This window comes from Arthrobacter sp. 49Tsu3.1M3, from assembly GCF_900168135.1.
Classification (GTDB): Bacteria; Actinomycetota; Actinomycetes; order Actinomycetales; family Micrococcaceae; genus Arthrobacter.
In genome coordinates this window covers 57,190-114,860 of record NZ_FUZD01000005.1, presented here as the reverse complement: position 1 = coordinate 114,860, position 57,671 = coordinate 57,190, and the positions used below count along the sequence as shown (strand labels likewise).

The window sequence follows — 57,671 nt, the reverse complement described above, 5'->3', positions numbered from 1 at the left end:
TGGCTGAAGTCGACCCCGAGGGCTTCGGCGAACGCGCGCTTGGCGGGGTCGACGTCGATCAGCTGCAGCCGCGCGAGCGGAAAGCCGGCCAGGAGCCTGGCCACCATCCCGCCGACGAGTCCGGCCCCGATTACGGCGACGCGGTCGCCCAGGCGGGGCCCGGACTCCCAGAGGCCGTTGATCGCGGTTTCCACGGTGCCGGTGAGCACCGCGCGGCGGGCCGGAACGCCGTCGGGGATCACGGTGAGGGACTCGACCGGGACGATGAAGCGGTCCTGGTGCGGGTAGAGGCAGAAGACGGTCTTCCCGGCCCAGCCATCCGGGCCGTCCTCGACCACGCCCACGGTGAGGTAGCCGAACTTCACCGGGTAAGGGAAGTCCCCCTCCTGGTTGGGGGCGGCCATGGCACCTGCGACGCACTCCGGGACGCTCGCGTGGTGGACCACCAGTTCGGTGCCCTTGCTGATGCCCGAATACAGGGTCCGGACCAGCGCCTCGCCGGGCCCGGGGGTGGGCAGCTCCTCGCCCCTGAGCTCGCCTTGTTCCGGGCCGACGGTCCAATAGGCGGTGGCGGTGGGGTGCCGTTCAGAAGTAGTCATTGTGCTTACGAATCTAGTGCCCTGCCGGTTCGCGGGGAAGGGTGCCGGGTTCCGGCGAGTCGGCGGGCGGGGGCCGTTGGGGCTCGTTTTGTGGATGGGCGCCTTGCTCCGGTACCCTAGTCAGGTTGGTGACGTGTCCGAGCGGCCGAAGGTGCAACACTCGAAATGTTGTTTGGTGTAAAAGCCAACGTGGGTTCAAATCCCACCGTCACCGCCAGATAGCGGGCCCCTGGTTCCCTTTGTTTACAAGGGAACCAGGGGCTTTTGCTTTGTCCGGAACCTGAAGCAGGTCGGCGATACGTTAGGCAGCGTGGCTGCAGGTGCACGTAGTTCATCTGACGGCCACCCTCTTTCGGGGTGGCCGTCAGCGCCCTGTGGGTGTTAGTGCTCCGCTTCCGCGGCAGCCTTCTTGGCGTCTTTCTCGGCGTCCTTCTCGGCGCGCAGAGCCTCCGCGTCGTGCTGTTCCTCGGCTTTTTCCTGGTGGATGACCGCTGCGAAGAGCTTCTCCATCTCCTTGGCCACACCGGCGGCCGAGGCCGGGTTCTGGCCCGTCACCAGCCGGTCGTCAACCACGACCTTCTCCTCAAAGACAGGAGCGGAGACGTGGGTGGCGCCCTGTTCCTCAAGCCGGTCAGCCAAAAAGAACGGGATGACCTTGTCCTTCCCTGCGGCAACCTCCTCGTCGTTGGTGAAGGCGGCCACCTTCCGGCCCTCGACGAGGCGAAGCCCGTTCTTCAATTCCACGTTCAGCAGGCCGGCCGGTCCGTGGCAGACCGCGCCCACCAGGCCGCCGGCGTTGTAGACGCTGGCCACCAGGTTCTGCAAGCCTTCGCTGCCCGGGAAGTCCCACATCGTGCCGTGGCCGCCGACGAGATAGACGGCGTCGTACTGGTCGGGATCAACGACGTCGACGCGGGCAGTGTTGTACAGACCGGCGCGCGTGGTCTCGTCCTCTGTGAAGGCGACCTGGATGGGATCTTCCGAGTCCACCTCGTCGCGCGGAGGCTGGCCGCCCTGGATGGACGCAAAGTCGACGAAATGCCCGGAATCCTTGAAGACCTTCCAAGGGTGTGCAGCCTCGGCCACGTTGTAGCCGGTCTTCTCTCCGGTATCGCCGATCTCGGAAACGCTGGTCAATACCATGAGGATTTTCTTCATGAATTCTTCCTTTCGTCCAGCTTCCACCCTACGCCCAGCCCAATTCGGGCCTCCTTCCCCGGCTCAGGTGCCGGGCGAGGTCCTACGCGAAGAGAACGCTCCGGGACGGTTCCGGGGTACGGGGCAGGAGCTCAGGGCTCCCCGTCGAGTGCTTCCATCTCCAGGCACGCGTCCTCGTAGGAAACGTCGCCGTTCCGGAAGGCCTGCTCGAGTTCCTTGGCCCTGCGCCGTGACTGGGCCGTGCTCAGTGTTCCCGTGAGGCCAGCTTCCAGATAGTCGAACCTGGAGTGCGTGGGCTGCTGGTCGCGGGCGTGGTCCCTTGCGGGGACGCGCCGGCGGACTGTCGCGCGGAACCACGCGTCAGGGTGCATTAGGCGATGCGCATAGGCTCTGGGGTCGACTAAGTACATGCTTCCATGGTTCAACTCCCGGCTGAGAAGACCATGAGTTTCCTCTGAGTGATCGGGGCAAACGACTTTCCGGGGCCATCACCGCCAACCAGAGACCCGCTTCCCTCGCGCTGGCAGGGAAGCAGGGCCCCGGTCTCCTGCCTCTACCCGCGGACGATCACCACGTCCAGGTTCCGGGGGCCGTGGACGCCTTCGACGCGTTCGAGTTCGATGTCGCTCGTGGCGCTGGGGCCGCTGATCCAGGTCTGCGGGCGGGTGCCGTCGAGCCGGCGGAGGGCCTCCGGCAGGATGGCGGTAATGTCCCCGGCCCGGACGATGCAGATGTGGCGGTCCGGGACGAGGCTGATGACCCGGCGGCCCTGGTCCGGTGCGGCATCGAGGATGATGGTGCCGGTTTCGGCGACGGCGACGGCGCTGCCGGTGACGACGGCGTCAATCCGGTCGAGCTCCTCGACGCTGAGCCGCTGCCCGGGTGCGTCGGTGACGCGGCGGCCGGAGCCGCCGTCGTGCGCGTCCGCCTCCGCGAACAGCGCCCGGTCCAGACCGTGGGGCACGGCGTAGCGGCCGGTGCCCTCGAGGAGGGCGGCAAGCCGGAGCGGCACCGCGGCGGCATCCTCAACGAAAACGTTCGCCTTGTAGTCGAGGAGCCGGTCCGTCAGCAGTTCGATGAGCTCTTCCTCGTCCAGCTCGGAGGACCGCCGGTAGTCGCGGGGCACCTCCGGTACCGCCGGGGCGTCCCGGAGGGCGGAGCGGATCCGGTCGAGTATGTCGGCGCGCGCGTTCACGGGTTCTCCTCTGTTCCGGCTGATCCCGGGCCGGCGGACTCCGGCCCGGGGGTGTCGGTGCCGGCGGCCGGGGCGGCCCCTCCAACGGGTCCGGCGGCGTGGTGTTCCTTGTTCCACCATTGCCGGAAGGACTGCGCAGGCGGTGCGGGGATGTCGCGGCTTTGGGTCCAGCCGGCGGCAATGCCGGGCAGTTTAGTGATTTTCCGGTCCGGGCCGGCGGCGATCCGGCCCAGCGGCAGCGCCTTCTCCACGAGGCCGAGGTTCTTTCCGGAGGACAGCGCCCAGGAGGCTGCCTTCATGCCGAGGTCCATCTGGCTCGGCAGCCGCTCCCTCCCACGCTTCCCGCGCTTGCCGCGTTTGCTGTCCACGTCCTCGCCGCGCAGGTGCACCAGGATGTCCGGGATGTTGATCTTCACCGGGCAGGCGTCGTAGCAGGCCCCGCACAGGGAGGAGGCATAGGGCAGGGAGTTGTTTTCCTCGGCCGTGATCCCGGTCAGCAGCGGGGACAGGATCGCGCCGATCGGTCCCGGGTAGGTGGATCCGTAGGCGTGCCCGCCGGTGCGTTCGTAGACGGGGCACACGTTCATGCAGGCGCTGCAGCGGATGCAGTGCAGCGCGGAGCGGCCCATTTCGTCGGCCAGGGCGGCGCTGCGTCCGTTATCCAGCAGGACCAGGTGGACGTTCTGCGGCCCGTCGTCGGGCGTGACGCCGGTCCACAGCGAGGTGTAAGGGTTCATCCGTTCGCCCGTGGAGGACCGCGGGAGGAGCTGCATGAACACTTCGAGGTCCTCCCAGCCCGGCAGCAGTTTTTCGACGCCCATGACGGTGATGAGCGTTTCCGGCAGCGTCAGGCACATGCGCCCGTTGCCTTCGGATTCGACGACGGCGAGGGTCCCGGAGTCTGCGAGGGCGAAGTTCGCGCCGGACACGGCCACCTTGGCGCTGAGGAACTTGCGGCGCAGGTGCGCCCGGGCGGCCGCGGCGAGGCGGGCCGGTTCGTTGGTGAGCTCTGGATTTACCCCCTCCATTTCGCGCAGGAAGATGTCCCGGACCTGGCTGCGGTTCTTGTGGATGGCCGGGACCAGGATGTGGCTGGGCTTGTCGTGGTCCAGCTGGACGATGAGCTCGGCGAGGTCGGTCTCGTAAGCCGCGATGCCCTGTTCTTCGAGGTATTCGTTGAGGCCGATTTCCTGGGTGGCCATGGACTTGACCTTGACCACTTCGGTGGCGCCCTGGTCGCGGATGAGGGCGGCGACAATGCTGTTGGCTTCGCCGGCGTCGCGGGCCCAGTGGATGGTCCCGCCGCGGGCGGTGAAGTTCGCCTCGAACTCTTCGAGCAGCTCCGGCAGCCGGGCCATGACGGATTCCTTGATCGCCCGGCCGGCCTCGCGCAGCTCTTCCCAGTCGGGGAGTTCGGACACGACGGCCAGCCGCTTGTCCCGGATGGTCCGGGTGGCGTGGCCGAGGTTGGCCCGCAGCTGGGGGTTGCCGAGCTCGCGGCGGGCGGCTTTCGGGAAGGGCTCGTGTTCGTGCAGGTTGCCGATGCCGAAGACCGGCAGGGACGGCATCCCCAGGAATGTGCCGCTCATCGTGCGGTCCTTCCGGTGGTGAGGCGGACGTCGCCGGAGACGGCGGCGGGAATCTCGAGGGTGCTGGCCAGGATCTCGGCGAAGTGCATCGTGGTGACGCCGCTGCCCTGCCGGGACAGTCCGCCGCCGATGTGCATCAGGCAGGACGCGTCGCCGCCAACGCAAAGGTCGGCGCCCGTGCCGCAGATGTTGGCAGTCTTGTCCGCCAGCATCGCCGAAGACACGTCCGCGTTCTTCATCGAGAAGGTGCCGCCGAAGCCGCAGCACTGGTCGGCCTCGGGCAGTTCGGCCAGTTCGATGCCGCCGACCGAACGCAACAGGTCCAGTTGGCGGTCGCCGAGCCGGAGCAGGCGCATGCCGTGGCAGCTGGGGTGGTAGGTGATCCGGTGCGGGAAGTACGAGCCCAACTGCGCCGCTGCGTCCGTGACGCCCAGGACATCCACCAGGAGCTGGGAGAGCTCATAGGTTTTGGCTCCGACGGCGGCGGCCCGGGCTTCCAGCCCGGCGTCCCCGCAGCGGCGGGCGACCATGGCGTGCTGGTGCTTCACGGAGGCGACGCAGGAGCCGGACGGTGCGACGGCGACGTCGTACTCATCTTCTTCGAACGCCTTCACATGGTTGGCGACGACGGGCAGCGCCTCCTTGAGGTAGCCGCTGTTGACGTGCATCTGCCCGCAGCACGCCTGCCCCGCGGGGAAGATCACCTCGTGGCCGAGGCGTTCCAGGATGGACACCGTGGCGCGGGCCGTGGCCGGGTACATGGCGTCCACGATGCACGTGGCGAAAAGCGCGATCCTCACAACGCACCTCCGCTGGTGACGGGGCTGGCGGCCGCCCGGGCTGAGGGCACGTACTCCGCCGGGTGCTGGGAGGCACGCACCACAGCGCGCAGCTCCCCCAGCCCGCCGCTGAGCACGCCGGCGGCGCGGGCCTGGACCAGGACGTTGCCCAGGGCCGTGGCTTCCACGGGGCCGGCGATCACGCGTTTGCCGGTGGCGTCGGCGGTGAGCTGGCACAGGAGCCGGTTCTGGGATCCGCCGCCCACAATGTGCACGACGCCGGCCCGGACGTCCGCGAGCCGTTCGGCGTCGGCGATGGTCCGGGCGTAGCCGGCGGCAAGGCTGTCCAGGATGCACCGCACGATGTGCGCGGGATGCTCCGGCAGGACCGTGCCGGTGTTCCGGACCGCGGCCCGGATCCGTTCGGGCATGTTGTCCGGGGCGATGAAATAAGGGTCGTCGGCGTTGATGACCGGCCCGCCGGGCGGAAGAGTCGCGGCCGCGTCGAGCAGCTCCACCAGTTCCGGCCGGTAGCCTTCGGCAGCCCAGGTGCGCTGGCATTCGCTGAGCAGCCAGAGGCCGCCGACGTTGCGCAGGTAGCGGATGGTGCCGTCCACGCCGCGTTCGTTGGTGAAGTTCGCGGTCCGGCTGGCCTCGGTCAGGACCGGGTGGGACAGTTCGACGCCGACCAGGGACCACGTGCCGGAGGAGACGTAGGCGAAATTCTCGTTAGCGCCTCCGGCGTCCGCACCTCCGGCGTCCGCCGGGACGGCGGCGACGGCCGAGGCGGTGTCGTGCGAGCCGACGGCGACGACCTTTGTCGCGGCGGGCAGGCCGGTCCGTTCCGCGGTCTCCGGCAGCAGGGGGCCGAGGATCTCGCCGGGCTGGATCAGCGGCGGGAACAGGTTCGTGGGCAGGTCCAGGGCGGCCAGGAACTCCGTGGCCCACTCCCCCGCGACGGCGTCGAAGAGCCCGGTGGTGGAGGCGTTGGTGGCCTCGGTGCGGCGCTGGCCGGTCAGCAGGAACCCGATGAGATCCGGGATGAGCAGGGCCTGCAGCCCCTCCAGCGCCGGCTCCGTGGCGAGCTGATAGATCGTGTTGAACGGCAGGAACTGCAGCCCGGTGGTGGCGTAGAGCCGGGCAGGATCGAGTTTTTCGTGGACCCGGGAGATGGCGGCACGGGACCGGTCGTCGCGGTAGCTGAACGGCGCGGCGGCCAGGTCACCGGCGGCGTTGACCAGCCCGTAGTCCACCGCCCAGGTGTCGATCCCGATGCTGGCGATGCTCTCGCCGCGGGCCGCGGCCGCCCTGGCGGCGGCCGCGAGCCCGGCGAGGACCTCGGCGAACAGCGCGTCGAAGTCCCAGCGGAGGCCGCCGTCGAGCTCCTTGACCCCGTTGGGGAACCGGTGCACGGTCTCCAGCACGGCCCTCGCCCCGCCGGGACTGCCGGCGATCCGGCCCAGGATGACCCGGCCCGAGGACGCGCCGATGTCGATTGCGGCAAAAGCACTGCCGGCAACTGCCCCGGCGGGGGCCGGGGCAGTAGCTGCTGGTGGCACGGTTTTCATCGCAGGAAGGCCGCGGCCACGCCGGCGTCCACGGGGATGTGGAGCCCGGTGGTGTGGGAGAGCTCGCTGCCGGTGAGTACGGCGGCGGCGTTGGCCACGTTTTCGGGCAGCACTTCGCGCTTGAGCAGGGTGCGCTGGGCGTAGTACTTGCCCAGTTCCTCTTCCTGCACGCCGTAGACGGCGGCGCGTTTGGCGCCCCAGCCGCCAGCGAAGATCCCGGAGCCGCGGACCACGCCGTCGGGGTTGATGCCGTTGACCCGGATCCCGTACTCGCCCAGTTCCGCGGCGAGGAGCCGGACCTGGTGGGCCTGGTCTGCCTTGGTGGCGGAGTAGGCGATGTTGTTCGGGCCGGCGAACACGGAGTTCTTGGAGGAGATGTAGATGATGTCCCCGCCCATTTCCTGGCCGATCATCACCTGCGCGGCGGCCTTGGCCACCAGGAACGAGCCCTTGGCCATGACGTTGTGCTGGAGGTCCCAGTCCTTTTCCGTGGTTTCCAGGAGCGGCTTGGAGATGGAGAGCCCGGCGTTGTTGACAACCAGGTCCAGTCCGCCGAAGGCCAGGACGGCTTCCTGGATGGCGGCGGCGATCTGGGTTTCGTCGGTGACGTCGGCCTGGACGCCGATCGCGACGTCGGCGCCGCCGAGTTCCGCGGCCACGGCCCGGGCGTTGTCCAGGTTCAGGTCCGCGATGACCACGCACGCGCCGTCGGCGGCGAAGCGGGTGGCGATCGCCTTGCCGATGCCCGACGCCGCCCCGGTCACCAGGGCGATCCGGCCGGCATGGGATTTCGGCTTGGGCATCCGGGCCAGCTTGGCTTCCTCCAGGGCCCAGTACTCGATCCGGAACTTCTCGGCTTCCTCGATCGGGGCGTAGGTGGAGACGGCTTCGGCGCCGCGCATGACGTTGATGGCGTTGAGGTAGAACTCCCCCGCCACCCTGGCGGTCTGCTTGTTCGCCCCGAAGGAGAACATGCCCACGCCGGGCACCAGCACAATCGCCGGGTCCGCGCCGCGCAGGGCAGGGCTGTCCGGGGTTGCGTGCCGGTCGTAGTACCCCTGGTAGTCCTCGCGGTAGGCGGCGTGGAGTTCCTTCAACCGGGCCACAGAGTCTTCAACCGGGGCGTCGGCGGGCAGGTCCAGGACCAGGGGCTTGACCTTGGTGCGCAGGAAGTGGTCCGGGCAGGACGTGCCCAGGGCCCCGAGGCGCGGGTGTTCGGCGCTTTCGAGGAACGCCAGGACGGCCGGGTCGTCGCTGAAGTGCCCCAGCTGCGGCTTGTCGGTGGAGGCGAGTCCGCGGATCACGGGGGCCAGGGCGGCGGCCTTCGCGCGGCGCTCGGCTTCCGGGAGGGCGGCGTAGCCGGGCAGCTTGGGACCGAACGGTTCGTTCTTGCCGTGGTCCTTGATGTATTGCTCGGCCTGCTCGATGATCCACAGCGAGTTGGCTTCGGCTTCCTCGCTGGTGGCGCCCCAGGCGGTGATGCCGTGGCCGCCGAGGATGGTGCCGACGGCGTGCGGGTTGGCGTCCTTGATCGCGGCGATGTCCAGGCCGAGCTGGAAGCCGGGGCGCCGCCAGGGCACCCAGGCCACCTTCTCGCCGAAGATCTCCTTGGTCAGGGCCTCGCCGTCGGCGGCCGTGGCGATGGCTATCCCGGAGTCCGGGTGCAGGTGGTCCACGTGCGCGGCATCGACCAGGCCGTGCATGGCGGTGTCGATCGACGGCGCGGCGCCGCCTTTGCCATGCAGGCAGTAATCGAACGCGGCGACCATTTCGTCTTCACGCTCGACGCCGGGGTACACGTTCTTGAGCGCCTGCAGCCGGTCCAGCCGCAGCACGGCCAGGCCCTCGGCCTTCAGCGTGCCCAGGTCACCGCCGGAGCCCTTGACCCACAGGAGCTCGACGTCGTCGCCGGTCACGGGGTCCTTTTCGGTGCCCTTGGCGGAGGTGTTGCCGCCGGCGAAGTTGGTGTTCCGCTTGTCCGCGCCGAGGCGGTTGGAACGGGAGATCAGTTCTTCAACAGTCGTGTTTGTTGTGTTTTGCATGTTCATGCCTATGCGCCCCATCCGGCCTGGTGGCCGCCGACGCGGTCCTCGTTGATCTTCTTCTGGTAACCGCTGGCCTTGAAGGCGGCCATCGGGTCCGCGGGCAGGCCGCGGGATTCACGCCACCGCGCCAGGGCGGGGCGGACATCGGTATAAAAGGCATCGTTGAAGATGCCGTTGGCGGCCAGGACGTCGCCGCTGCGCTGGGCCTCGGCGAGCGCGTCGGTGTCGATCAGCAGGGCGCGGGCGGTCATTTCCTGGACATTGAGCACGGACCGGATCTGGCCCGGGATCTTTTCCTCCAGGTTGTGGCACTGGTCCAGCATCAGGGCGACACGTGAATTCTCTCCTGCGGACTTACCGAATCCGCCGCCGCGGATGACCTCGTGCATGATCCGGAAGAGCTGGAAGGGATCCGCCGCACCGACGATCAGGTCATCGTCCGCGTAGAAGCGGGAGTTGAAGTCGAAGGAGCCGAGCTTGCCCAGGCGCAGCAGCTGCATGACGATGAACTCGATGTTGGTGCCGGGGGCGTGGTGGCCGGTGTCGAGGCAGACGAAGGCTTTCTCGCCCAGGGCCAGGGTCTGGGCGTAGGAGGTACCCCAGTCCGGAACATCGGTGTGGTAAAAAGCCGGCTCGAAGAACTTGTACTCCAGCACCAGGCGCTGCTCGTCACCCAGGGCGGCATAGATTTCCTGCAGCGACTCGGCCAGGCGGTCCTGCCGGCCGCGCATGTCGTCCTGGCCCGGGTAGTTGGTGCCGTCCGCGAGCCAGATCTTCAGATCCCGCGAGCCCGTGGCGTTCATGATCTCCAGGCACTCGAGGTGGTGGCCGATCGCGCGGCGGCGGACCGCGGGATTAGAGGAGGTCAGGGAGCCGAACTTGTACTCGTCGTCCTGGAAGGTGTTGGAGTTAATGGTGCCAAGTCCCACGCCGAGCTCCGCCGCGAACTCCTTCAGGGCCGCGTAATCATCCACCTTGTCCCAGGGGATGTGCAGCGCGACGGTGGGCGCGAGTCCGGTGAGTTCGTGGACCTTCGCGGCGTCGGCCAGCTTCTCGTGGACCGTGCGCGGGGTGCCGGGAGTGCCGAACACTTTGAAGCGGGTGCCGGAGTTGCCGTAGGCCCAGGACGGGACCTCGATGGCGAGTTCCCCGAGGCGGCCCAGGGCCGTTTCTGTGGTGTTCATGGTTGTTCCTTCTGCGGTTGGTGGTTGTCCCCGGCGGCGCTGGCTGCGGACAACTGGTCCTCGAGATTGAAGATTTCGGTGAGCTGGAGGAAGTCTTGGTCCGGCGCCTGGGCGCTGTCCTCGAAGAGGGTTGCCATCTCCGCCTGCCAGCGGCCGTTCACTTCGGTCAGTGCCATGCGGGCCCGGGCTGCGTCGAAGTCGTCGCATTCCAGGTAGCCCACAAGGAGCCCGTCCCCGGCGAGGAACAGCGAGTAGTTGTTCCAGCCGGCCGCTTTGAGCTCCCGGAGCATCTCCGGCCAGACGGCGGCGTGGCGGCGCCGGTACTCGGGAATCTGGCTGGGTTTGACCGAGGAGCGGAAGCACACCCTCATGAAAATCTCTCCTGGTTCCGACTCTAATTGAATCGATTCATTCACACAATAGGATACTGCGGATTTGTTTCGCAGGCTCCGGCGCTGATCGTGAAATCAGCGCCGGAGCCGCGGCAGCTTAGAAGTTGTACTGGTCCACGTTCTCCGGGGTGAAGACGGTGGGATCGCCGAGCAGCACGGTGGAGTCAGGGCCAATCTTGAACTCACCCAGGGAGCCGGCCTTGAATGTCTGGCCTTCGGCGCCGGTGATCTGGCCCGAAGCCAGGGCTGCGCCGGCGTAGGCGGCGAGGTAGCCGAGCTTCTCGACATCCCACAGGGCGAAGGACTTCATGGTGCCGTCCTTCAGGAATTCCTTGAGCTGGCTCGGGAAGCCGAGCCCGGTCAGCTGGACCTTGCCCTTGTATTCGGAGCCGGAGAGGTACTGGGCGGCAGCGGCGATGCCGACGGTCGTAGGCGAGATGATGCCCTTGAGCGTCGGGTGGGCCTGGAGCAGCGCCTGGACTTCCTGCTGGGACTTCTGGGCATTGTCATCGCCGTAGGCGGTCGCGACGAGCTTGAGCTTTGCGTACTCGGGCTTCTGGAGTTCCTTCTTCATCAGCTCGATCCACGCGTTCTGGTTCGTGGCGTTGGCTGTGGCAGACAGGATGGCGATGTCCCCGCCGTCGGGACCGATGGCATCGGAAATGAGCTTGATCTGGGTGGACGCGATACCTTCAGCGGTGGCCTGGTTGATGTAGATGTCGCGGCAGGAGGGATCGGTGTCGGAGTCAAAGGTGACAACTTTCGCTCCCGCGCTGCGGGCCTCGTCCAGCGCCGAACAGATGGCCTTGGGGTCGTTGGCGGAGGTCGCAATGACTTCGGTGCCCTGCTGCGTGAGCGTGTTGATGTAGCTCACCTGGCTGGAGGCGCTGGCCTCGGACGGGCCCACCTCGGAGAAGGTGCCCTTGTACTCGGCGACCGCGTTCTTGCCGCCGCGGTCCGTGACGGTGAAGTAGGAGTTGTTCAGCTGCTTGGGCAGGAACGCGACTTTCAGGCCTTCCTTGATCGTCGCGTTGGGGTCTGCGGAGGCGCTGGAGGTGGCGCCTCCGCTGCCGGCGGTGCTGGAGGTGTTGGTGGTTCCGCCGCAGGCGCTCAGCGCCAGCGCGAGGCCCGTGGCGACGGCGATATAGGCCGGCGCGAGGCGACGGGATCTGGTGGAGGGGATGAATTTCATGGTGGTGCCTTTCAATGAAAGTCGTTGTTGCAGTGGTGTGTGGACAGGGTCAGGTCGTTGACGCTTTTCGGGACAGCGATCGGAGCCAGCTGATGGCGTTGGGGGCGACGACGGCGAGGATCAGGAGGCCGCCGGTGAGCATGGACAGGGTGTCCTCGGGGACGCTGGCGAGCTGCAGCGCGTTGCGGAGGATCGCGAGGAGCCCGACGCCGGCGATCACGCCAGGCAGGGTGCCTTTGCCGCCGAAGATGGACACGCCGCCAAGCAGGACTGCGGCGATGACCGACAGTTCCAGGCCGGTGGCGTTGTCGCCGCGTGCACTTCCGTAGCGCAGGGTCCACCAGATGCCGACGGCCGCCGCGATCAGGCCCGAGATGACGAAGAGCCAGAACTTGGTCCGGGCGACGCCGATGCCCGAGAAACGGGCGGCGTCGACGCTGTAGCCGATGGCGAACAACGAGCGGCCGAAGCCGGTGAAGTGCAGGGCGATGCCGAAAATGATGACCAGGAGAATGACCGGCAGGATCCAGACGGGGATGCCCGTGGTGCCGATCTTCGCCTGCAGGGCCGTGGTGATGGCCCGCGGGAAGCTGGTGACCGCCTGGTCCCCCAGGACAACGAAGGCCAGGCCCCGGTACAGCGCCAGGGTACCGATGGTCACGGCCAGGGAGGGCAGGCCGACCACGGAGACCAGGAATCCGTTGAGCGCCCCGGACACGGCGCCGAGCACAAGGCACAAGGGGACAATGGTTTCCATGGGGATACCGGCGTTCCAGAGCGCTCCGAAGACGCAGCTGGTGAAGCCTGCGATGCTGGCGACGGAGAGGTCGATCTCGCCGGTGATGATGATCAGGGTCATCGGCAGGGCCAGGAGCAGGACCGGGATGATGTCGATGAGCAGGAACCCGACGTTGCGGGACGTGGCGAAGCCGCTCACGGTCAGGGACGCCACGATGATGCTGGCCACGAGGGCCACAATGATGGCGGCGTCCCAGCTGCGCAGGAAGCCGAAGCGGGGGGCGCGGCGGGTTTCTTCTGCCGGCGGTGCTGTATCAACCAGCATGTGAATCGTGTCCTCTCAGACGGCGCTCGGTGCGCAGGGCAAGGTACCGGTCCAGGACAATCGAGGCCAGGATCAGGACGCCGATCATGGCCCGCTGCCAGAACGGCGAGACTCCCAGGACGGGAAGGGCCGAGGTGATGGTGGTCAGGAGGACGGCGCCCAGTGCGGCCCCGTAGACCGTGCCGACACCGCCGGCGATGGCCACCCCGCCAACCACAGCCGCCGCCACGACGTTCAGTTCAAGGCCCTGGCCCGCCGTGGCGTCCAGGTTGCCGTACTTGGCCGCGTAGATGACTCCGCCGAGTCCGGCGAGGGCGCCGGAGATCGCGAAGGCGTAAAAGACCCTCCGCCCGACCCGGATTCCGTACAGCCGGGCGGCCTGGACGTCGGACCCGATGGCGTAGAACTCGCGGCCGGAGCGCCGGTTGTTCAGGTAGAGGCCGAAGGAGATGACGACGGCGAGGGCGATCAGGGCCAGATAGGGAAGGCCCAGAAAGGCGCCGGCACCGAGTGCCAGGAAGTCTGCCGGCAGGTTGGACGGGCTGATCTGCTGGCCCTGGGCCCAGGCGAAGTCAACACCTCGGAAGATATACAGGGTTCCCAGGGTCACCACCAGGGCGGGCACCTTGGCCACCGCGATCAGCGCGCCGTTGACGGCTCCGAGCAGGGCACCGAAAGCGATGCCGATCGCGAGCATTGCGATCACGGGAAGGTCGGGAAGCGCGATGAAGATTTTTCCGGTGGCGAAGGCGGTCAGGCCGAGCACCGAACCGACCGAGAGGTCCACGTTCTTCGTCACGATCACGATCGCCTGGCCGACGGCGAGGATGACCAGGATCGAGGAGTTCAGCAGCAGGTCTTTGATGCTTTGCGGGCCCAGGAACCGGGGGTTGGCGGCGACCGTGACGGCGATCAGGATCACCAGCGCAAGGAACACGCTGAACTCACGGGATCGGGTCAATGTCCCCAGCCAGGCCGTGGACGGCTGGCGTTGCAGGGTTAGGGTGGTCACGCTGTTGTCTCCTTGGTGTTCGGGTCGACTCCCGTGGCGGCCGTCATGACGGATTCCTCCGTGGCGTCGTTGCGACTGAGTTCTGCGGTGATCCGTCCCTCGTGCATCACCAGTACGCGGTCCGACATGCCCAGGATCTCGGGCAGCTCCGAGGAGATCATGAGGACGGCGAGTCCGGTGCCGGCGAGCTCCGAGATGAGCCGGTGGACCTCGGCCTTGGTGCCGACGTCGATGCCGCGGGTGGGTTCGTCGATGATCAGGATGCGCGGGCCGGTGGCCAGCCACTTGCCCAGGACGACCTTCTGCTGGTTGCCGCCGGAGAGAGTCGAGATCGGGGACACCGGGGACCCCGCCTTGATCTGCAGCTTCTTGGCCCATTCCTTGGTGGCCCCGGCCTCGGCCTGGCTGGTGAGGAGACCGAAGCGGCTCAGCTTCTTGCGGAGCGTGAGCGTAAGGTTGCGGCTCACGCTCAGCTCCATGACGAGGCCCTGCTTGCGCCGGTCTTCAGGCACGAACGCGAGTCCGGCGGCCATTGATGCCCGGGGAGACAAGGACTTGAGCGGCTCGTTGCGGACCAGCACTTCGCCGGAATCGTATTTGTCGATGCCGAAGACAGCCCGCGCCACCTCGGAACGCCCGGCGCCGACAAGGCCGCTGAGGCCGACGATTTCGCCGGATTTCACCGTGAAGGAGATGTCAGAGAAGACACCCTTGCGGCTGAGCCCCTTCACCTCCAGGGCGGTGGGCCCGATCGTCGTTTCCTGCTTCGGAAACAGGGAGGCGACGTCGCGGCCGACCATCTGCCGGATCACGCCATCAACTGTCAGGTCGGCGGCCGGGGCGGTGGCGACGTGCGCGCCGTCGCGCATCACGGTGATCCAGTCCGCCAGGGCGAAGACTTCCTCGAAGCGGTGGGAAATGAAGAGCACCGCGGACCCTTGGGCCTGCAGGGTCCGGGTGACGGCGAAAAGCCGGTCAACCTCGACGCCGCTGAGCGCCGCCGTCGGCTCGTCCATGATCAGGACCCGGGCGTCGAGCGAAATCGCCTTGGCGATTTCCACCACCTGCTGGTCGGCGATCGAGAGACCCTGCGCAGCCCTGTCGGGATCGATTTTCACTCCGAGCTGCTGAAAAAGTTCCAGCGACTGCTGGCGCATCGCTTTCCGGTCGATCCGACCCAGCGAACGCAGCGGCTGCCGGCCCATGAAGATGTTTTCGGCGACCGTGAGGTCCGGGAACATGGTGGGTTCCTGGTAGATGACGGCAATCCCGGCTTCGCGGGCATGGAGCGGATCGCGGAACGAGACCTCCTCGCCATCGAGCAGGACCTCGCCGCGGTCCTGCTGGTGCAGACCCGCGAGGGTCTTGACCAGGGTGGATTTGCCGGCGCCGTTTTCGCCGACCAGCGCGGTGACCTGGCCCCGGTACAGGCTCAGGCTTGCGCCGCGCAGTGCGTGCACGGCACCGAAGGACTTGTGGATGTCCCGCAGTTCCAGCAAGGGAACGTCGGCTTCCTCAACACTCCGGCTGCTCCGAACCTTGGCGTCCTGTGCTTCGGCCATGTCCGTTACTCCTTTGTAATGAATCGATTCATTTGTGAACCTCCTCACACGTTAGGGCTTGTTTCCATCGCGTGTCAAGATGCCAACGTGAGGACGGACACTATGAAGGACGTAGCATTGAGCGAACGGATTGATTCGATTCAGTGAGAGGGAGGTCCGCGTGCCAGGGGGCCCGGGTGCAAAGCTGAAGGATGTTGCCGCGCTGGCGGGCGTTTCCGTCGGCACTGTCTCGAACGTCCTCAACCGGCCGGAGCAAGTCTCCCCGGACAAGAGGAACCGTGTCCTTGCCGCCATCGACGAGCTCGGTTTCGTGCGGAACGAATCTGCCCGGTCGCTGCGCTCCGGATCCACCCGAAGCCTGGGCATGCTGGTGCTGGACGTCCGCAACCCCTTCTTCACCGATGTCGCGATGGGGGCCGAAAACGTCGCCGAGGACCACAAGCACTCCCTGATCCTGGCCAACAGCGCCGAAGACTCCGGGCGGGAGCAGGCCTATCTCGACCTCTTCGAGCAGCAGCGCGTGCAGGGGATCCTGATCACCCCATTCGGGCAGGTTCTTGAACGGCTCGAAACGATGCGTTCCCGGGGCATTCCCTCGGTTCTCGTTGACCGGCTCGCCAGGACGGACCAGTTCTGCTCGGTCTCGGTGGACGACGTTGCCGGCGGCAAGGCCGCACTGGCCCACCTCCTGGACGTCGGCTCGGTGCGCCCGGCGTTCGTCGGCGGCCCCTTTACGCTGCAGCAGGTCGAGGACCGCTACCGCGGTGCCGCTGAGGCGGCGGAACGGGCCGGGGTCCCCATACAGCTGTTCGAAACCCCCGACCTGAAATTTGATCGCGGACGCCAGGTGGGCGATCTGATCAGCAAACTCGAGGCCGCCGTGCGGCCAGATGCCGTGTTTGCCGCCAACGACCAACTGGCGCTCGGACTCCTGCAGTCCTTCGCCGCCAACGGGGTCCGCGTTCCCGAGGACATCGCCATTGTCGGCTTCGACGACATCGACTTTGCGTCCCAATCAAGCATTCCGCTGACCTCCATCAGCCAGCCACGGCAGCTCATCGGCGAGCGGGCCGCCGAGCTCCTTTTCGACGAGATCAACGACCAGCCCGGGCACGTGCACAGCCAAGTGGTGTTCACGCCGGAGCTCGTTGCCCGGCAGAGCACCCGGCGCCGCTAGCGAGCCCCTGGCTCCATAGCGGCCGGGCCCACCCAGGTTTTCCGCCGGCACCATTGACCGGGCACGTCCTTCTGAGTACGGTCTCGTGCATCGATCCGCGCCTGCCGCGGCTGCACCCGCGGCAGGGAACACTTCGGGAGGCCCCGATGGGCAGCACAGATTATGAGTTCCGGACCGTCTGGCGGGTGGCGGGCACGCCGGAGGAGGTCGTGGCCGCCCTGGGTGATGCCACCACCCTGCCCCTGTGGTGGCCATCCGTTTACCTCAGCGCCGAGCCGGTGGCCGGCGGCCCCGAACCCGCCCCCGGCCTTCCGCGCCCCACGCGCCTGCACACGAAGGGCTGGCTGCCCTATACGCTCCGCTGGACCCTGACGGTCACGGAGCCAATCACCGGCCGCGGCTTCGCCCTCACCGCTGCCGGCGACCTCAACGGCACCGGCCGCTGGACTTTTGAAGAAGACGGACCAGAAACGGTCATCACCTACGACTGGCGCGTCAGTGCCGCAAAGCCCCTGCTGCGGCAGCTGAGTTGGCTGCTGAAGCCGGCTTTCGCCGCCAACCACCGCTGGGCGATGGCCCGCGGCCAGGAGAGCCTCGCCCTGGAGCTGCGCCGGCGCCGCGCGGCAGCGGGGAGCGTCTCGGGGCGCACTGCGACCGGCCCAGCGGCTGTTCCGCCGCCGCCCCCGCCCACCTTTGCCTGGCTGACCCGGCGCGCAGCCCGCACGGGCACGCAGACGGCCGCCTAGCGTCCGGAGTTTTGCCCGGGGCACCCGCCCGGACTTCCATCCCTGGACTTGTGCACAACAGTAAGTAAGTGTCTCATTCACTTGACCATTGAGGCGGGAGGCCAATCCACGGTTAGCTAAGTCACATCCTCGTTTCCCGTCACCGTTCAGGACTCCTCATGACCTTGCAGAATAACCGCCCTTCCGGCAGCGCCGCCCAGTGGGACGACGTCGAGATCGGCGACGCCGTCCACCTCCACCGCGGCGGCCGCCTCGAGCACGCGGGCCTCGTCGACAACCGCACGCCCGACGGCGACGTCGTATGGGTGCTCTCCGACGGCGGGCACCGGCAGCTGTTCCACGTTGCCGACGGCTTTGAACTGAGCGTGGCAGACCCCGAAGGAGCCGGCCATGCTGGCGACTGACCGGCCAACGGCTCTGGCACGGCAGCCGGAAATCCTGTCTGGGTCCGCGGCCGGGGCGGACCCTTGGGCCGCTTCCTGCCCCGACGACTGCCACTACTGCTCGGGGCCCGAGACCGACTAGGGCAGCCTCTTTCCGGCTCCGGGAAATAGCGCGCGGCGCAGTTGACCTCGGCCGATGCCGGGAAATCACAATCCGGACATCAATCGGGCCCCGCCGCAGTGGCATCGTTGACTAAGGCAACGGCGGGGATAATGGTTGAGCCATGAGGTCTCAGCGAATGAAGCACGCACTGGTTGTGACAACGGCTGCCGCGGCGGCCCTCTTCCTTAGCGGCTGCGGGGGCAGCTCGACGCAGGCCCAGTCGGCCACGTCCCCGCCCAGCCCGTCTGCCACGGAAACAAGCCAGCCGCCGGCGACGTCCGCCGCCGCGCCGGAATCCACTGCGGCCGCCGCACCGTCCACCGCCAAGGGCGGCCCCCAGCTGTGCAAGGCCGCAAGCCTGACCGGCACCACCGATGCCACGGGCGGCGGCGCGGCCGGCAGCATCTACATGCAGCTGATCCTGACCAACTCCGGCACCGAGCCGTGCCTGCTGAAGGGCTTCGCGGGCGTTTCCCTCACAGCAGGGGCCGACGGCGAGCCGATCGGGGCCGCCGCCACCCGCGACGACTCGGGCCCGGTCACCGACGTCACGCTTGCCCCGGGCAAGGCCGGCACAGCCACCCTGCGCTACACCCAGGCCGCCAACTACCCGGACTGCACCCAGACACCGGCGGCAGGATTCCGGGTCTACCCGCCCAACGACACCGCGTCGCTGTTCATCCCACAGCAACTGGACGCCTGCACCAACACGGAGATCAACCTGCTGACCATCGGTGCCTTCCAGCCCAAGTAACACCGTCCCCCGCGTCTCGGCTCCAGCGCGCCAGTGCTCCCGCCCGTTTCCGGGGCGCCTGGCCCCCGCGGGACCCGCGGGGCGCCGTGATGGGGCCGGGACAATAGTGTCGGCGGGGTAGGGCATGATGGAGGAATGAAGGGGCAGGAGCTCGCCGGCGGCACACTCGCGGCCGACGCCATGGACCGGTTCAGCCGGCCGACCCGGGACTGGTTCCTGGGCGCTTTTTCTGCGCCCACACCGGCCCAGAACGGCGCCTGGAATGCCATCTCCTCCGGTGCGCACGCCCTCGTCGTCGCGCCCACCGGCTCCGGCAAGACGCTCGCCGCGTTCCTCTGGGCGCTGGACCGGCTGCTCGTCTCCGCCCCCGCAGAGCCCGACGCCCTGCCCGGCCTGGACGCGGTGGCCAAGGGCGGGCGCCGGACGACTGCTCGAGGCAAGACGCCTCAGCGCAAGACCCGCGTGCTGTACATTTCCCCGCTCAAGGCTCTCGGCGTCGACGTCGAACGCAACCTCCGCGCGCCGCTGATCGGCATCACGCAGACCGCCAAACGCCTGGACCTGCCGGCCCCGCTCATTACGGTGGGTGTCCGGTCCGGGGACACGACGGCGTCCGACCGCCGCTCGCTGCTCAGCCACCCGCCCGATATCCTCATCACCACCCCGGAATCCCTCTTCCTGATGCTGACGTCCAAGGCCCGCGAAACCCTCAGCGAGGTGGACACGATCATTGTTGACGAGGTCCACGCCGTCGCCGGCACCAAGCGCGGGGCGCATCTGGCGGTGTCCCTGGAACGGCTGGACGCGCTGCTGCCCAAGCCCGCCCAGCGGATCGGGCTCTCGGCCACCGTGGAACCCAAGGAGCTGGTGGCGCAGTTTCTCGCCGGCTCGGCGCCGGTGGAAATTGTCGCTCCTCCGTCACGGAAGAACTGGGACCTGACCGTCTCCGTCCCGGTGGAGGACATGTCCGATCTCCAGGGCGCCGCCGGGGCGTTCGACTCCGGTCCGGCCTCCGGTCTGCAGCCGCAGGCGTCCATCTGGCCGCATGTGGAGGAAAAGATCGTGGACCTGGTGCTCGCCAACCAGTCCACTATCGTGTTTGCGAACTCCCGGCGCCTCGCCGAACGGCTGACCGCCCGGCTCAACGAAATCTACGCCGAACGCCAGCTCCTGGCAGCCGCCGGCGGCTGGACCGACTTTGGCGACGGCGCCCCGGACTTCAACGCCGTGCCGAGTCCAGTGCCGTCCGGCGGCGTCGGCGTGCCCTCCGGCGGCGCCGCCGCGCAGCCCACATCCACCGCCACACCGGCCCACATGATGGCCCAGGCCGGAAGCACCGCCGGCGCCGATCCCGTGCTGGCCCGCGCCCACCACGGCTCCGTGTCCAAGGACCAGCGCGCCCTGATCGAGGATGACCTGAAATCCGGGCGGCTGCGCTGCGTCGTGGCCACGTCCTCACTCGAGCTCGGCATCGACATGGGTGCCGTGGACCTGGTGGTGCAGGTCGAGTCGCCGCCTTCCGTGGCCAGCGGCCTGCAGCGGGTGGGCCGCGCCGGCCACCAGGTCGGCGAGGTCTCCCAGGGCGTCCTGTTCCCGAAGCACCGGGCAGACCTGGTCCACACGGCCATCACCGTGGAGCGGATGCTCGCGGGCAAGATCGAGCGGCTCAGCGTACCGGCCAACCCGCTGGACATCCTGGCCCAGCAGACGGTCGCCGCCACGGCCCTCGGCGCCATCGACGTGGAGGACTGGTTCAACACGGTCCGGCGGTCGGCGCCGTTCGCCTCGCTCCCCCGCTCCGCGTTCGAGGCCACCCTGGACCTCCTGGCCGGGCGGTACCCCTCGGATGAATTCGCCGAACTGCGCCCTCGGGTGATCTGGGACCGGAACGCCGGGACCATCGAGGGCAGGCCCGGCGCGCAGCGGCTCGCCGTCACTTCCGGCGGCACCATCCCGGACCGCGGGCTGTTCGGTGTCTACATCATCGGCACCGAAGTGGAGGGCACCGGCGGTGGGGGCTCCCCGGGCGGCGCCAGCGCGGACGGCAGGGCAGCCAGCCCGGCCGCCGCCGCAGCCAAGGGCGGGCGCCGGGTGGGCGAACTCGACGAGGAAATGGTCTATGAATCCCGGGTCGGCGACGTCTTCGCCCTCGGCGCCACGAGCTGGAAGATCGAGGACATCACGCACGACCGTGTCCTGGTCTCGCCGGCGTTCGGCCAGCCCGGCAAGCTCCCCTTCTGGAAGGGCGACTCCCTGGGCCGGCCGGTGGACCTGGGCCGCGCCCTCGGCGCGTTCATGCGCGAACTGGCGGCGTCCGACGTCGGGCCGGCAACGGAGCGGTGCAAGGCCAGCGGACTGGACGATTACGCCGCGAACAACCTGATCCAGTACCTCGCCGAACAACGGCTCGCCACCGAGGTGGTCCCCAGCGACACGACCCTCGTGGTCGAACGCTTCCACGACGAGCTCGGCGACTGGCGCGTGGTGCTGCACAGCCCCTTCGGCATGCCCGTGCACGCACCGTGGGCCCTGGCCGTGGGCCAGCGCCTGCAGCAGCGCTACGGGATGGACGGCTCGGCCATGGCCGCCGACGACGGCATCGTGCTGCGCGTGCCCATGATGGAGGATGAGCCGCCGGGCGCCGAGTTGTTCCTGTTCGACCCGGAGGAAATCGAGCAGATCGTGACGGCGGAGGTCGGCGGCAGCGCCCTGTTCGCCTCCCGGTTCCGCGAGTGCGCGGCCCGCGCGTTGCTCCTGCCGCGGCAGAATCCCGGCAAGCGGCAGCCCTTGTGGCAGCAGCGCCAGCGTTCGGCGCAGCTGTTGGATGTTGCCCGGAAGTACCCGACGTTCCCGATTGTCCTTGAGACGGTCCGCGAGTGCCTGCAGGATGTCTACGACCTTCCGGCGCTGAAGGACATCGCCGCGTCGGTGGAGCGCCGCGAGCTCAGGATCGTCCAGACCACCACCCAGCAGCCCTCCCCGTTCGCGAAGTCCCTGCTCTTTGGCTACGTGGCCCAGTTCCTCTACGAAGGCGACTCCCCGCTGGCGGAGCGCCGGGCCGCCGCCCTGGCCCTCGATTCCACCCTGCTCAACGAGCTCATGGGCCGCGTGGAGCTGCGCGAACTGCTGGATGCGAAGGTCATCGAGGCCACCGAGCGCGAACTGCAGCGGCTGGCGCGCGACCGCCAGGTGCGCGGCCTGGAGGGCGTCGCGGACCTTCTGCGCCTCCTGGGTCCGCTCTCGCCGGACGAGGTCGCCGCCCGCCTGGAGCCGGTGGCGGCCCGGGCCCAGGGCAGCGGGACCGCCGGGACCGCCGGGACCGGCGGGACCGATCAGGGGAGCCTGCCTGTCGAAACCCCGGCGACGGAGGCCGACGCCGCCGCCCACCTCACCGCACTGCAGCGGGCCAACCGGGCGATCAAGGTCAACATCGGCGGCATCGAACGCTTCGCGGCCGTCGAGGATGCCGCCCGGCTCCGGGATGCCCTCGGCGTGCCGCTGCCCATGGGTGTGCCGTTGGCCTTCATCGAACCGGTCGCGGACCCCCTCGGCGACCTCGTCTCGCGCTACGCCCGCACGCACGGGCCCTTCACCGCCGCGGAGGCCGCGGCGCGGCTGGGACTGGGCGTCGCCGTCGTCGGCACGGCACTGAAGCGGCTGGCCGCGGACGGGCGCGTGGTGGAAGGAGAGTTCCGCCCGCACGCTGCGCCACCGGCGGTCACGTCGGGCAGCACGGCAGCCGGTGAAGAATCCGGGGATGAGGGTTCCGGCGAGGGGGGATCCGGCGAGGGGGGATCCGGCGAGGAGGCGGTCCAGCCCGCCGTTTTGCCCGCCGTTTTGCCTGCGGCCCTGCCCACTGCTCTGCCTGCGGCGGGGGTGAGCGAATGGTGCGACGCCGAGGTCCTCCGCAAGCTGCGCCGCCGCTCGCTCGCCGCGCTCCGCGCCGAAGTCGAGCCGGTGGACGCCGCCGCCTACGGCCGGTTCCTTCCCGCCTGGCAGAACGTGCGGACCCCGGGCGGCCGCGGCCAGTCCGCGCTCCGCGGCCTGGACGGCATCATCACGGCCATCGACCAGCTCTCCGGCGTGCCCATTCCGGCCTCGGCTTGGGAGCCGCTTGTCCTGGCCAGCCGGGTCTCCAACTACCAGCCGGCCATGCTGGATGAGCTCATGGCCGCCGGCGAGGTCCTCTGGTCCGGTGCCGGCTCGCTGCCCGGCAACGACGGCTGGGTGAGCCTGCACCTCGCCGATTCGGCCGAACTGACGCTGAACCCGTCCATCGACTTCGAACCCGGCGACGCGCAGCGACGGCTCCTCGAGCACCTGCAGAACAACGGCGGCGGCTACTTCTTCCGGCAGCTGGCCGAGGTTGCCGGCGGCATGGATTCGGTGCTCAGCGACCAGGACGTGGTGGCCGCACTCTGGGATCTCGCCTGGGCGGGCCGGATTACCGGCGACACATTCGCCCCCGTCAGGGCCCTGATCGCCGGCGGCCACACCGCGCACCGGCAGGTGGGGCGCGCCCCGCGGGCACGCGCGCCGCGGCTCAGCCGGCTCGGACGGGCGCACGGCACCGGCCTGCTCGGATCACCGGGGCTCACCGGCGGCCGGTACGGATCCGTGACCGGCACCGCGCCCGCTCCCCCGCTCGCCGCGGGACGCTGGTCCGCGCTGCCCTCTCCGGAGCTCGATCCCACCATCCATGCGCGGGCCACCGCGGAGCTGCTGCTGGACCGCTACGGCGTGGTCACCCGCGGCTCGGTCATGGCAGAAAACATCCTCGGCGGCTTTGGCCTCATGTACAAGGTCCTGGCCCGGCTCGAGGAAGCCGGACGCTGCCGCCGCGGCTACTTCATCGAACACCTCGGTGCGGCGCAGTTCGCCGTCCCGGCCACGGTGGACCGGTTGCGGTCCTACGTCGAGGACGCCGAGCTGCACAAGGCCGAGCCGGTGGCCCTGGCCCTCGCCGCGACCGACCCCGCCAACCCGTACGGCGCCGCACTGCCGTGGCCCGCGCTCAACGTCGACGCCGGCACCGGCCACCGCCCGGGCCGGAAGGCCGGCGCCCTCGTGGTCCTGGTCGACGGCGCCCTGGCGCTGTATGTCGAGCGCGGCGGCAAGACCCTGCTCGCGTTCAGCGACGACCCCGGAGTCCTGGCCGCGGCCGGCACGGCCCTGGTGGGGGTGGTGACCCGCGGTGCGGTGGACAAGCTGATCATGGAAAAGGTCAACGGCCACGGCATCCTGGACACGCCGGTGGCGGACGCCCTCGCCCAGGCCGGCGCCTATTCCACCCCGAAGGGACTGAGGATCCGTGCCTGAGGGCGATTCGGTCTTCCGCGCCGCCGCACAGCTGCACGCAGCCCTGGCCGGCAAGGAACTGGTCTCCTCTGACTTCCGGGTCCCGCGCTTCGCCACCCTGAAGCTCGGCGGCTGGACCGTGGCCGAGGTGGTACCCCGCGGCAAGCACCTGCTGATGCGTGTCCAGGGCCCGACGCCCAGAGACCGGCTCACCATCCATTCGCACCTGAAGATGGAGGGCAGCTGGCAGGTCTACCCGCCCGGAGGCCGCTGGCGGAAGCCCGGCTTCACGGCCCGCTGCGTGCTGCGGACCGCCACGGCCGACGCCGTCGGGTTCTCCCTGGGCATCCTCGAGGTGGTCCGGACCGACCAGGAGGACACCGTCGTGGGGCACCTCGGCCCGGACCTGCTGGGCCCCGACTGGGACGCGGCCGAGGCCGAACACCGGCTGCTCGCGGCCCCCGACGTCCCGATCGGCGTCGCCCTGCTGGACCAGACCAAGCTGGCGGGAATCGGAAACATCTACCGGTGCGAGGCCTGCTTCCTCGCAGGAGTCCATCCGGCGTCGCCCGTCTCTGCAGTGACGGACCTGGCCGCCATCATCACCGACGCCCAGGTCCTGCTCTCCGCCAACCTCGGGCCAGGCCGACGGACCACCGTGCTGAACGCGCGGGGCGTGCCGGTGGGCCGCACCGCGGGGCGTCCCGGCTACTGGGTTTACCGGCGCGAGCACCAGCCGTGCCTCAAATGCGGCACCCCGATCCGCCGCGGCGTCCTGGGCAAGGACAACGGCACCGGCACGTTCACCGAGGAACGGGACATCTACTACTGCCCCACCTGCCAGCCCCTGGCGGGCCCCGGAACAGAAGGCGCCAGCTGACGGGCCCGCTGTCGGGGCCCGCGGAAATCAATCGGCGGAAATCAATCGGCCGGGCCGCTGCCCGCCGCCACCGGGAGCGCCGCCACAGGGACCGCCGTCCCGGCAACGGCGGCTTCCGTGTCAGAACGGGACGCTTCAGGTGCGGACGCTCCAGCTCCGGCCGCTTCGGTTGCGGCCGCTGGGACCGGACGCGCTTCCGGAACGGTGAACCGCGGCAGCAGCAACTGCACCAGGGGACCAATGGCCAGCGCGTACAGCACCGTGCCCACACCGACCGAGCCGCCCAGCAGCCAGCCCGCACCAAGGACCACCACTTCAATGCCGGTGCGGCACACCCGGACCGGCCAGCCCGTCCGCCGGGCGAGGCCCGTCATGAGCCCGTCCCGTGCGCCCGGGCCCAGGCGGGCGCCGATGTAGCAGGCGGATGCGACGCCGTTGAGCAGCACGGCCCCGACGAGCAGGCCGATCTGGCCGCCCAGATGCGAAAACTGTGGAATCAGGGCCAGCCCGAGGTCCGCGAAGACCCCCACCAGCACCGCGTTGCACAGGGTTCCCACACCGGGCCATTGCCGGAGCGGGATCCACAGCAGCAGCACCAGGAAGCTGACAACAACCACCACCGTGCCGAGGCTGAGCCCGGTCCTGGCCGCCAGCCCCTGGTGGAGCACGTCCCACGGCGCCGTACCGAGGCTGGCGCGGATGACCATGGCGAGGGAAATGCCATACAGGGCGAGGCCGAACAGGAGCTGGAGGAGTCTGCGGGTCAACATGGTCTCCATCCTCCACGAAAACTGGCCTTGCAATCCATAGCCAGTTTGAAATACTGGCTCTATGTCCGTCTCACTGACTCCGGGATCGCTGGCCCGTCTCCTGGGCGAGTGGAACGTCGGCGCCGCGCCCGCATACCGCGAGCTGGCCGACGTCGTCCGCCTGCTCATCCTCGACGGGCGCGTCGGCCTGGACGTCGCCCTGCCGAGCGAGCGCTCGCTGGCAGCGGGCCTCGGCATCAGCCGCACCACGGTGACCGCGGCCTACGCCCTGCTGCGCGAGCAGGGTTTCCTCAGCAGTGGCCAGGGCAGCCGGAGCCGGAGCTGCATCCCAAGCCAGGGCCCCGCGCATGCCGGCGGCCACGACGGAGCCCTGCGGCTGAGTGGCGCGCCCGGCCTCGCCGTGCCGGACGGGATCCTGGACCTGGCTTACGCCTCCCTGCCCGCCAGCGGCGAAGTGGTGCACCGGGCATTTGCCGCCGCGCTGACCGAATTGCCGGCCCTGCTGCCGGGCTTCGGCTACGACGCCCTGGGCGTGGGCCCGCTCCGGGAAGCCATTGCGGCCCGGTACACCGCCGCCGGGGTCCCGACAACGGCCGCCCAGATCCTGGTCACCTCCGGCGCCCAGCATGCGCTGAACATTGTGCTCCGCACGCTGGCCGGACGGTCGGGGACCAAGGTGCTGGTGGAACATCCGAGCTACCCGAACGCCCTCGACGCGATCCGGGCCGCGGGCTGCCGCCCGGTCCCGGTATCCATGCCTGCCGCAACCCCCGGCGGCACAGGCCATAGCGGTACTGCCCACGGCGGCCGTGTCCACAACGCAGGCCACAACGGCCCTGTCCACAACGGCCTTGCCCACAACAACGCGGGCGGCTGGGACCTCGAGGCCATGGAAGCGGCGCTGCTCCAGCAGCGGCCCGCGATGGCGTACGTGGTGCCGGACTTCCACAACCCCACCGGCCGGCTGATGCCCGATTCCCAGCGGCGCCGGCTCGTGAAGGCGGCAGCGGCGTCGGGCACTGTGCTGGTGGTGGACGAAACGCTGCGGGAGTTGAACCTCGACGGCGCCGCCTCGACCCCCATGGCAGCTTTCAGCCCGGCGGTGGTCTCCCTCGGTTCGCTCAGCAAGTCGCACTGGGCAGGGCTGCGCACCGGCTGGATCCGCGCCAGCGAGCCCCTCATCCAGCGCTTCGCCGCTGCCCGCACCACCCTGGACCTGGGCGGCCCGGTGGTGGAGCAGCTCGCCGGGGCGCATCTGGTCAACGCCATGACGGAGCCGCTCCCCGACAGGCTGGCCGCGCTGCGCGAGAACCGGGGCACACTGGTGGAACTGATTCGGCAGCGCCTGCCGGGGTGGGAACCCGAATGGCCCGACGGCGGCCTGTCCGTCTGGTGCCGGCTCCCGGCGCCGATCAGCACGGCCCTGGCGGTGCTGGCCCCCGACGTCGGGATCCGGCTCGCCGCCGGACCCCGGTTCGGCGTGGGCGGCGCGTTTGAGCAGTACTTGCGGTTGCCGTTCACCCTGCCACCGGAGCAGCTGGTGACGGCCGTGCTGGCATTGCGTTCGGCGCAGGACCGGCTGGAGGCCTCCCCGCAGCTGCGGCGCAACCTGTCGTCCCCGCCGGCCGCGGCCATCGCCTGAGACCGGGCCACCTCGGGCGTGCCCTGCGATGCGTCTCTTCCTGCGACGCCCGTTTTTCATGCGTCGCCAGACGGAATCCGCGCCGGAGGGCCTAGGCGTAGACCTTCGCCAGGAACCCGGTCCAGGCTTGGGCCGTCGCCCCGGCGTCCCCGCTGCCGCTGAAGTCGTGCACGGTCATGCCCACCGGCGCGCCGAAGGCGTTGCGCCCGAAGAAGCGGTACATCGTGTCCGCGGTCCGCAGGCCGAGGAAGTTCTCGTTGGCGAAGTCGATCTCGCCGGCCAGCGGCCCGACGTCGTCGAGCTCCAGCTCCACCGTCTCCCCCTGAGCGGCAGTGTCGACGCCAAGGGCCCGCTTGAGCCGGTCGAAGCCGTCCGGGGTCTGCGAAGCAGCGGGTGCCTGGATGTCCGTGAAGACCACAGGCTTGCCGTCGAAGTACTTCAGGTACTGTCCCAGGGTGTGCAGATAGAACGCCGTGTGCTTGCTGGCGCCGTCGTACTGCTCATCCCAGTTGTCCGCGAAGATGCCGCTGTGCACGTAGTGCAGCCGGGCCCGGCCGCCGTCGAGCGGTTCCAGGACGTGCTCCAGCTGGTTGAACCAGCCATCCGGACCGTCCATCCGGGACACCAGCTGGGAGGGGTATTCGTCCACGGTCCGGACCGCAGGCCATTGGTCCGTGGGGAACATCCAGGCCGGGGTGTCCTTGGTGACGGCCTCCCACACCCGTTCCGGAGTGCCGGGCAGCTCGGTGTCGTAAACGATTTCGAATTTCCGTGGGTCAGTCATTGTCCTGCTCCTTGGCTTGTGGGTTTGTTTTGTGGGGTTGCTCTTTGTGGGTCTGCGTGCTCCGTCTTCGGCTGCGGCGCCTTGAGCGCCGGGTGCAGCGCGACGACCAGCCGGTGCTTGCGTCCTTCCGGCCGGCGTTCGGTCTGGGAACCTGCAGGCGGATCTGCCGGGGAACCTGAGGGGAGGTCACGGCCGCCGTCGTGGTACTTGTCCACGAGCCGGGTCACGGCGACGCCGAGCTCCTCGGCGAAGGCCGCCCGGTCCGCCGCCGAACGGAAGGTGATCTCGCCGTCGATGGCAAAGGTGGCGAGTTTCTGCCGGGCCGCGGCCGCCCCGGCGATCAGCTGCCCCATCTCCTGGACCATGCGGGCAGCGAGTGCCAGCAGCCAGAAGGCGGAGAAGCGGTCCGAGAACCGGTGCGGGTCCGGCGCCACCGAGGCCAGTGCCGCCGGCGAAATCAGGTACGACGCCGCCGTCGCCCGCAGGATGCGTTCGGTGACGTTGCCGCGCCGCCGCTCCTCGACGAGCTCGACGAGCCCATGCCGCTCGAGCGCTTTGAGGTGGTAGTTCACTTTCTGCCGCGGCAGGCCCACCTTGGCGGCGAGCTGCGTCGCAGATCCGGGCTCGGCCAGCTCGCGCAGGATCCGCGTCCGGATCGGGTCCAGCGAGGCCTCCGCCGCGGCCGGATCCTCAATCACTTCGATGTCCAACATGCTTCCAGTCTGCGTGCCGACAATTTTATTTGTCAAGAACTTTTTTCTCGTCGGTACTCCTTGGTGGGCGGTGGTGCATCGCGAGTTCGCCGGAAGCGTCCGAGGTCGCCGGACCTTTCCGGCGAACTGGCACGGCTCCGGCGAACTGGAGCACGCGGGGCGGCGCGGGCGGCGGTACCCGGCGAGCTCGACCAAGCTCCCGCGGCGGGAGAGGACTGCGGGTAGCCGAGGGACATGGACGCCGGCACCGCGCGGAGCGTGGCGGGCGCAGGTCGGCGGCGCATCGCGAGTTCGCCGGAAGCGTCCGAGGTCGCCGTATGTTTCCGGCGAACTCGTAGGTTTCCGGCGAACTCGAGCTCGCGGGGCGGTGCGGGGTCGCGGGGCGGGAGGCTGCGGGGGCGTGGGAGGCCGGGCCCGTAGAATGGTCGGGTGATGCAATCCCCCCTTCCCGTGCGCGACGGCGTTAACGCAACGCGTCTGCGCCTGCCGGACGAGGGCCCCTGGGAGACCGCGCTGGACTACATGATGCACCGCTGGGGGCATATCGATCCGCAAGGCATCGAGGACCGGTTCGACGCCGGCGAGATCGTCGGCGAGGCGGGGATCGCCCTGGACCGCAGCACGCCGATGCAAGATCACACGTTCATCTGGTACTACAGGACCCTGCCGCCGGAGACCCGGATCCCGGTGGAGCTGAACATCCTGCACCAGGACGAACACCTGCTGGTGGTGGACAAGCCGCACTTCCTGCCCACCACCCCCGGCGGGACGTACATCCAGGAATCGGCCCTGGTCCGGCTCCGGAACCAGCTCGGCCTCCCGGACCTGATTCCCATGCACCGCCTGGACCGTATGACCGCCGGCATCCTGTTGCTCTCCACGAACCCCGAGACCCGGGGCAAATACCAGGTGCTCTTCGAAAAGCGCCAGGTCCAGAAAGAGTACGAGTGTGTGTCCGCCGCGGAGCCCGCACCCGGCCATCCCGCGGTGGACTTCCCTGTGGTGGTGCGGAACCGGATGACCAAGTCCCGCAGCTACCTGCTGGCCGAGGTCGTCGATGGCGAACCCAACGCGGAAACCCGGATCGAGCGGCTGCGCACGTTTGACGCTTCCGCCGCGCCCTCCGGCGCACCCGACGGCGGCGCACAAGACAGCGCACCCGACGTCGACGGCGGCCCGCACCGCCGCGCGCTATACCGGCTGGAGCCGCACTCCGGCAAGACCCACCAGCTCCGCGTGCATATGGCCTCACTGGGCCTCGGGATCGTTAACGATGCGTTCTACCCGGAACTGCTGGACAAGGCTCCGGACAATTACGCCAAGCCGCTGCAGCTCCTGGCCCGCGGGATCCGCTTCGTGGACCCCATCTCCGGGAGCCCGGTGGAATACCGCAGCAGACTGGAACTCAGCGAGGCACGCTAGCGGCTGGAAGTGCGGTACCTTGTGCGCATGGACTTCGGAAATGCGGACAGCTGGGGCGCCGCGATCTATTTCTGGATCTTCCCCTTCGTGATCGGCGATGCGATCTTCCCGCCCGTCCCCTCGGAAATGCTGGTCATCACCGGCGGCGCGCTGTCCGCGGAGGGCCGCATCAACGGCTTCCTCGTCGTGCTCCTCGCCGCCGCGGCCTCATGGCTCGGCGACCTTCTCGTCTTCCAGCTGTTCAAGCGCCGGCTCAGCCACGTGCTCGACCGTTGGAGATGGGGCCTGGGGTTCCACGCGGCCGTACATGCGGCGATCGCGAAAGCCGGGCGGTCCTCCACCTACGGCGCGATCATCGGCCTCCGCTTCATCCCCGGCGGGCGGCTGGCCACGACGGCTGCGGCGGGCATCGCCAACGTCTCGACCCGCGGGTTCAGCCTCTGCGCGGCCCTCGGCGGCCTGCTTTGGGCGGCCTGGTCCGTGGCACTGGGCTATTTCATGGGCTCCGCGACCGGGCTGCCCTTCTGGGCGAGCTCGCTGATCGGCGTCGGCGTCGGGCTGCTGGTCGGAGCGGTCGTGGGCGTGATCGTGACGCGGCGCCGGGGCAACCCCTCCCCCGTGGAGTCCGCCGTCGACCCGGACGAGGAACTGGACTTCTAGACGGGCGCCCAGCGGCCGCGGCTGCGGCGCAGCACGGTCAGTGCGCCGGTGAGCGCAACGCGTTCGACGGCGTCGCGCATCATGGCTGCCGACTCCAGCGCCTGGCTGTTTTCGGCGCTGTAGGCGGTGGCGTCGACCAGGAAGCGCAGGTTCAGCTGCGGTACGCCGCCGGCGAGCTCCAGCTGGTGCGATTCGACGTGGTGCCGCGTCCCCAGCGCCTCGATGGCCGCGGCCATGACGGCTTCGGGAGCGGTGCCTGGCTTGAGCCCGGTGATCTTCAGTCTGGTCTGGAACGACGGCATGGAACAACCCTAGCCGCCCCCCACACCCTCCCGCAGATCCTGCAGGGTGCACACGGCCCCTCCCGCAGATCCTGCAGGGTGCACACGGACCCTCCCGCAGATCCTGCAGGGTGCACTCGGACCCTCCCGCAGATCCTTCTCGAATCGCGCGGACGCTCTAGAGTCCTGAGGGAGGGTCGGCGGAAAGACCGCCACACCTGCGGGAGCGTCCGCGGACAAACCGCCACACCCGAGGGAGCGTCCGCGGAAGGACCGCCACACCTGCGGGAGCGTCCGCGGACAAACCGCCACACCTGCGGGAGCGTCCTGCCCGAGGTGCGGGCTACCCGGTGTTGCGCAGCCCGGCGGCGACTCCGTTGACCGTGATCAGCATGGCGCGCTGGAGCCGTTCGTCGATCTCGGCCCCGGTCATGCCCGCGGCAGCCTCGGCCCGGACGCGGCGCAGCAGTTCCACCTGAAGGTAGCTGATGGGGTCGAGGTACTGGTCCCGGATCTCGAGGGAGCGCTTCAGGGTGGGCTGGGCATCGAGGATCACGTGCTCGCCGGTGAGGTTCTGGATTTCCGCGACGGTGAGCTCATATTCGGCCCGGATGGCACGGAAGAGGTGATGCAGTTCCGCCGGCACCAGGGTGGAGACGTAGTAGCCGGCAATGTCCATGTCCGTCTTCGCCAGGGTCATCTCAACATTGGAGAGCACCGAGCGGAAGAAGTGCCAGCCCTCGATCATCTCCTTGAGCTGGGCCGAGTTGCCGGCCTCGCGCGCGGCTTTGAGGCCGGAGCCCACACCGAACCAGCCCGGCACGATCTGCCGCGACTGCGTCCAGCCGAACACCCACGGGATGGCGCGCAGGCCCTCCAGCCCGGCGCCGGAATCGGGGCGCTTGGACGGACGGGAGCCAATGTTGAGGGATCCCAGCTGCTCCACCGGGGTGGACGCCATGAAGTAGGCGGGCAGATCGGGGTCATCAATCAGCGTGCGGTAGCGCGCAAACGCGGCGTCGGAGACGGTTTCCATGACGTGGCCGTAGCGCACGCGCTGGTCCTCCGAGGTGCGCGGGGTGCGGTGCAGGGCCGAGCCCTGCAGTACCGCGGCCAGGGAGAGCTCGAGGTTTTCGCGGGCCAGCTCCGGCAGGGAGTACTTGTCCGAGATGACCTCGCCCTGCTCGGTGAACTTGATCTCGCCCTCGAGCACGCCGTTGGGCTGGGCCATGATGGCATCGTAGGTCGGCCCGCCGCCGCGGCCCACCGAGCCGCCCCGACCGTGGAAAAGACGCACGCGGACGCCGTGCTTGGCGGCCACGTCGCGGAGCTTGCGCTGGGTCTTGTAGATTTCCCACTGGCTGGTCATGACGCCGGATTCCTTGTTGGAGTCCGAGTAGCCGAGCATGATCTCCTGCACGTCGCCGCGGAGCCGGACGAGTTCGCGGTAGGACGCGTCGGAGAGCAGCTGGTCCACGATCTCGGCCGAGGCGCGGAGCTCGTCCACGGTCTCCAGCAGCGGCGCGAAGCCGATCTTGGCGTAGGGCGCCTCGCCGAACAGGCTGACCAGGCCGGCCTCCCGGGCCAGCACGGCCGCGGCCAGGACGTCGTCCGCGCCGCGGGTCATGGAGATGATGTACGTCTCGATCACGTCGGGGCCGTAGGTGCGCAGGGCCCGCCGGATCTCCCGGAACACCTCGTAGGTGCCGTCGGCGACGCCGTCGAGCTTGATCGGGTGGCCGGAGAGCGGGCGCCGGGACGCAAGTTCGGAGCCCAGCACCTCGAGCCGCTCGGCGCGGCTGAGTTCCGCGTACCGGACACCGGGTCCGCCAAGGCGGTCCATGAGCTGCCCGACGGCGTCATGGTGGTGGTCGGCGTGTTCGCGGATGTCGAGGGTGGCCAGGTGCAGGCCGAAGGAGGCGATGGCGCGGCGGACCCGGGACAGGGCGCCGTCGGCGGCCAGGGCCGCGTGGTGGTTCCGCAGCGACCGTTCGAGCAGGCCGAGCTCGGCGAGGAGCTCCGCGGTGGCGGTGTAGTCGCGGCCGGGCTCGTGCGCGGATCCGGCCGCGACCCGGCGGCCGGTGTTGATCAGCTTGGCCTTGATGCAGGTGAGTTTGAGCCGGTAGGGCTCCTGAGCGTTCAGCTCGAGGACGCGGCGGTCCAGGCCAGGCAAGTTCCCCAGGTCGACGTCGATCGAGTCCAGGAGCTCCTGGTCCGCCCCGGCCAGCGCGGTCGAGTTGGACAGGATGGAGATGAGCCCGTCGATCAGGCCGATGCTGATCCGCACGGCATGCTGGTTCTGGATCTGGAGGATTTCACGGGTGACGGCGGCCGTGACGTTGGGATTGCCGTCGCGGTCCCCGCCGATCCAGGAGCCGAAGCGGATCGGGGCCTTCTGCGGCGGTAGCGTGACGCCGTGCTCGGCAAGCAGCTCGGAGAGGTCCGAGAGCATTTCCGGCATGGCATCGCTGAGGATGCCGGTGAGGTAATAGATGGCGTTCCTGGCCTCGTCGACGGGGGTGGGCCGGACCTGGCGGAGCTCGTCCGTCTGCCACATCTGGTCGATCACTTCGGACAGGTGGCGGTCCTGGCGGCGGCGCGCGGAGGTGCCCTCCCCCGTGGATTCGGACAGGATGTCCGAGAGCCGGCGGATTTTGTCCAGCACTGAGCGGCGGGAGGCCTCGGTGGGGTGTGCGGTGAAGATAGGGCGGACGTCGAGTTCGTTGACGACTTCCTGCAGCACGGAGTTGCCGGCCTGGTCCGCGATCTCCTCCACGGCCTTGGCGAGCCAGCCGTCCTTCTCCTGCCGGGTGCGCAGCCCGCGGACCCGGTGGACCTGCTCGGCGGCGTTCGCCAGATGGAAGTAGAACGCGAAGGCGCGGACCAGGTCGGTGGCCTGCTCCAGCGGCAGGGAACCGAGCAGTTCGCGGACCTGGGCGACGACGTCGTACGAGCTCCACGGCCCGGTGGCGTCGGCGCCGCCGCGGGCGGCCTCCTTGGATTCCTTGGTCAGCAGGCGCACCTGCTCCACCAGGTCCAGCAGTTCGGGGCCGTGCTGGCGGACCAGGGATTCGCCAAGGAGGGTGGAGACCCGGCGGACATCGGCCCGGAGTTCGGCGGCAAGATCGGTGTCGGAATGCATTGCAGTGTCAGCCATGGAAACTATCTTTCGAGGGATCGACTTGGCTCGTACACTGCGCTGGATACTGTGAGCCTGATTACTTCTTCCCATGGGATGTTACCCGCAGGCACTCCCTGCTGGAATTCCGTCTCAGATAGTGTCAGGCCCCGCCGCGCCGCCCCGACGTCCTTCCCCCGGACCCCAACCAGTTCGCAGCAGGGGCCGTTCTGGGCTCCCAAACGGCCCCTGCTGCGGGCTGGGCGGGTGAAGGGCTCAGCGCGCGATCTTGAAGTTGAACTCGCCGGTGCCCAGCGCGCCCCAGATCCGCAGCCAGATCGGCAGGATCATTTCGGCCCCGCGGGCACTGGTGATGTCGCCGAGGTCGATCACGTCACGGTGGCCGAAGCCCTTGAGGAGTTCGGTCACGGCCGCCTTGGCGTCGGCGTCGTCCCCGGAGACGAACACCGTGTGGTCACCGCCGGCCACCCGGGCCGGATCGACCATCACGGACGCGGTCATGGTGTTCAGCGTCTTCACCACCTTGGCTTCCGGGAAGGACCGCTGGATCTCCTCGCCGAGGCTGTCCGTGTTCACCGGGTTCAGCGACGGCGGCATGCCCTGCGAGAAGTCCAGCGGGTTGGCGATGTCCATGATGATCTTGCCGGCGAGGTTCGGGGTCCCCGCGGCGGCCAGCGCGGCCAGCGAGCCGGCGCCGTTGGTGGCATTGACGATCAGTTCGGCGCCGGATGCCGCGTCGGCAAAGGCGGCGACGTCGACTCCGGCGTTTGCGGCGTGCCACTCGGCGAGCGGCGCGGTGCCCATCATGTCCGGTTCGGTCCGGGCGAGCGTCGCCTGCGGGTCGCGGGTGCCGATCACGACGTCGTGCCCCAGCCCTGCCAGTGCGCCGGCAATCGTGCGCCCCACCATGCCGGTTCCCAGTACTGCAATCTTCATGGCGTCCTCATTCTGAAATCGCGGAGTAGACAGGTTCGTCTACGTGTGGACATGACGCTATCAGACAGACCTGTCTACGGCAATAAGCGCGAGCCGCTACCCCGCCCGCTCCTACTCAGCTGACAAAGTTTGAAATCTGCCAGCTGATTGCTATGAGGTCAGGGACGAGGTAAGCGCGAATGACGCTTCCGCGTAGACAGACTTGTCTGTGTACGATTGAGCCATGACTTCGCCAGCAGCCACTGCCGCCCCGGCTGCCCGCACCCCCGCCGGGCATGCCAGGGAGAAGATCCTGGCCACGGCCTTCCGGCTCTTCTACGCGCAGGGTTTCCGGGCCGCCGGCATCGACACCATCATCGCCGAGTCCGGCGTCGCGAAAGCCACGTTCTATAAGTACTTTCCGGCCAAGGACGACCTCATCCTGGCCTACCTGGAGAAGGTGGACAGCGTCTGGACCGGGCAGCTGCACGCCGCCGCCGAGGCCGCCGGCGAAGACCCGGCCGCACAGCTCGTGGGCCTGTTCGATGCCCTGACAGCCGCCTGCCGGCGCGACGGCTACCGCGGCTGCGCCTTCATCAATGCGGCCGCCGAGTCGGCCGCCGGCACCCGCGTCCACGACCGGACCGTGGCCCACAAGCGGCAGATCCGCGCCTGGATCCGGGACTTGGCCGCACGCGCCGGCGCCCGGGACCCGGACCAGCTGGCCCGCAGCTTGACCTTGGTACTCGACGGCGGCCTGGCAAGCGGGGTGCTCGACGGCGACCCGGCCGCGGCCGCCGCGGCCGGAACGACCGCGGCCCAGCTCGTGGCGGCCAGCCTCAAAACCCCACCTACCCCCAGCTGAAACCCCTTGGAGGTGCCCATGACCACCCCTGGACCCGGGACTGGCTCGAAGCCCACGCCCGATGCAGTGCAGGACCCGCAGCTGGCCCGCTGGCCCGCTGGCAGCGCTACCGGAACAGCCGCAACACGGCCCTCGCCAGCGAGCACGGCTGGCTCACGCTGACCTCCTTCCAGTGGCTGGAAGGCGAGCCGGCCGCCGTCGAGCTCGCCCCCGGCCTCTGGTCCACGGACGGCACCGCGGCGTTCCTCACCGCCGCCGCGTCCGAGGGACTGACCCTCGTCGAAACCGGCGAACCCGTGAACGGGACCATCAGCGCCGTGCTCGCCGACGAGGAATCGCTGATGTGGGTCCAGTACGGCGGCGACGACGGCCGCCAGGTGGTGGTGGAGCTCGCCATGCGGGCGGACAAGTACGCTATCCGCACCCGCGACTCCCAGTCGCCGGCGTTCACGGAGTTCGCCGGCGTGCCCACCTTCGACTTCCGCCCGGACCTGGTCATCGAGGCCCGGTTCGTGCCCTATCCCGAGCCCGTGGAGGTCCCGATCGGCACGGCCAACCCGCTCGTGGACGGGGTCCACCGCTCGGTCGGCGAGCTGGTCTTCCGGCTGCCCGGCGCCGACCACGAGTTCCACCTGCAGGCGGAGGAGGAGAAGCTCGGCGCCCTGACGGTGACGTTCCACGACGAGACCAACGGGGAAAGTACAGACGAGTGGCGGAAGGTCTCCACTGCCAGGCCCCGGCCAGACGGCTCCGTCATACTGGACTTCAACCGGGCCATCAACTACCCCAGCGCCTTCACCCCGTACGGCACCTGCCCCATGCCGGTGCGGAACAACAGCCTTGATGTGAAGATCGAGGCCGGCGAGAAGGAACCCGGCCTCTTCTAAACGGGTCTTCCAAGCGGTCTAAACGGTCAGAGCCGTCTTCTAGACGATCGCGGACACCCCGGTGACGGCGCGTCCCGTGATCAGGGTGTTGATCTCGAACGAGCCCTCGTAGGTGTAGATCGCCTCGGCGTCGGAGAAAATCTTGGCCATCCGGTAGTCGGTGACGATCCCGTTGCCGCCTAGCAGGGACCGGCCCATCGCGACCGTTTCGCGCATCCGGGCGCTGACATAGGACTTGGCGAGGGCCACCTGCGGCATGTCAGCGGCGCCCGCGTCCTGCAGCTGGGCGATCCGGACCATCATGCCCATGCTGGCCACAGCGTTGCCGAGCATGGTGACCAGCTGCTGCTGCACCAGCTGGAACTTCGCCAGCGGGCGGCCAAACTGCTGGCGTTCGACGGCGTACTGCCGGGCGACGTCGAACGCCGCGAGCTGCTGCCCCACGCCCTGCCAGGCCACCATGATCCGGGAACCGCGCAGGAGCTCGTTGGTGTCCTCGAAGCTGCTGATCCCGGCGAAGCGGTCCGTTTCGGCCACCCGGACGTCGGTGAAGACGATGTCCGCGTTCTGCACCGTGCGCAGGGCAATCTTATTCTCGATCCGGCTCCGGCTCACGCCCGGCAAGGTGGCGTCGACGATGAAGCCGCGGATGCCGCCGTCGGCCTCGTCCCGGGCCCAGACCAGCATGTAGTCGCAAAACGTGCCGTTGCCGATCCAGCGCTTGGCGCCATTGAGCACCCAGACGTCGCCGCCGCCGGCCGCGCCGCCGGGGACCCGCCGTGCCCGGGTTTCCATGCCGCCGGCGACGTCCGAGCCGTGGTCCGGTTCGGTCAGGGCAAAGGCGCCGGTGGTGCGCAGGCTTGCCGCGTCCTCGAGCAGGCGCGCCTTCTGCTCCTCGGAGCCGAAGCCGTAGAGCGATTCCACGAAGAGGTCGTGGTGGACCAGGAAGAAGGTGGCGAGCGAGGTGTCCACCCGGGTCATCTCGGCGATGACGATCCCGGCGAAAAGGTTGCTGTAGCCGCGCTGGGCCGGGGCGCTGAGCTCCAAGGCGGCCAGCTTGGGCAGGATGTGGGCCGGGAATTCGGCCTTGTTCCACCAGTCCGTGGCGAACGGGGCGACCTCGGCGGCCAGGAACTCCCGCAGCTGCGCCAGCTTGGCCCGCTCCGCGGTGCTGAGCAGGGCTTCGTAGTCGAAGAAATCCGCTGTGGGCAGCCCCGCCACAGACGAGGCTTCCGGCCCTGTCGCGGTCATGTCGGCAGCGGCCTGCCCTGTCGCGGTCACGTCGGCAGCGGCCATCTCAGTCCCGGTCATTTCGGGCCCATGCGGATGGCACCGTCGAGGCGGATGGTCTCGCCGTTGAGCATGGCGTTCTCCACAATGTGTGCGGCGAGGTTCGCGTATTCGGCCGGCCGGCCCAGCCGCGAGGGGTGCGGCACCTGCTGGCCCAGGGAGTCCTGCGCCTCCTGGGGCAGGCCGGCCATCATGGGAGTCTCGAAGATGCCTGGCGCGATGGTGACCACCCGGATCAGCGAGCGCGCGAGTTCGCGGGCAACCGGCAGCGTCATGGCGGCGACGGCACCCTTGGAGGCGGCGTAGGCGGGCTGGCCGATCTGCCCGTCGAACGCAGCCACGGAGGCTGTGTTGATGATGACGCCGCGTTCGGGGCCGCCGAGTTCCGTGGCGGCGGGCTCGGTGGCTGCCATGGCGGCCGCGGCGAGGCGGATCACATTGAAGGTGCCCACGAGGTTGATCTGGATGACGCGGTTGAAGGCCTCCAGCGGGAGGACGCCGTCGCGGCCCAGGACCTTGCCGGGGGTCGCGATCCCCGCGCAATTGACCACGATGCGCAGCGGACCCAGTGCTGAGGCGGCGTCGACGGCGGCCTGCACCTGCTCCTCGTCCGTGACGTCGGCCGGGACAAAGACGGCCCTGCGGCCGCCTTCGGCCGCAGCCGCTCCGGCGCCGGCAGCGGCGGATGCGGTCAGTTCGGCGGCAAAGGCGTCCCCGGCGGAACCCGGCAGGTCCACGAGGACCACCGACGCGCCGGCGTCGAACAGGCGCCTGGCCGTGGCCGCTCCGAGACCGGAGGCCCCGCCGGTGATCAGCGCGACAGTACACTTGATGTCCATTCATCCTCCTTGATGTGGAACCGAACCCCGGCGGCGAAGCCTCGACGCGGGCGGCGCCTGCAGAGGCGGCCCGCGGGGAACATTAGTTAGTGAATGTTAACTGGAATGCGGCCAATGCGCACCTTTGGGCCGCACACGCCGAGGGCGCGGTCACGGTCGCGGTCCGGAAGGGCTCCCGCGATTAGGCTTGAGCCATGACCCGAGCCGACGCCTCCGCCCCCAACTGGTCCTTCCGCGCGGACGAGGCCGCCCGCTCAGTGACCAGGCTCTTCGGGCAGCGGCTCTTTTTCCTCCCCGGGACCCACATCGCCGCGATCCTCCGGCCCTCGGGCCGGCTGAAGAACCTGTCCCGGCCCTGGCACTACTGGTGGCAGGCGCACTACCTGGACTGCCTCGTGGACACCGGCCGCCGGGAACTGGGGTCCCCCGGGAATCCGGGAGCCAAGTTCGACGGCGAGAACCGGCCCAGCGCCGGCCGGCTCGCCTCCCGGCTCGTCACGGGCATCCGGCTGCGCAATTTCCTCACGGTGGTCAACAACTACTACGACGACATGGCCTGGCTGGCCCTCGCCACGCTCCGGCTGGACAAGCTCGCCGAGGACACCCGCAAACACACCGGCCGGGAGCGCAACGCCAAGGTTCTGCGAAGCCTGACCCTGCAGTTCGACTCCGCTTCCACGGACGACCTGGGCGGCGGTACATTCTGGAGCACGAAGCGCGACTTCAAGAACACCCCGGCCACCGCCCCTGTGGCCCTCTACTACGCGCGGACCGGAAACCGGACCAAGGCGCAGTCCCTGCTGGACTGGCTGGACGCCAGGCTCTACGAGCCCGGCCAGGGCCTGTACCGCGACGGCCTCCGGATTTCCGGTACGGGCGAGGCGGTGCTGGAAGAGACCATCTACACGTACAACCAGGGACCCGTCCTCGGCGCCTTGCTGGAACTCGGGGGCGAGGCCAACCTCGGGCGTGCTGCCGCATTGGTGGATGCCGTGGCGGCCAACCTCACGCAGCCGGCCCCGCTGCTGGGCCGCACCGCCTCCGTGCTGCGCTGCGAGGGAACGGGCGACGGCGGGCTCTTCACCGGGATCCTCGTCCGCTATCTGGCCCTCGCCGCCGTCGACGAACGCCTCCCGGCCGAAACCCGGGCCACGGCGGCGGCGCTCGTGAACGATACGGCCGAGGCCCTCTGGGAGGGCCGCCGCATCCTCCCTCCGCACGACCGCCTCGCGCGCCGCGGCAGCCACCTGATCTTCTCCGACCGCACCGACGCGCCGGCACGCCGCAGCTACCCGGAAGGCGCCGCCGTCGAGCTCTCCACGCAGCTGCAGGCCTGGATGGTGCTGGAGGCGGCCGCCTCCATCGCGCCGGCGACCGCCCCCTAACCCGGCGACAATTACGTCACGGAATAGTATCGTAATTGATATGATCCTCATCACTTAAACCAGCCTCAGGTTGGTCGCTTAGGTTTGGCTAACCTACAGTCGTTCTTAGTGAGCATGCCCTAACTTCCCCGCTCACGGGGGGCAGGGCACTACGACGACTTCCTTGTAGAAAGTAGCCCCATGAAGATCCGCACCAACGCGCTGGCGGGCATCGCCCTGGCCGCCACTGCCGCCCTGGGCCTGGCCGCCTGCGGCTCCGGTTCCTCCGCCACGGCCGGCAGCAGCGCAGCCGCCAACGGCTCCTCCGCCGGCGAGATCACGGTCTATAACGCCCAGCACGAATCGCTGACCAAAGAGTGGATCGACGCCTTCACCGCCGAAACCGGCATCAAGGTGACCGTGCGCCAGGGCGACGACACCGAGATGTCCAACCAGATCGTGCAGGAAGGCCAGGCCTCACCGGCGGACGTCTTCCTCACCGAGAACTCCCCCGCCATGGCCCAGGTGGAAAACGCCGGCCTCTTCGCGGATGTGGACAAGGCCACCGTGGACCAGGTCCCCGCCGAATTCCGCCCCTCCACCAACAAGTGGACCGGCATCGCGGCCCGCTCGACCGTGCTGGTCTACGACAAGAACAAGATCAGCGCCGACAAGCTGCCCAAGTCCATGCTGGACCTGGCCAACCCTGAGTGGAAGGGCAAGTGGGCTGCCTCGCCGTCGGGCGCCGACTTCCAGGCGATCGTCTCGGCCCTGCTGGAACTCAAGGGCGAAGCCGCCACTGAGGCCTGGCTCAAGGGCATGAAGGAAAACTCCAAGCCGTACAAGGGCAACAGCACGGCCATGAAGGCCGTCAACGCCGGCGAAGTCGACGCCGCCCTGATCTACCACTACTACTACTACGGCGACCAGGCCAAGACCGGCGAGAACTCCAACAACGTCACGCCGTTCTACTTCAAGAACCAGGACCCCGGCGCTTTCGTCTCCATCTCCGGCGGCGGCGTGCTGAAGTCCTCGAAGAACGCCGCAGCGGCCCAGTCATTCCTGAAGTTCATCACCGGCAAGAAGGGCCAGGAAGTGCTCCAGAAGGGCACTTCCTTCGAATACGCTGTCGGCTCGGACGTTCCGTCCAACGACAAGCTGGTTCCGCTCAAGGAGTTGCAGGCCCCCACCGTGGATCCCGCCAAGCTCAATTCCGCCAAGGTCACCGAACTGATGACCCAGGCAGGACTGCTGTAGCCGCAGTGACTAACAAGCTGGCGGTCCCCGGTCCCTCTGGGGATTTGACGACTGACACGACGACGGCGGGCAGGGGTAAACGCCCCCGCCCGCCTTTCGGCGTCTCTGTCGTGTCCATCATCGCGGTCCTCATCGCCCTGTTTTCCCTGGTGCCCCTGGCCTACGTGGTCTTCATGACAGCCTCCACCGGCTGGGACACCGCAATGGCCCTGATCATCCGCCCGCGCGTGGGCGAACTCCTGCTGAACACGGTGCTGCTGACCGTGGTGACGGTGCCGCTGTGCCTCATCCTGGGCGTCGGCGGCGCGTGGCTCGTCGAACGCACCAGCCTGGTGGGCCGCAAGTGGTGGGCCGTGCTGCTCGCCGCCCCGCTGGCCATCCCCGCCTTCGTCAACAGCTACGCGTGGGTTTCCGCGGTGCCGTCCCTTGGCGGGCTGTGGTCCGGGGTCCTGATCGCCACCCTGTCCTATTTCCCGCTCGTGTACATCCCGGCCGCCGCGACGCTCAGCCGCCTGGACCCGGCGATCGAGCAGTCCGCCGCCTCCCTCGGCCTCGGCGCCTGGCACGCGTTCTTCCGCGTGGTGCTCCCGCAGCTGCGCATCGCCATGACCGGCGGCGGGCTGCTGGTCGCGCTGCACCTGCTGGCCGAATACGGGGCCTTCGCGATGATCCGCTTCGACACCTTCACCACCGCGATCATGGTCCAGTACCAGTCCACGTTCAACGGCACCGCCGGGAACATGCTGGCCAGCGTCCTGGTGTTCCTCTGCCTGATCCTGCTGCTCGTGGAGGTCCGCAGCCGAGGCAGCGCCCGGTACGCCAGGATCGGCTCCGGCGCCCAGGCGCGCGCCCTGCGCCTGCCCCTGCACGCCTACCAGTTCCCCGCCCAGCTGTCCCTGATCGCCCTCACCGGGCTGGCGTTCGGGCTGCCGCTGACGTTTGTGCTGCGCTGGATCGTCGCCGGCGGCCCGGAAATCTGGGCTGCCGAGGAATTCATGCCGGCCCTCCTGCAGACCCTGGCCTACGGCCTCGCGGCGGCCGTCGCCACCACCGTGGTCGCGTTCCCCATGGCTTACCTGGCCGTGCGGCGTCCCGGCTGGTTCAGCAAGTCCCTGGAGCTGTCCAACTACATCACCAGCTCCATGCCCGGGATCGTGGTGGGCCTGGCCTTCGTCACCGTGAGCATCCGGATGGTTCCCAGCATGTACCAGACCTCAGCGCTGCTCATCGCGGCCTACGTGCTGCTGTTCCTCCCCCGGGCCCTCGTGAACATCCGCTCGGGGCTGTCCCAGGCACCGAAGGAACTCGACGAGGCCGCCCAGGTGCTCGGCAAGCCGCCGCTGCTGGCATTCCTGCGCGTGACGCTGCGGCTCACAGCCCCCGCCGCGGCTGGCGGCGCCGCCCTGGTGTTCCTGGGGATTGTCAACGAGCTCACCGCCACCCTCCTGCTCTCGCCCAACGGGACCCGAACCCTCGCCACCGAGTTCTGGAGCAAGAGCAGCGAGATCGACTACGCTGGCGCCGCCCCCTATGCGCTGCTGATGATCCTGATCTCGGCGCCCATGACCTATCTCCTCTTCCAGCAGTCCAAGAAAGTAGCCGGACAGTGACCGATGTTTACCCGTCGCGTGAGGCCCCCTCGCGCCTCCCCGAGCCGCGGGTTGCGGCTTCCGTGGCCACCAGCACCAACAGCCACCTGGAAATCGACGCGGTCACCAAGAACTTTGGGCCCCAGGCCGTCCTCAAGGGCGTCAACCTCTCCGTCGCCAAGGGCGGAACGACGGCGATCGTGGGACCCTCCGGCTCCGGCAAGACCACGCTCCTGCGCCTGATTGCCGGCTTCGAGCACCCGGACACCGGCAGCATCTCGCTCAACGGGAGCAAGGTGGCCGGGGAGAACGCCTGGGTCCCCGCGCACAAGCGGCACGTCGGCTACGTCGCCCAGGACGGCGCCCTGTTCCCGCACCTGACGGTCGGGCAGAACATCTCTTTCGGGCTGGACGCCGCACAGCTCCCCGGCGGGCGCCGCGGCGTCAAGGCGCGGGTGGGCGAGCTGCTGGAAATGGTCTCCCTGGACCCGGCCATGGCCAAGCGCCGCCCGCACCAGCTCTCCGGCGGCCAGCAGCAGCGGGTTGCCTTGGCCCGGGCGCTGGCCCGCAAGCCCGCGCTCATGCTGCTGGACGAGCCCTTCTCCGCCCTGGACGCCGGCCTGCGGGTGGCCACCCGCCGCGCCGTCGCCCAGGTACTGAAGGACGCCGGCGTCACCACAATCCTTGTCACGCATGACCAGGCCGAGGCGCTGTCCTTCGCCGACCAGGTGGCCGTGATGCGCGGCGGCAAGCTGGCCCAGATCGGCAACCCGTTTGTCGTCTACACACGCCCGGCTGACCGTGCCACCGCCGAGTTCCTGGGCGACGCCGTGATCCTGGATGCCTGGATGGAAGGCTCCCTGGCCACGTGTTCGCTCGGCGGGATCCCCGTGCGCCGCCCGCCGGCCCAGGGCCGGGTCCAGCTGATGCTGCGGCCCGAGCAGATCCGCATTTCCGAGGACGGCCCCATCCGCGGCACGGTGGTGGACACGGACTACTTCGGCCCCGAAACCACGGTGCGGCTCCAACTCCCCGTCCCGCCGGTCCTTGCCGCCGGCGCCATCCCGGACCACCGCTACCCCGGCGGCGGGGAAATCATCACCATCCGGCACTGGAACGCATCGATCGCCCGCCCCGGCACGGAGCTGCGGCTTCGCGTGGTGGGTGAGGCCGTCGCGTTTCCGATGGATGAGCAGCAGTCCCAATAGTCCGCTGCTTGGGTTGACCAGTGATGCCCCGCGCACGAGAATGCGAACCATGAGTGATCATCGCGGCCTTTCCGAGCCGGCTCCGTTCACCGCCGCTGACTTCGCCGAGCGGTTGCTGCGAGCAGCCCGCGCCGCCGAGGATGCCGGGCTCGACGGCATCCTGGTCACTCCCGGACCGGACCTGTTGTACCTGACGGGGTACGCACCCGTGGCCATCACTGAACGCATCACCATGCTCGTGATCCCCGTCGACGCGGAGCCCGCGATGATCGTTCCGAGGCTCGAGCGGCCCGACGCGGAAGCGGCCCCCGGCGCCTCGATTTTGCGGATCACCGACTGGACCGACGGGAGCGACCCGTACACGGAATCTGCGACGCTGATGGCCGGCACGGGACGTTATGCCGTCTCCGACTCGGCTTGGGCCATGCACCTCCTCGGCCTGCAGGATCGGCTGCCCAAGTCGTCTTACGTTTCGATGACGACGGCCCTGCCGATGCTTCGGGCGATCAAGGATCACGACGAGATCGAGCGGCTGGCGGCGGCCGGCGCGGCCGCCGACCAGGCGTACGAGGAGATCGTCACGGTGCGGTTCGCTGGGCGCAGCGAGACCGACGTCGGTTCTGATCTCGCCGACCTGCTTCGCCAGTTCGGTCATTCGCAGGTGGACTTCACCGTCGTCGGTTCTGGTCCGAATGGAGCCAATCCTCACCACGAGATCGGCCCGCGGATCATTGAGGACGGAGACATGGTGGTGCTGGACTTCGGCGGCCTCAAACACGGCTACGGCTCGGACACGACGCGGACGGTGCACGTCGGGGAACCCACCGCCGAGGAGCGCGAGGTTCACGACGTCGTCAGGCTCGCTCAGCAGGCCGGGTTCGAGGCCGTGCGGCCAGGCGTCGAGTGCCAGGAGATCGATCGCGTGTCGCGTGCGGTGATCACTGAAGCCGGCTATGGCGACTACTTTATTCACCGGGTCGGGCACGGAATCGGACTGACGACGCACGAGCCGCCGTACATGGTCGAGGGCGAAACCCAGATCCTCCACCCCGGCATGTGCTTCTCGATCGAACCCGGAATCTACCTGCCGGGCAGGTTCGGCGTACGGATCGAGGACATTGTGACGGTCGTTCCCGACGGCGGACGGCGACTCAATCGGACCTCGCACGAGATGAGAATCGTCCACTAGTTAGCCGACGTGGTCCGCGATCTGACGTGGCCCCGGAACGAGATCGCGTCTGAGTGTCCTCAACGATCTGTGCACGCCGTCGAACCAGTGGCAGTGGCAGTATGTTCCATTTCCCTGGAGCATCTGTGGCCGAACAGGTTGGCCTGTCGTCTGGCGGGGAGCCATAGAGCGTTGTTATGCAGAGGCTCTCCGATTCCGCATGACCCGCCCGAACACTGCCCGGTCAAGGTGCCCAAACGCTAAACTCCAGGTTGTCTCACAACCCTGGGATTTCGGGACGCGTGACTGGGTCTCCTATTGGTTGCTAAGGGTGGGGCTAGGGGAAGATTTTGTGAATGACTGAACCGTCGCCGTGAAAAATGAGAATTCTGCTTTGGCCTTCAATCCAGACCCAAAAGTATGAGGCATCTACGCCGACGTCATCCACGGTGCCACGTTCGGGCGCACATCCGGTTCGTTTGACGATCACTCTGTCGCCCGGGTTCAGGTGGATCCAGTTGTGATAACTGAGCAGGCGGGTTTGGGATACGGGGAATGGGACGTTCACTGGCTGAGTGTCTGCATTCATGGTGTTCCTTCCGGTGCATTTGGCGTTTCCGTCCATCAGGTCCGGGTATACAAGGATCGGGCGGGGCTGGCACTCGTGTGCACGCCCCGCCCTTTATTCCTAGTACTGCCAGGCGTCAGTTCTGGCGTTCTACTGCATGCTTGGGGGCCACCGCCTCCTGCTCGGCGGAGTTGTCTTCTTTGTCCGCGGGGCCCGTCTTTTTCTGCACCCGGCGGGCCCATGATGAGGTCACGATCGGGCAGAGTACTGCGGAGACGACAACCGAGGCTGCCACGAGGACGGTGGCGTGTTCTGCGGCCGGCGCGTAGACAGGGTTGGCTGCGGCGACGATGGCGGGGACGAGCGCGGCGTTTCCGGCTGTGGTTGCTGCCGCGAGGCCGGCAACGCCGTCGCCGCCGGTGAGTTTGTCGGCCAGCAGCAGCACGGCGCCGCCGGCGAAGACCACGAACAGGCCAAGGCCGATGCCGAGCAGCCCGGCTTCAACGACGGCGTTGAGGTTGATGGTCAGTCCCAGGGCCAGGCCCAGGAACGGCACCATCGCTGGTACGAGTGGAGCCAAGAGGTTCCGCATGTTCTTGTCCAGGTTTCCGAGGAGCATGCCGAGTGCCAGCGGGAGGATGGCGCCGACGAGTGCCTGCCAGGGGAATGCGGACAGTCCGGCGATTCCCAGGGTGACCATGGTCAGGAACGGGCCTGATTCCAGGGACAGGATGGAGTAAGCACCTGCGTCCCGTTTGCGCCCGAACTGGCCCATCAGTGAGATGTAGAGACCGCCGTTGGTGTCGTTCAATGCGGCGACGAGTGCGAGGGTTGACAGGCCGGCAAAGATCCCGGATTCGATGGGTGCTTCGCCGAGGAAACGCCCGGCGATGACGCCGACAAGGATGGCGAAGAGGATTTTGGAGCCGAGCAGTACACCGCCCTTCTTGAGGATGTAGGGCGTTGATTTGACCTCCAGGGTCGCCCCAAGGCAAACGAAAAACACTGCAAGGAGCGGGGTGAGGCCGGTGAAGAAAGCCCCCGTGAAAGAACCGAAGAACTTTCCGGCGTCCGGGGCCAGGGTATGGATGACGGCACCGATGCCAAGCGGCACCAGCATCATTCCGCCGGGGACTTTTTCCAGGGCTTTCTTGATGGGAATCGACATTGATTTCTCCTGTGAATAGCTGGGTAGCTGGTGCTTTGGTCGGCGCGTTCTGCGGGGCAGATGCGCGGTGGGTGTGTGTTTAGCCGAGGCCCGGGACAAGCAGGACTTTGCAGGCGTCTCCGGTGAGCAGTTCGACGGCTTCGTCGATTTCGCTGAGTTTCTTGCGGTGGGTGATGAGCCAGTCCAGTTCCAGCTTTCCGGAGTCCAGAAGCAGCAGGCTTTGTTCCCAGGTTTCCCAGAGCCGGCGTCCGAAGATGCCGCGAAGGGTGATGCCCTTTTTGTTGATGTATGCGGCGATATCGACTTCTGCGGGGCGGCTTGGGTGTCCGACGGTGATGACGGTGGCTTCGCGGCGGACGGCTTCGAAGAGGGTTGTCAGGGTGCCGGGGGCCCCTGAGCATTCGAAGGCGACGTCGAAGCCGCCGCGGCGGCCGGTCAGTTCGCGGCAGCGATCGACGATGCCGTCGTTGGGGTGCAGTGCGGTCGCACCGAGCTTTTCGGCTTGGGCCCTCCGGTAGGGGTTGGGGTCAACGGCGATGACGTGTGAGGCGCCCATGAGCAGTGCGAGGTTCACGACGACAAGGCCGACAGGTCCGGCTCCGCTAACGAGCACGGCCCGGCCTGCGACGGAGTAGTTGGCGCGCTGGATGGCGTGCACGGCTACGCCGGCTGCCTCGAGCAGGGCGCCGGACTCGAGGGACAGGCCGGTGGGGAGCTTGACGCAGATGTCCTGCGGGACGGAGGCGTACTCGGCGAAGACACCGTCGATGTGCATGCCGAGGATGCCGGTGCGTTCGCAGGTGTGCGCGTCGCCGGTGCGGCAGGGGAAGCATTGGCCGCAGGTCAGGTGGCTTTCGAGGGCAACCTGGTCGCCAACCTTAAGCCCGGTGACGCCGGGTCCGACCTCGACGATGGTTCCTGCGCCTTCGTGGCCGAGGACGACCGGGAGGTTGAGGTTGAATGCCTGGGCTGAGGGGGTCCATTCGTAGAGTTCGCGGTCGGTGCCGCACAGGGACGCGGCTCCTACTTCGATGACGACGGATCCTTCTGTTGCCTTGGGGTCGCCGGCATCGGTGACGTACGTGACGCCTCGCTCGGCTGCGTTCTTAACTACTGCCCGCATGGGGGCCGCCTTTCGTTGGTTCGGGTGATGCGTGGAGGAATCGTTTGTGGGTCAGCCGGGGAGTTGGCCGGCGAAGCGACGCAGGACGTCGGCCGGGCCGACCTGTCCGCCCTTGAGCAGGAGCCTGCACCCGCCGACAGCGGAGGCGCCGTCGGCCTGCAGGATTGGGCCGGCGGTGACGAACTGGTCGGAAACGCGCAGCTGGCGAACTCCCATGGCGATGAGTGCGTGGCTGGAGGTGTCACCACCACACACGGCGATGTCGCGGGTCAGCCCGGCACCGGCCATCCTGGCGGCGATGCCGCCGATCAACGTGCCAACGTAGCCGGCGTCCACCGGCGTACCTGCGCCGTAGCGGGGGTCAGCCGCGCCACGGGTGGTGTGCAAGACCACGTTCCTGCCTGCCCGAAGGGCAGCTGAAACGCGCTCATCGAGGGCGGCCACGAGTGCGGTGTCATCGCGCTGCAGTAGTTCGGCAGGCACGGGAACGTCCTCCCAGCCATTCGATAGGGCATCGTTGATTTGCTCCGCCGTGGTGCTGGAGGCTGAAGCGCTGACGGCCAGCACCGGTCCGGACGGGCGCTGCGGTCCGGGGGTGCGCGGAGCCTGGTCCGAGATGGATCGCGCCAGGGCTGCCATGATGCCGCCGGATCCCACGACGATGGATGGGCCGTGGCCGTGTTCTTCCCGCGTGAGGGCTTCTGCAATGGCGTCCATCTCGTGTTCATTCACGGCATCAACCACGAAGGCGTGTGCTCCGAGGTCCCGGCGCCGGTCCGCCCAGGCGTCCTTGAAGGTGCCGTCGCCATAGGCGGGCAGGTGGATGGCCCCGGGCACCTGGGTGCCGCCGAGCTGTTCGGCCAGGACCTTGCGGAGGTCCGCCTCGGACATCGGCGTGGAAGGATGCCGTGACATGACCGGGTGGCGGTCCAGCCGGTAGATCTTGCCGGCGTAGGTCGCGTAGTGGTTGCTGAAGGCGGTGTACCGCCCGAAGCCCGGCTGGGCCGGCACCACGGGAATGGGTCCGTGCAGCGGAAATTGCTCGTGGAGCAGCTGTATCCCGCGGCCGATGCTCCCGACAGTGGTTGAGCTGTCGAATGTGGAGCACACCTTGTACAGCAGCACCTCCAGATTCAAGGCCGCAATCCCGGCAAGGTCATGGGTGACCAGGTTGTCGAACGCCGTTCCGGACAGGGACCGGGCCGGTCCTGCGAATCCGACGACGTCGGTGTCCGTGGGCAGCGGCGCGTCCCCGATGACAAGGGCGGCTTCCAGCCCGTAGCGGTGGGACTGGGCCAGGACGTCGGCGGCTCCGGTGAGGTCGTCCGCGACGAAACCGAAAGCTGGCATGTCAGGCACCTTTCCCGAAAGTCTGGACTGCGTGCAGGAGGGCATCGTCCCCCGTTTGGGCCAGCTTGTCCGCGGCGATCGCAAGCGGCACTCCCTCCACGGCTGCTTCCCAGGCCTGGCGCAGGCTGCGCACTCCGGCGCCGGGACCGTCCGGGTGGGCGGCAACCCCGCCGCCGGCCAGCATCATCAGGTCCGTGGAACCAACCGCGTCAAACGTGGGGCCGGGAGTGGTCACGTTCTGCCCGGAGGACAACACGGGAAGCGGTGCGATGGTCTGTCCGAGAGGTTCGAGAAGGCTGCGGATGTTCGCCGCGACCTCTTCGTCGAGTTCGTAAAACTTGCTGCCCAGTCCGCTGGCGTGCAGGTGGTCGGCGCCGGCAAGGCGGGCCATCTGCTGCCAGACCCGGTAGTCCATCCCCAGGGCCCTGGACCGCATGGACGCGGCGAGGCCCGCGCGGTGGCCGTGGATGGGGACCTCGGCGAAGCTGCGGAGCAATGCCAGTGCCGGCATACCCATGACCGGGATGTTCAGCATCACGCAGCGCCCCCCGGCTTCAACCACCAGGTCGTGGCGCTTCCGCAGCCCGGCGAGGTCTCCAGTGATGTTGAAGGCATACATGGTCGAGTGCCCGGTAACCTGCTCGGCGGCGCGGATCTCTTGTGTCGCGACCGCGACCCGGCGCTCCAGCGCCAGGTACGCCGGATCAGTCATGAGCTCGTCGTCCTTGATCAGGTCAATGGATGCCATCGCCAGATCCCGAACCACCAGCCGGAACTCGTCTTCCGAGAGCCCGACATTGGGTTTGACGATGGTGCCGACCATCACGCCCTGGGCGTCACTGATGAGCTTACGAGTTCCCTCAATGCCGAAGGCCGGGCCAGGGTGGGCGGCGACGAAGTCCTCGGGCAGCTGCATGTCTTGGAGCCGGCAGGCATACAGATCGCCCAGCTCGAAGAGATTGCCTGCTATCGCAGTCTGCAGGGTGGCCAGGTCGGTGCCGACATTCTCCATCGGGAAATCAACGGTCACCAGAGCGGCACGGACTTTTTCCGGGTTGGCCCGTGACGGCAAGGAAGGCCGGCAAAAGCCAAGCTCCTGAACATCGGATATCCGGGCGGCGTGCCGTTCCCGGATCCGGGACGATTCACCGGGCACGGGCAGGAAGGTGCCGCTGGACTGCTCGCCCGCCATGATGGCTGCCGCCTTCCCGGGGTCAATTTCGGACTCTAAGTAATAGGTGCAACGCACCGAGCGCGGGTCGCGCATGGACTCTCCAATTCGAGGGGTTATGAAACTCACGTATCCGACTGTCACCTGCAGGTACTTTCACTTCACTCACGCGCCGATGCGGGCTCAAGCAGGTGGCTCGCACTTCGGGTCCAAGGCATCTCCTGTGATTCCCCAACCAAAGTTGTACGTACCTTTGATACGTACAATAATAGGTGGTGTAGGTCACGTCAAGACCGGCTGATATCACGGCAGGCCCGCTAGGGACTGCGGGAGGGCTAAGATTTGCACAGCGGCAGAGGAGTTAGCGTGAGTTTGGAACCAGCAGAAACAGCGATGGAGCCGGCGGGACGCGCCGGGGGTTTGAACCGGGAAGCCGGAGGCCCTCTTCATGCACAAATCCGGGACATCCTGCACCGGCAGATCGTGGACCTCGCACTCCCTCCGGGCTCTTCCTTGCCCACCGAAGAGGAACTGCAAAGGCAGTTCGGCGTCTCCCGCAGCGTCGTGCGTCAGGCCCTGTCCGGCCTTTCTGACCTCGGCCTGATCCGACGCCAGCGCGGCCGCGGAAGCGTCGTAGCCGCAACACCTGTCCTCCGCCGGCACGTTCAGCGTGCGGGTGGTCTGGATGAACAGGCTGCCGCGCACGGCCAGCGCCTGCGCACTCATGTTCTTGCCGTGGAACCATCCGAGCCGCCCCCGGCAGGCATCGAGGCCCTAAACACCTCCAACACGTGGAAAATTGAGCGGGTCCGCTACCTCGATGATCTTCCCGTTGCCTTCATGCGCACCTGGGTCCCCCGTGACTTCTTCCCGCACTTCACCGCAGAACTGCTCGAAAACGCGTCACTCCTCGGCCTGATGCGCGACCATGGTTACCACCCGGCCGGCGGGCCGCGTCAGGTTCAGGCCGTGTCCTCAGACCCTGACCTGGCTCGGAAACTGAACATCAACACCAGGGAACCACTGCTCCTGCTCCAAGGCGTAACACGGGACGCCCTCGGCCACGGCCTCGAATGGTTCAATGTCTGGCACAGTCCCAACACAGTCTTCGACGTCGATGCACAAGTCACCAGCCAGCCCGGGCGCGTCTCCCAGGAGCATATCCGCCGCCTACGGAACCTGACCCAGCAACTTGAATCAGAACTAGCCGACCTTGAACGAGGAGCACGCTAAAAAGCCACCACCGCTGCAAACGACTTCTGACCTTGGGAGAGTCCATAACCCAACACCCGCTGGAGACCATGTAAGCGGCGAATCAGGCCTAATGTCCGAGTTGGTATCTGATAACCGGTGTCCCTCATCGCTAGGGTTACGAGGCGTCTTTTCGCCCCGGCGACCGCTGAGTACCTACAGTTGCGTTCACTTTCCGTCGTGTCGGCGTTTTAACAGGACTTTCCACCCAGCGCCTGTTAATCGTTGGTCGTGAGTGATGAAATCTCTGTGGCGGACATGGCGGCCCGAGCCCCCGCGGGAGGGGCGAGGCTGAGGCCCCGCGGGAATAAGAACCGCCGCCACCCTGTTCGTTTCCGGTGTGAAGAACATCGGATTCCTTTCCTTCGGCCATTGGACCGACCACCCGGATTCCGGCACGCGCACCGCGTCGGACGCACTGTTGCAAGCGATCGACCTCGCGGTCGCGGCGGAGGAGCTGGGTGCGGACGGCGCCTACTTCCGAGTCCACCACTTCGCGCAGCAATACGCCTCACCGTTCCCGCTGCTCGCTGCGATCGGGGCCCGGACGAGCCGCATCGAGATCGGCACCGGCGTGATCGACATGCGCTACGAGAACCCGCTCTACATGGCGGAGGACGCCGGCGCGGCCGACCTGATCTCGGGCGGCCGGCTGCAGCTGGGCATCAGCAGGGGTTCACCCGAGCAGGTCATCGACGGGTGGCGTCACTTCGGCTTCGCCCCCGCCGAGGGCGAGTCGGACGCCGATATGGGCCGCAGGCACACCGAGCGTCTGCTCGAGGTGCTCACTGGCAAAGGCTTCGCGGCTCCGAACCCCCGCCCGATGTTCCCGAACCCTCCGGGCCTGCTGCGCGTGGAGCCGCACTCGGAGGGCCTGCGCGAGCGCATCTGGTGGGGCTCCGGCTCGAACGCCACGGCCATCTGGGCGGCGAAGCTAGGCATGAACCTGCAGAGCTCCACGCTTAAAGACGATGAGAGCGGCAAGCCCTTCCACGTCCAGCAGGCCGAGCAGATCGGGCACTACCGGCAGGCCTGGAAGGAGGCGGGGCACGAGCGGGAGCCGCGCATCTCAGTCAGCCGCAGCATCTTCGCGCTGACGGACGAGCGCGACTGGCAATACTTCGGCCGCGACCGCTACAGCTCCGACCAGGTGGGCAACATCGACGAGAAAACGCGCGCGGTCTTTGGCCGCTCCTACGCCGGTGCCCCGGACGAGCTGGCCGCGAAGCTGGCCGAGGACGAGGCGATCGCCGCGGCAGACACCCTGCTGCTCACGGTCCCGAATCAGCTTGGTGTCGACTACAACGCCCACGTCATAGAGTCGATCCTGAAGTATGTGGCGCCGCAGCTGGGCTGGCGCTGACCGCTCGGGACAGCTTCCCCGGGCACTGCAGCCGCGGTTAAGTACGGCCGTGTCGACGCTCTACTGCGGGACCGCTGTGTGCACCTGAGGTCCATTTCGGACAGCATTGACCCCACACCAACGTCGGGCCGCCTGATGCTGGCATGGAAAAGCTGAAGGGGCTGGGCCGGTGCGATACCGAACGCAGCCCCTTCAGCTCCAACTCTCCGGGAGCAGGTCAGATGCCAGGCTCGGCTTACTTCTTTTCGGGGAGGAACATTGCCTTTTCCAGTGGTGTCACGGTGAGTGATTTGAGCTGGGCGGTGCCGCCTTCTGCGAAGATGGCCATCTTGTCGGCCCCGGCGTTGGGGAATACCTGGTCGGTGATGGTCCGCCGACCGCCTTGGGCGAATACCTCTACGGATGAGTGGTCGAGGTAGAGCCGCATAGTGATGTTGCCGTTTTTGTCCAGGGTGACGGGGGCGTCCTCTATGGAAGCAAATGCCGGGTGGAACGCGGTGTTGCCGGATTTCGTGCGGTCGACGAATATCTTTCCGGTCGTGGCGTCGTAACCGATGGTGGTGGAGGAGGTTCCGTCGCCCAGTACCGTGATGCCGGATTTTTTCGCCGTGCCGGGCGCGAAGGTGATGTCCACCTGCTGGACCTGGCCTGATGTTGCAGCCGGCAGCTGGTGCGCCCCCACGGGGATCGGGCCGCCCTTCTTGTCGTTGTACGAGGCTTTCTCATCTAGCTTGTCCACCTGCTTGACAGCACTCTGGGTGAGGCGGGGACCGTCGGGGGTCTGGGTCAGGTTGACCTCGCGGGGAAGTGCCATGGCGCTGCGCCAGGGGCTGGTGGGGATGTCGTTGGCGTAGTCCCAGTTGTTCATCCAGCCGAGCATGACCCGCTTGTTATCGGGCATGTTGCCGAAGGACACGGAAGCGTAGTAGTCGCGCCCGTAGTCCAGCCAGTCATAGGCCTCCAGATTTGATCGGGCCGGCTTGGCGGAGAGCGTGAATTCGTCCGCAAGGATGTGTCCCCAACCAAACCGGTTGTTGTCGACCACTTTGATTTGCGCCTGTTGGCCAACGAATTCCTTGACATCCCACGATGCCCAGTCGAGCGTTTCACTGTCGTTTCCGGTGGTCGTGCGGACCACCTGTCCGTTGACCACCAGATTTACCGTTTCCTCATCTGACCGGGGAACAGCCGCGCTGTCGGTCAGCATGACGTGGTCGAGGGTCAGGTGTCCCCAGCCTCCGGTGGCCTGGTCAACCACACGCAACTGTGCATTCTGTCCCGCGAACTCGGAGACGTCCCAACCTTTCCAGTTCAGGACACCGGAATTGTCGCCCGCCAGGGAACGGACTACCTGGCCGTTGATAAGCAACTGGACGGCCAAGGTCTGTCCGGAATCCGCGGAGCGGTTGCCGCCGCCCACCAGCATGCTCATGAAATTCTTGGTGATGGGGAACTCCGGTGATGTCAGGGTGCCCCGCCGGTCATCACCCGGCGCAGTGCCGGTCTCGAACGTGTTAATCCGTTTGGCCCCGATGTAGAAGTCCCCACCGCTGGTAGCGGGCTGGGAATTGGGGGTGAGGTCCCCGGTCCCAGTCCAGCCCGCGTCGGCCAGCGACGTCCCGTTGGGAACTTCAAAGCCGTCAAACTTGAGTTCTCCCGCGGGCGGGGTGTTGTCCAGTTTGCCGGAGACACGTGGGTGCTTGCCGCCGCCCACGAGGAAGTTCAGGTAGTCGTCTTTCACCGTGAAGGCAGGTGACTGCACGGAACCGAGCGGCCAGTCGCCATCGTTGAAGGAGTTGATGAGGCCGCTGCCGCCAAAGCCGGCCACCGGGCTCTGGCCCGGAAGAGATCCGTTTGCCGGACTTCCGCCGAACGGGCCGTTCTTCCAGTTGCCTGGTTCGTTGCTGACATTCCAGCCGTCATACGTTCCGCCATTAAACCCGGCCAGGACCTTTCCGTCAGGAATGGTTTGGGCGGGCTTGGTGGATTCGGACGTGAAGGTCGTGCCGTCAAAGTTACCCACGAAGTACTGACCGCCCGAGCCCCCGGCTACACCGCCGGGGTTGATGTTGACCACCATGACCCATTTGATGTTGTTCGTGTCGCCGTCCACGGCCAGGGGGAACAGGTCGGGGCATTCCCACTGCCCGCCGGTGGCGTTGGCGGGCCCGAATTCGCTCAGCGCGGTCCAGTCCTTGAGGTTGGCAGACTTGTACAGGACCACCTTGTGCTCGGTGGCTTCCACAGCGGTCATGACCCAGTAACCGCCGCCGGGTTTGTCGTACCAGAACACTTTGGGGTCGCGGAAGTTGGCGGAGTTGCGGTTCAGGACAGGATTGCCGGAGTACTTGGTCCAGGTCTGTCCGTCGTCGAGACTGTAGGCCAGGGACTGCGCCTGCAGGCCGCGGTGCGGAGAGGCGTCCTTGTAGGCGCTGGTGAAGACCGCGATCAGCGGGGGATTCTCTTTTGTGCCGAAACCGGAGGTGTTGTCCTTGTCGACAACGATGCTGCCGGAGAAGATGTCCTGCTCTGCATCGGTGGCGATCGCCAGGGGCTGCTCCTTCCAATGGACAAGATCCTTGGATGTGGCGTGGCCCCAGGACATGTTCCCCCAGGTGTTGCCGGAAGGGTTGTGCTGGAAGTACATGTGGTAGACGCCCTTATAGAAGACGAGCCCGTTGGGGTCGTTCATCCAGTTTTTTTCGGGCGTGTAGTGGATGGCCGGCCGGTAGGGTTCGTCTCCGGGACCAGTGGTGGCGGCAGTCGCCGGCAGGGAACCTGCCAGTGCCGCGGCCAGCGTCAGTCCCGTGAGTGTCAGTACAGAAACGGCGTGCGTCCTGCGGGTGGTCGTTCTGTTCATCTGTTTGTTTCGCCCTTCATCGCGCGCGTCGTCAATAGACAACGTTGTCAGTGCGAAGGACGCTAAGTTATGTCCATCAGACAAGTCAACGATTTTGGCGAACCGGGCCTGGGAGCCGCCGGCCGGCCTCTCCGCTGAGGCAGGCCGTAGATTACTCGACCGGCTGGAGCCAGGTCAGCACTGAGCCGTCCTCCTCGATGTGCTCCGCGAGCTCAGCGTTGAAACGCGCGCCATAGGCTGCGCTGATATGTTCCTGGAAGGCCGCGTCGCCTTCATAGACCTCGAAGACGAAGTACTCGCGGGGGTTTCTTTCCCGCGTGTAGGGCATGAACAGCTGGTTGCCCGGTTCGCGGCGGACGTGTTCTGTAAGTTCGCGCATCATCTCGGCAACCCGGCTTTCGCTGCCGGGCTTGACGGTGAACTCTGCGTAAAGCGTTTTGATCATGGTTTTCCCTTGTTGTGGATTGGCCTCAGTGGTGGAATCTCGGATCATCAGGTCGGAGGGAGCTCCCCGGAGCCGCGCTGGATGAGTTCGGACGGAACGACGTAGGTCTGCGGCGCACTATCGTCGCCGTCGATCCTGGCCAGCAACCGCTCGGCGGCAAGCTTCCCGATCCTCTCGGGATGCTGGGCAATGACCGTGATGCCCGGATCCATCATGTCCGCCAGCGTGAAGTCATCGAACCCTATCAGGGCCACGCGCTTGCTTAACCCGAGCTCTTTCAGCGCGCGCATAACGCCGAACGTGACGAGGTTCTGGCTGGAGAAGATAGCCGTTGGCGGGTCCTCGGCCGTGAACAGTTCAAGCGCGGCCAGCCGTGCCGACTCCTCATCGTGCAGTCCGTCGCGGACCGGAACGGTGGATGTTGCAATGCCGGCCCGGCCCAGCTCCTCGATGAAGCCGCGCCGCCGTTCCCGGGCGGTCTGGATGTCCGTGCGGTCGCCCAGACAGGCAAGCCTGGTATGGCCGTGCGCCATGAGGTGGGCCGCTGCCCTGGCGGCTCCGACAGCGTTGTCCGTCACCACGGCGTCCGCCTCGATGCCCACGGGTTCACGGTCGATGAACACCATCGGCAGATCGCGGGAGTGTTCCGGAATGACGTAGGACTGGCTCCGCGCTATGGGAGTCAGGACCAGGCCATCCACCCGCCGGCCGAGGAACGCGGCCACCATGGCTTTTTCCCGTTCGGGGTCGTCGTCGAGGCTGGCGGCGAAGACGGCGATGCCGCGGGCCGCAAGCGTGTCTTCCAGCGCACGGTGGACCTCGCTGCTGAACGGGTTGGCC

General features: G+C 67.9%; 48 protein-coding genes and 1 tRNA gene (2 of these 49 only partly in view). 19 read left to right on the top strand and 30 right to left on the bottom strand.

The features are described from left to right. Positions 1-599, bottom strand: partial view of a dehydrogenase gene (locus B5X90_RS08500; RefSeq protein WP_079551943.1) — the 5' portion only. 463 nt of this gene lie to the left of the window's left edge; only the first 599 of its 1,062 coding nucleotides appear in the window; the start codon lies at positions 597-599; the stop codon falls past the left edge of the window. A 127-nt stretch (positions 600-726) separates the two neighbouring features. On the opposite strand from B5X90_RS08500, the gene B5X90_RS08495 reads away from it, so the two are divergent. Continuing rightward, positions 727-816 (top strand) — tRNA-Ser (locus B5X90_RS08495). 164 nt (positions 817-980) lie between these two features. On the opposite strand, the gene B5X90_RS08490 is transcribed toward B5X90_RS08495, so the two are convergent. From B5X90_RS08490 to B5X90_RS08430, 13 genes are all read right to left on the bottom strand, one after another. Beyond that, positions 981-1,757, bottom strand: a complete 777-nt coding sequence (locus B5X90_RS08490) for a type 1 glutamine amidotransferase domain-containing protein (RefSeq protein ID WP_079551942.1) — start codon at positions 1,755-1,757, stop codon at positions 981-983. A gap of 131 nt (positions 1,758-1,888) precedes the next feature. Then, positions 1,889-2,128, bottom strand: coding sequence for a hypothetical protein (locus tag B5X90_RS08485; protein ID WP_143264688.1), 240 nt, complete (start codon positions 2,126-2,128; stop codon positions 1,889-1,891). A gap of 182 nt (positions 2,129-2,310) precedes the next feature. Then, on the bottom strand, positions 2,311-2,952 hold the full coding sequence (locus tag B5X90_RS08480; RefSeq protein ID WP_079551938.1) for a LutC/YkgG family protein: 642 nt from the start codon (positions 2,950-2,952) through the stop codon (positions 2,311-2,313). Continuing rightward, the gene (locus B5X90_RS08475) at positions 2,949-4,541 is read right to left on the bottom strand and encodes a LutB/LldF family L-lactate oxidation iron-sulfur protein (protein WP_079551936.1); all 1,593 of its coding nucleotides are present in this window, start codon (positions 4,539-4,541) and stop codon (positions 2,949-2,951) included. Before B5X90_RS08475 ends, B5X90_RS08480 begins: the two co-directional genes overlap by 4 nt. Further along, positions 4,538-5,341 (bottom strand): (Fe-S)-binding protein, encoded by an 804-nt coding sequence (locus B5X90_RS08470; protein ID WP_079551934.1) that lies wholly within the window; start codon positions 5,339-5,341, stop codon positions 4,538-4,540. The genes B5X90_RS08475 and B5X90_RS08470 overlap by 4 nt, the downstream gene beginning before the upstream one ends. Beyond that, positions 5,338-6,879 (bottom strand): rhamnulokinase, encoded by a 1,542-nt coding sequence (locus B5X90_RS08465; protein WP_256860129.1) that lies wholly within the window; start codon positions 6,877-6,879, stop codon positions 5,338-5,340. Before B5X90_RS08465 ends, B5X90_RS08470 begins: the two co-directional genes overlap by 4 nt. Positions 6,880-6,884: 5 nt before the next feature. Further along, positions 6,885-8,930: a bifunctional aldolase/short-chain dehydrogenase gene (locus B5X90_RS08460; protein ID WP_256860128.1), complete on the bottom strand. Its 2,046-nt coding sequence runs from the start codon at positions 8,928-8,930 to the stop codon at positions 6,885-6,887. An 8-nt stretch (positions 8,931-8,938) separates the two neighbouring features. After that, positions 8,939-10,117 carry an L-rhamnose isomerase gene (gene rhaI / locus B5X90_RS08455; RefSeq protein WP_079551927.1) on the bottom strand — a complete coding sequence of 393 codons (1,179 nt, stop codon included), beginning with the start codon at positions 10,115-10,117 and terminating at the stop codon, positions 8,939-8,941. Then, positions 10,114-10,488, bottom strand: coding sequence for an L-rhamnose mutarotase (locus B5X90_RS08450; RefSeq protein ID WP_079551925.1), 375 nt, complete (start codon positions 10,486-10,488; stop codon positions 10,114-10,116). The genes rhaI and B5X90_RS08450 overlap by 4 nt, the downstream gene beginning before the upstream one ends. Positions 10,489-10,606: 118 nt before the next feature. Further along, a complete protein-coding gene (gene rhaS / locus B5X90_RS08445) occupies positions 10,607-11,701 on the bottom strand; it encodes a rhamnose ABC transporter substrate-binding protein (RefSeq protein ID WP_079551923.1) in 1,095 nt (364 codons plus the stop codon). A 49-nt stretch (positions 11,702-11,750) separates the two neighbouring features. Further along, positions 11,751-12,764 carry an ABC transporter permease gene (locus B5X90_RS08440; RefSeq protein WP_079551921.1) on the bottom strand — a complete coding sequence of 338 codons (1,014 nt, stop codon included), beginning with the start codon at positions 12,762-12,764 and terminating at the stop codon, positions 11,751-11,753. Next, positions 12,754-13,776, bottom strand: coding sequence for an ABC transporter permease (locus tag B5X90_RS08435; RefSeq protein WP_079551918.1), 1,023 nt, complete (start codon positions 13,774-13,776; stop codon positions 12,754-12,756). The genes B5X90_RS08440 and B5X90_RS08435 overlap by 11 nt, the downstream gene beginning before the upstream one ends. After that, positions 13,773-15,338: a sugar ABC transporter ATP-binding protein gene (locus tag B5X90_RS08430; protein ID WP_079551915.1), complete on the bottom strand. Its 1,566-nt coding sequence runs from the start codon at positions 15,336-15,338 to the stop codon at positions 13,773-13,775. The genes B5X90_RS08435 and B5X90_RS08430 overlap by 4 nt, the downstream gene beginning before the upstream one ends. 160 nt (positions 15,339-15,498) lie before the next feature. On the opposite strand from B5X90_RS08430, the gene B5X90_RS08425 reads away from it, so the two are divergent. The 6 genes from B5X90_RS08425 to B5X90_RS08400 all read left to right on the top strand — a co-directional run bounded on the left by B5X90_RS08425 (position 15,499) and on the right by B5X90_RS08400 (position 24,739). Beyond that, the gene (locus B5X90_RS08425; protein WP_218670191.1) at positions 15,499-16,515 is read left to right on the top strand and encodes a LacI family DNA-binding transcriptional regulator; all 1,017 of its coding nucleotides are present in this window, start codon (positions 15,499-15,501) and stop codon (positions 16,513-16,515) included. Positions 16,516-16,661: 146 nt separating this feature from the next. After that, positions 16,662-17,261 (top strand): SRPBCC family protein, encoded by a 600-nt coding sequence (locus tag B5X90_RS08420; protein ID WP_079551913.1) that lies wholly within the window; start codon positions 16,662-16,664, stop codon positions 17,259-17,261. Between the two features lie 158 nt (positions 17,262-17,419). Next, positions 17,420-17,665: a hypothetical protein gene (locus tag B5X90_RS08415; protein ID WP_079551910.1), complete on the top strand. Its 246-nt coding sequence runs from the start codon at positions 17,420-17,422 to the stop codon at positions 17,663-17,665. A gap of 278 nt (positions 17,666-17,943) precedes the next feature. Further along, positions 17,944-18,561 carry a DUF4232 domain-containing protein gene (locus B5X90_RS21250; protein WP_256860127.1) on the top strand — a complete coding sequence of 206 codons (618 nt, stop codon included), beginning with the start codon at positions 17,944-17,946 and terminating at the stop codon, positions 18,559-18,561. A 135-nt stretch (positions 18,562-18,696) separates the two neighbouring features. Next, complete coding sequence (locus tag B5X90_RS08405) at positions 18,697-23,880, top strand: DNA glycosylase AlkZ-like family protein (protein WP_079551907.1); 5,184 nt, start codon at positions 18,697-18,699, stop codon at positions 23,878-23,880. Then, positions 23,873-24,739 carry a DNA-formamidopyrimidine glycosylase family protein gene (locus B5X90_RS08400; protein WP_079551905.1) on the top strand — a complete coding sequence of 289 codons (867 nt, stop codon included), beginning with the start codon at positions 23,873-23,875 and terminating at the stop codon, positions 24,737-24,739. Before B5X90_RS08405 ends, B5X90_RS08400 begins: the two co-directional genes overlap by 8 nt. Positions 24,740-24,780: 41 nt before the next feature. Here B5X90_RS08400 and B5X90_RS08395 read toward each other — a convergent pair whose 3' ends face one another. Further along, positions 24,781-25,509, bottom strand: a complete 729-nt coding sequence (locus tag B5X90_RS08395) for a membrane protein YczE (protein ID WP_256860126.1) — start codon at positions 25,507-25,509, stop codon at positions 24,781-24,783. Between the two features lie 61 nt (positions 25,510-25,570). Between B5X90_RS08395 and B5X90_RS08390 the strand changes: the two genes are divergently transcribed. After that, entirely contained in the window at positions 25,571-27,151 is a 1,581-nt protein-coding gene (locus B5X90_RS08390) for a MocR-like transcription factor YczR (protein ID WP_079551900.1), read from the top strand. A 91-nt stretch (positions 27,152-27,242) separates the two neighbouring features. Here B5X90_RS08390 and B5X90_RS08385 read toward each other — a convergent pair whose 3' ends face one another. After that, the gene (locus B5X90_RS08385; protein ID WP_079551898.1) at positions 27,243-27,935 is read right to left on the bottom strand and encodes an SRPBCC family protein; all 693 of its coding nucleotides are present in this window, start codon (positions 27,933-27,935) and stop codon (positions 27,243-27,245) included. Further along, entirely contained in the window at positions 27,932-28,648 is a 717-nt protein-coding gene (locus tag B5X90_RS08380) for a winged helix-turn-helix domain-containing protein (RefSeq protein ID WP_079551895.1), read from the bottom strand. Before B5X90_RS08380 ends, B5X90_RS08385 begins: the two co-directional genes overlap by 4 nt. A 432-nt stretch (positions 28,649-29,080) precedes the next feature. Here B5X90_RS08380 and B5X90_RS08375 point away from each other — a divergent pair, with 432 nt between their 5' ends. Further along, complete coding sequence (locus tag B5X90_RS08375; protein WP_079551893.1) at positions 29,081-30,070, top strand: RluA family pseudouridine synthase; 990 nt, start codon at positions 29,081-29,083, stop codon at positions 30,068-30,070. A 27-nt stretch (positions 30,071-30,097) separates the two neighbouring features. Next, positions 30,098-30,730, top strand: coding sequence for a DedA family protein (locus tag B5X90_RS08370; protein WP_079551890.1), 633 nt, complete (start codon positions 30,098-30,100; stop codon positions 30,728-30,730). Here the strand turns inward: B5X90_RS08370 and B5X90_RS08365 are convergent. From B5X90_RS08365 to B5X90_RS08355, 3 genes are all read right to left on the bottom strand, one after another. Beyond that, positions 30,727-31,032, bottom strand: a complete 306-nt coding sequence (locus tag B5X90_RS08365) for a hypothetical protein (RefSeq protein ID WP_018774310.1) — start codon at positions 31,030-31,032, stop codon at positions 30,727-30,729. The genes B5X90_RS08370 and B5X90_RS08365 overlap by 4 nt on opposite strands. A gap of 322 nt (positions 31,033-31,354) precedes the next feature. Next, on the bottom strand, positions 31,355-34,168 hold the full coding sequence (gene ppc / locus B5X90_RS08360) for a phosphoenolpyruvate carboxylase (RefSeq protein ID WP_079551888.1): 2,814 nt from the start codon (positions 34,166-34,168) through the stop codon (positions 31,355-31,357). Between the two features lie 237 nt (positions 34,169-34,405). Next, positions 34,406-35,086, bottom strand: coding sequence for an NADPH-dependent F420 reductase (locus B5X90_RS08355; protein ID WP_079551886.1), 681 nt, complete (start codon positions 35,084-35,086; stop codon positions 34,406-34,408). Between the two features lie 223 nt (positions 35,087-35,309). Here B5X90_RS08355 and B5X90_RS08350 point away from each other — a divergent pair, with 223 nt between their 5' ends. Further along, complete coding sequence (locus B5X90_RS08350) at positions 35,310-35,930, top strand: TetR/AcrR family transcriptional regulator (RefSeq protein WP_079551883.1); 621 nt, start codon at positions 35,310-35,312, stop codon at positions 35,928-35,930. Between the two features lie 89 nt (positions 35,931-36,019). After that, positions 36,020-36,817, top strand: coding sequence for a DUF1684 domain-containing protein (locus B5X90_RS08345; protein ID WP_079551881.1), 798 nt, complete (start codon positions 36,020-36,022; stop codon positions 36,815-36,817). 39 nt (positions 36,818-36,856) lie between these two features. Here B5X90_RS08345 and B5X90_RS08340 read toward each other — a convergent pair whose 3' ends face one another. Beyond that, positions 36,857-38,068 (bottom strand): acyl-CoA dehydrogenase family protein, encoded by a 1,212-nt coding sequence (locus B5X90_RS08340; protein WP_079552088.1) that lies wholly within the window; start codon positions 38,066-38,068, stop codon positions 36,857-36,859. A gap of 56 nt (positions 38,069-38,124) precedes the next feature. Continuing rightward, a complete protein-coding gene (locus B5X90_RS08335; protein WP_079551879.1) occupies positions 38,125-38,946 on the bottom strand; it encodes an SDR family NAD(P)-dependent oxidoreductase in 822 nt (273 codons plus the stop codon). A 194-nt stretch (positions 38,947-39,140) separates the two neighbouring features. On the opposite strand from B5X90_RS08335, the gene B5X90_RS08330 reads away from it, so the two are divergent. The 5 genes from B5X90_RS08330 (at position 39,141) to B5X90_RS08310 (ending at position 45,553) form a co-directional block, all read left to right on the top strand. Continuing rightward, the gene (locus tag B5X90_RS08330) at positions 39,141-40,331 is read left to right on the top strand and encodes a glycoside hydrolase family 76 protein (RefSeq protein ID WP_079551878.1); all 1,191 of its coding nucleotides are present in this window, start codon (positions 39,141-39,143) and stop codon (positions 40,329-40,331) included. 180 nt (positions 40,332-40,511) lie between these two features. After that, a complete protein-coding gene (locus B5X90_RS08325) occupies positions 40,512-41,567 on the top strand; it encodes an iron ABC transporter substrate-binding protein (protein WP_079551876.1) in 1,056 nt (351 codons plus the stop codon). 110 nt (positions 41,568-41,677) lie between these two features. Continuing rightward, complete coding sequence (locus tag B5X90_RS08320; RefSeq protein WP_079551874.1) at positions 41,678-43,177, top strand: ABC transporter permease; 1,500 nt, start codon at positions 41,678-41,680, stop codon at positions 43,175-43,177. Then, positions 43,174-44,364, top strand: coding sequence for an ABC transporter ATP-binding protein (locus tag B5X90_RS08315; protein WP_179129084.1), 1,191 nt, complete (start codon positions 43,174-43,176; stop codon positions 44,362-44,364). The genes B5X90_RS08320 and B5X90_RS08315 overlap by 4 nt, the downstream gene beginning before the upstream one ends. A gap of 49 nt (positions 44,365-44,413) precedes the next feature. Beyond that, positions 44,414-45,553: an aminopeptidase P family protein gene (locus B5X90_RS08310; protein WP_079551872.1), complete on the top strand. Its 1,140-nt coding sequence runs from the start codon at positions 44,414-44,416 to the stop codon at positions 45,551-45,553. A 316-nt stretch (positions 45,554-45,869) separates the two neighbouring features. On the opposite strand, the gene B5X90_RS08305 is transcribed toward B5X90_RS08310, so the two are convergent. The 5 genes from B5X90_RS08305 to B5X90_RS08285 all read right to left on the bottom strand — a co-directional run bounded on the left by B5X90_RS08305 (position 45,870) and on the right by B5X90_RS08285 (position 51,008). Beyond that, entirely contained in the window at positions 45,870-46,121 is a 252-nt protein-coding gene (locus B5X90_RS08305; RefSeq protein WP_256860125.1) for a hypothetical protein, read from the bottom strand. A gap of 115 nt (positions 46,122-46,236) precedes the next feature. Beyond that, positions 46,237-47,268, bottom strand: a complete 1,032-nt coding sequence (locus B5X90_RS08300) for a 2-keto-3-deoxygluconate permease (RefSeq protein ID WP_079551867.1) — start codon at positions 47,266-47,268, stop codon at positions 46,237-46,239. Between the two features lie 79 nt (positions 47,269-47,347). Further along, positions 47,348-48,391 carry a zinc-dependent alcohol dehydrogenase gene (locus tag B5X90_RS08295; RefSeq protein WP_079551865.1) on the bottom strand — a complete coding sequence of 348 codons (1,044 nt, stop codon included), beginning with the start codon at positions 48,389-48,391 and terminating at the stop codon, positions 47,348-47,350. A 51-nt stretch (positions 48,392-48,442) separates the two neighbouring features. After that, the gene (locus B5X90_RS08290; RefSeq protein WP_079551863.1) at positions 48,443-49,741 is read right to left on the bottom strand and encodes a four-carbon acid sugar kinase family protein; all 1,299 of its coding nucleotides are present in this window, start codon (positions 49,739-49,741) and stop codon (positions 48,443-48,445) included. A 1-nt stretch (position 49,742) separates the two neighbouring features. Continuing rightward, on the bottom strand, positions 49,743-51,008 hold the full coding sequence (locus B5X90_RS08285; RefSeq protein ID WP_079551861.1) for a RuBisCO large subunit C-terminal-like domain-containing protein: 1,266 nt from the start codon (positions 51,006-51,008) through the stop codon (positions 49,743-49,745). Positions 51,009-51,278: 270 nt separating this feature from the next. Between B5X90_RS08285 and B5X90_RS08280 the strand changes: the two genes are divergently transcribed. Both B5X90_RS08280 and B5X90_RS08275 read left to right on the top strand, forming a co-directional pair. Further along, entirely contained in the window at positions 51,279-52,145 is an 867-nt protein-coding gene (locus B5X90_RS08280; RefSeq protein WP_218670190.1) for a GntR family transcriptional regulator, read from the top strand. A 358-nt stretch (positions 52,146-52,503) separates the two neighbouring features. After that, positions 52,504-53,526, top strand: a complete 1,023-nt coding sequence (locus tag B5X90_RS08275; protein WP_079551857.1) for an LLM class flavin-dependent oxidoreductase — start codon at positions 52,504-52,506, stop codon at positions 53,524-53,526. Positions 53,527-53,761: 235 nt separating this feature from the next. Here the strand turns inward: B5X90_RS08275 and B5X90_RS08270 are convergent, their stop codons facing one another. From B5X90_RS08270 to B5X90_RS08260, 3 genes are all read right to left on the bottom strand, one after another. After that, the gene (locus tag B5X90_RS08270) at positions 53,762-56,386 is read right to left on the bottom strand and encodes a GH32 C-terminal domain-containing protein (RefSeq protein ID WP_079551854.1); all 2,625 of its coding nucleotides are present in this window, start codon (positions 56,384-56,386) and stop codon (positions 53,762-53,764) included. Positions 56,387-56,537: 151 nt separating this feature from the next. Beyond that, complete coding sequence (locus B5X90_RS08265; protein ID WP_018775584.1) at positions 56,538-56,831, bottom strand: putative quinol monooxygenase; 294 nt, start codon at positions 56,829-56,831, stop codon at positions 56,538-56,540. Positions 56,832-56,878: 47 nt separating this feature from the next. Continuing rightward, on the bottom strand, positions 56,879-57,671 hold the 3' portion of the coding sequence (locus B5X90_RS08260) for a LacI family DNA-binding transcriptional regulator (protein ID WP_079551852.1). 203 nt of this gene lie beyond the right edge of the window; only the last 793 of its 996 coding nucleotides appear in the window; its start codon lies beyond the right edge, outside the window; the stop codon is at positions 56,879-56,881.

Bases quoted from the DNA above. Each gene is read 5' to 3' on its own strand.
- B5X90_RS08295 (WP_079551865.1), bottom strand. From the start codon at position 48,391: ATGCGGGCAGTAGTTAAGAACGCAGCCGAGCGAGGCGTCACGTACGTC.
- B5X90_RS08385 (WP_079551898.1), bottom strand. From the start codon at position 27,935: ATGACTGACCCACGGAAATTCGAAATCGTTTACGACACCGAGCTGCCC.
- B5X90_RS08335 (WP_079551879.1), bottom strand. From the start codon at position 38,946: ATGGACATCAAGTGTACTGTCGCGCTGATCACCGGCGGGGCCTCCGGT.
- B5X90_RS08325 (WP_079551876.1), top strand. From the start codon at position 40,512: ATGAAGATCCGCACCAACGCGCTGGCGGGCATCGCCCTGGCCGCCACT.
- B5X90_RS08375 (WP_079551893.1), top strand. From the start codon at position 29,081: ATGCAATCCCCCCTTCCCGTGCGCGACGGCGTTAACGCAACGCGTCTG.
- B5X90_RS08305 (WP_256860125.1), bottom strand. From the start codon at position 46,121: ATGAATGCAGACACTCAGCCAGTGAACGTCCCATTCCCCGTATCCCAA.
- B5X90_RS08395 (WP_256860126.1), bottom strand. From the start codon at position 25,509: ATGTTGACCCGCAGACTCCTCCAGCTCCTGTTCGGCCTCGCCCTGTAT.
- B5X90_RS08365 (WP_018774310.1), bottom strand. From the start codon at position 31,032: ATGCCGTCGTTCCAGACCAGACTGAAGATCACCGGGCTCAAGCCAGGC.
- B5X90_RS08270 (WP_079551854.1), bottom strand. From the start codon at position 56,386: ATGAACAGAACGACCACCCGCAGGACGCACGCCGTTTCTGTACTGACA.
- B5X90_RS08390 (WP_079551900.1), top strand. From the start codon at position 25,571: ATGTCCGTCTCACTGACTCCGGGATCGCTGGCCCGTCTCCTGGGCGAG.
- B5X90_RS08310 (WP_079551872.1), top strand. From the start codon at position 44,414: ATGAGTGATCATCGCGGCCTTTCCGAGCCGGCTCCGTTCACCGCCGCT.
- B5X90_RS08330 (WP_079551878.1), top strand. From the start codon at position 39,141: ATGACCCGAGCCGACGCCTCCGCCCCCAACTGGTCCTTCCGCGCGGAC.
- B5X90_RS21250 (WP_256860127.1), top strand. From the start codon at position 17,944: ATGAAGCACGCACTGGTTGTGACAACGGCTGCCGCGGCGGCCCTCTTC.
- B5X90_RS08430 (WP_079551915.1), bottom strand. From the start codon at position 15,338: ATGGCCGAAGCACAGGACGCCAAGGTTCGGAGCAGCCGGAGTGTTGAG.
- rhaI (WP_079551927.1), bottom strand. From the start codon at position 10,117: ATGAACACCACAGAAACGGCCCTGGGCCGCCTCGGGGAACTCGCCATC.
- rhaS (WP_079551923.1), bottom strand. From the start codon at position 11,701: ATGAAATTCATCCCCTCCACCAGATCCCGTCGCCTCGCGCCGGCCTAT.
- B5X90_RS08265 (WP_018775584.1), bottom strand. From the start codon at position 56,831: ATGATCAAAACGCTTTACGCAGAGTTCACCGTCAAGCCCGGCAGCGAA.
- B5X90_RS08340 (WP_079552088.1), bottom strand. From the start codon at position 38,068: ATGACCGCGACAGGGCCGGAAGCCTCGTCTGTGGCGGGGCTGCCCACA.
- B5X90_RS08475 (WP_079551936.1), bottom strand. From the start codon at position 4,541: ATGAGCGGCACATTCCTGGGGATGCCGTCCCTGCCGGTCTTCGGCATC.
- B5X90_RS08485 (WP_143264688.1), bottom strand. From the start codon at position 2,128: ATGCACCCTGACGCGTGGTTCCGCGCGACAGTCCGCCGGCGCGTCCCC.
- B5X90_RS08440 (WP_079551921.1), bottom strand. From the start codon at position 12,764: ATGCTGGTTGATACAGCACCGCCGGCAGAAGAAACCCGCCGCGCCCCC.
- B5X90_RS08415 (WP_079551910.1), top strand. From the start codon at position 17,420: ATGACCTTGCAGAATAACCGCCCTTCCGGCAGCGCCGCCCAGTGGGAC.
- B5X90_RS08460 (WP_256860128.1), bottom strand. From the start codon at position 8,930: ATGCAAAACACAACAAACACGACTGTTGAAGAACTGATCTCCCGTTCC.
- B5X90_RS08450 (WP_079551925.1), bottom strand. From the start codon at position 10,488: ATGAGGGTGTGCTTCCGCTCCTCGGTCAAACCCAGCCAGATTCCCGAG.
- B5X90_RS08290 (WP_079551863.1), bottom strand. From the start codon at position 49,741: ATGCCAGCTTTCGGTTTCGTCGCGGACGACCTCACCGGAGCCGCCGAC.
- ppc (WP_079551888.1), bottom strand. From the start codon at position 34,168: ATGGCTGACACTGCAATGCATTCCGACACCGATCTTGCCGCCGAACTC.
- B5X90_RS08355 (WP_079551886.1), bottom strand. From the start codon at position 35,086: ATGAAGATTGCAGTACTGGGAACCGGCATGGTGGGGCGCACGATTGCC.
- B5X90_RS08285 (WP_079551861.1), bottom strand. From the start codon at position 51,008: ATGCGCGACCCGCGCTCGGTGCGTTGCACCTATTACTTAGAGTCCGAA.
- B5X90_RS08370 (WP_079551890.1), top strand. From the start codon at position 30,098: ATGGACTTCGGAAATGCGGACAGCTGGGGCGCCGCGATCTATTTCTGG.
- B5X90_RS08350 (WP_079551883.1), top strand. From the start codon at position 35,310: ATGACTTCGCCAGCAGCCACTGCCGCCCCGGCTGCCCGCACCCCCGCC.
- B5X90_RS08420 (WP_079551913.1), top strand. From the start codon at position 16,662: ATGGGCAGCACAGATTATGAGTTCCGGACCGTCTGGCGGGTGGCGGGC.
- B5X90_RS08380 (WP_079551895.1), bottom strand. From the start codon at position 28,648: ATGTTGGACATCGAAGTGATTGAGGATCCGGCCGCGGCGGAGGCCTCG.
- B5X90_RS08490 (WP_079551942.1), bottom strand. From the start codon at position 1,757: ATGAAGAAAATCCTCATGGTATTGACCAGCGTTTCCGAGATCGGCGAT.
- B5X90_RS08300 (WP_079551867.1), bottom strand. From the start codon at position 47,268: ATGTCGATTCCCATCAAGAAAGCCCTGGAAAAAGTCCCCGGCGGAATG.
- B5X90_RS08405 (WP_079551907.1), top strand. From the start codon at position 18,697: ATGAAGGGGCAGGAGCTCGCCGGCGGCACACTCGCGGCCGACGCCATG.